The organism is Nostoc sp. DSM 114167, from assembly GCF_052692655.1.
This window is the reverse complement of the sequence record NZ_CP195116.1, coordinates 4,801,029-4,858,699: the sequence shown is the minus strand read 5'-3', so window position 1 is coordinate 4,858,699 and position 57,671 is coordinate 4,801,029. Positions and strand designations below refer to the sequence as shown.

Here is a 57,671-nt window from a genome sequence, read left to right as displayed (position 1 = left end):
TGGGCACAGAAAGTATAGTTATAACCCACAAAACCCATCTGGGGAACATGAGGGTGAATGAGATGGCGGTAAAGATGGAAAGTGCCTTCCTCATCAAATACGTGTCTGTGGTACTTCTCTTCTAAAAAGGGGATATCTTGAAGAAACCCTGTGCCAAAGACAACCACATCTGCCTGTATTTGCTCCCCGTTATCCAATTCGACACCACTAGCAAAAAACTTGTTGATTTTTGTCTTCACAGCACGAATTTTGCCTGCGCGTACATGTTCAAAAAAGTCTTTAGCGATCAAGCCGATACTACAACCAATCAATTTGTTCATCGGTTGTTTGGGCACCATCCCACAAGCATCAAGGGGAAACTGTAAGCGTATGATAGTCTCATTTAGCCGCCAGAATGCCCACACCAGTGGCTTGCCAAAACTATGCAGCCACTTTTCCCATCCTTGAAGTTTATGATAGGGCATCCAAGTTTCTGCAAACCGAGTCAGGAAAATATACTTGATGTTGAACAGACCGAGAAAGAAGTTGGGAATTTTCCACAGCGCTTGACGGAACACAAGGGTACATTCCTTGGCCTTACTAGCTGCGAGATTCGCTAAATCGGTGGCTGACTTGCCAAAACCAACAACAACCACGCGCTTGCCCTCAATTACAGAGCCGTCATTAAAGTTATTACTATGTATTACCTTACCTCCGGCGGCAATGAACTCTTCCATTCCCGGCAAGTTAGGAATATAGGGAATATCATAAAGACCATTGCACACAATCACAAAGTCGAACTCGTAATTTTGTTTTCCGATCTCCTTACCATTTTCTTGAAAGCTAACACTAACTATCCATCCAGGAGTATTTCCTGATTTGCGCTCCACTTTAGTTACGTTTGCACCGAATTGAATTTTTTCTGTGACACCAAAGTGTTGGGCATAGGATTCAAGGTAAGCGCATATTTGCTCTCCTGAGGGCCATTCTGGATAAGAGGCAGGCATAGGATAGTCTGAGAAAGCATAGGTGTCTCTGGGATTTTGCAGCGACAGTTCTGGGTAAATCCTCGATTTTTCCCACACACCACCAAGTTTTTGCCGCTTCTCGAACAATGTAACCTCGTAACCTTCTTCAAGAAACGTCTTGGCTGAGACTAATCCGCTCACGCCTGCCCCAATCACGCATATTTGTTTCGCTGTCATCTTGGGTTATCCTCAATTATTATCGGACTTACGCCAAAATACACGAGGTAAGGGCAATTCATAAATTGCCCTAAGAAGAAAATCACAGTTTTGACTATTGTTTGCGTAAGTCCTATATTAAATTGGCACAGGAATTTGATATCCGCTATCGTTAACTGATGAAGTCGGAAAATGATTGTCGCTGAGGTATTCTGAGTGTTCTTGAGACTTGATTACATAAGTTAAGTATTCATATTGAGAGGGTAGATTTTTGCTCAGGTAATTAGCTTTTTCCTTGATTGCCTGAAATTTAGCTAGCGCCTTCTCGTCGTTAAGATGCTCCAGCAGAGGTAAACTACCTTCAGGCTTATGATTGAGTCCAAGTAACATTACCGAATAAGAGTATGTCTCGAACCCATGAAAATATGGATTGATATTCTTTTTATTTGGTAATCTGCTTTTCCACAACTTTAACTTTTCTTGCAGTTCTGTAGGAACTTTAATTTCTTGCTTAGTTGCTTGCCAAAACTTTGTATCTGCTCGATCGCTGGCACGGTAATGGAGTACCAAAAAGTCCCGAACACCATCTAGACAGTTAGCGATCGCTCTATTATAGTTGCGGATCAACTCTTCATTGAACGACTTCCCTGGAAAGTGATTGACTAATTCTTCGATTCCATGCTGAATAAAAAATATCCCAGTAGATTCCAATGGTTCAACAAAGCCACTGGAAAGCCCTATTGCTACACAGTTTTTCACCCATGAGTTTCTGTTACGTCCAATCCTCATCTGGATATGAGAGGCTTTGCAATTATCAGCGACATTTCCTAGATGCTGGCGAAATTCTTGTTCTGCTTCCTGTGCAGAGATGAAGGCGCTGGAATAAACATACCCTGTACCATCTCTGCCATACAAAGGTATATTCCAGACCCAACCTGATGAGAGAGCGGTTGCAGTTGTGTAAGGGTTGATGCCATTTTTCTGAATATCGCTTGGTATCTGTATGGCGATCGCGCGATCGCACAGTAGCGACTCTGAATAAGAAATGAATGGCTCACCAAGAGCTTTGTTAATCAAAAGACCACGGAAACCACTACAGTCAATGAAAAGGTCTCCACTGATAATGCCATGCTCGTTAGTGTTGAGACTATCTATGCTTCCATCCTCAGTTAAATTTACATCTACCACATCATCAACAATTTGTTTCACGCCCCTCTGTATTGAATAATCTTTCAAAAATCTAGCAATTAGATTCGCATCAAAATGGTAGGCGTAAGGATATTGCCCTTCAGCATCAGCAAGTGTTATAAGATTTTTTTCAGAAAAATGTTTCTCTGAGAATAAATGTTCTACTCTGTCATCAAAGATTTTACCGTTAAGATATCTCGGAGACCTTTGACGATCGCACAGCGTTGGTGCCATGAAGCAGGAATAATCAAATGGCTCATTGGCACTCTTAAGTTTTAACCACCATTCAGAGATACTGAATCCATCAATAAAATCAAATCTTTCAAAAGGATGGTAAAAGTGTCTTCTATCTGAATTCCAATCAACAAATTTAATCCCCATCTTATAAGTAGCATTGCATTTTGGCATCCATTCATACTCTTGTAATCCCAGAAAATCAAAAAATGACTTGATGCTACTAAAAGTTGCTTCGCCAACTCCAACTTTTGTAATATTAGAAGACTCTACCAAGGTAATCTGAACATTTTTTTTCAAAGCTTTGCTCAAATAAGCTGCGGTCATCCAACCTGCTGAACCACCACCGACAATTACAACATTTTGTACATGGTGTGACATAGTAAAATTTCTCCTTACGGTTTTAATTAGGTATTAGTTGTCAATTTCAAGAAGCTGGTTCGTTAATTTATACAGCTTTTAATAGTTGCTCAACTTTATGGTTTTTGGCATATACCAAAAGACTATTTGTAAATTGGGTAAAAACTGTAAATAAGTTTTCAACCAGTTCCAAAGCTTCTTGTTGGGCTGCTTCTGATAGTTGAATATCTTCTAACAATTGCTCTATTCCAGATGAACCTATCATGTGACCAGTTTCAACATCCAAATGAAAATCTGCAAAATATCGGCATGGTTTTTGGGTAATTGCTTTAAGTTCTTTGCCAATCTCTGCGGCTACAGAAAACATTATATTGCCTGTTGCTTCGGTAACTTCAATGACTATTATTTTTTGAATAGGAGTAGCTTGCAAAGTATATCGATAGAGTTGATAGCTCAACCAGCGAGCATTCTGAGTTTCTTCACTCCAAAGAAATTTCAATGCATCACTAAATTGCAAGGTTTTGTCAAATTCTAAGTTTTTCAAATCTTCCAGAAACCACAGCCAATGATGGTCATCTTCATAAGTATGCTTATTAATTAATGTCTGAATTGGATCGTTTGTTGGTTCTACCCGCAAAAAATACTTATTTAGTTCTCCAAAATTCATAACAAAATGAGCAGCACATGGTGCCCAAGCTAACCTTTGTCTGGGATTTATACTTTTATCTTGCATAAAATTAAACAATGGCACTTGAGCAAATTCTTGTTTTTTTTGTTCAATCAATGCTAGTACTTGTTGCATTTTTAATTGTGCAGATTTTCAATGTTTAATATTCAAGCAGAAGTAACTTTCCGACTTTGTTGTGGGAAGGGAATCTGCCCAAGCTTTGGTTGTTCAATTACCAATTTTTTTTGATAGTCATTAGCTCAAAACTCACTATTTGAATAGCAAATAATGTCTAATTTGTGATATTGCTGGTTTAGTTAAGAGTGTGTAGATAATTGGTCTTTGAAGACACGATAAATCCCGCATCTACATCAGGGTTTTAGATGTATTGTGTTAGATCGTATTGAGGCTAACGCTAAATTGTAACCAGCTAATTTACTGTTGTTGTTTTAACTTTAACTTCAACATATCTATGTAATAAACGTAGTCTTTACTTAAGTACGCTTGTTAAGAAATCGTATTATATGAGTGTTTCCTGCGTTCATAAAAACCAAATCGGCTAGTTAAACGTTCTACCTAGCTAAAATTTGAGTATATACTTGGAAAAATTTTTAGACTTGTTGTAGCTAAAGATAGTATCAATAATTACTTTTTATTTTTCAGTATTAATATAGACTCAGCAGTGCGCCCAAATTCTTCTGGCGCATATTGCAGGTGAACTTGGGCACCAGGCCAAGAAAATTTACTAGGAGTCACAGAACGGACTAAATAATAGAGGGTATAAACTCCTGGTTTGAAGTGGTCGGCGTAGGCGATGGCATTATCGCCTCTCTTCTCTCAGTAGCGGTAGTGCGATCGCCATAAATCATTGAAAATAAAAAAGTAACTTTATTGTCAAGTTATGAAACTCAGAGTTGTATTAGAACCCAGTGACGAAGGCGGATACACCGTCCATGTTCCCTCACTTCCTGGCTGTATCAGTGAAGGAGAAACATTAGAAGAAGCATTAGAGAATATCCAAGAAGCAATAGAACTTTACCTTGAGCCATTGGAAGATGAATGGATTACTCAAGAAGGCGTAATAGTCAGGGAATTGGTACTGTGAGCAAAGTTCCCAATTTACCTTACACTCAGATTATCGCTGCTTTAGAACGGGATGGATGGATAGTTGTACGCCAGCGAGGTAGTCACATTAGATTGGAAAAAAGCATAGCGGATGAAGTCTTAAAATTAACTGTTCCAGCTCACCGCCCAGTTAAGCGTTCCACCCTAGCTAAGATTTTAAAGCAGGCCCGTATAGATTTGGAAAGATTTTTAGATTTATTGTAGCCAAAGATGGCATAAATAATTACTTCCCATCCTCCAATATTAATGTAGACTCAGCAGTGCGCCCAAATTCTTCTGGTGCATATTGCAAGTGAACTTCTGCACCAGGCCAAGAAAATGTCCCAGGTGTCACAGAACGGACTAAGTAATGCAAGCTATAAACTCCTGGTTCCAGGTGGTCGGCGTAGGCGATAATGCGATCGCCTTCTCTTGTCTCAGTAGCGGTAGTGCGATCGCTCTTGTTACAAAAGTTCATATAGTCATAGATATTCTCACGGCGCAAAGCTTCATCAGACAAGTCTAGACTGTTAGCTGAATGACTAAGTACCACTGTAGACTCAGCAGCTCAATACTACACAATAATTCTTTGGCTAAGTTTGACTGTTAATCTACCGTCAGATTCCTCAACTTTTCTTCATCAAAAGTAAGCCCGTGACGTTCTAAATATGGGCGCAAATTTATTTGAATGAATAAATCTTTTAGTTCTTGGGCAATTTCTTGGGGTGGATTTCCTGATAATGCGATCGCAATTAAACGTTCTGCTGCTTGAAATTCACCACAGTCTATTGCAAGAGTTGCAGCACTACGATGCAATACTGAACGAGTTGGTTCGGCATCAAGTTGATTGGCAATCAATGCAGCAGCTTGAGATTCTTTTTCAAAAGCTTGTCGAGAAACTTGACTAGCTTGCTTTAAGTCTCCTCTGAGTTTAGCAGTAAAAGCTGCTTCGGCTAAATCCATCGCTTGTTTATGCAACTCCTGAATCTGACTCATTTTTCCACAATAAAAGATAGGGGTCTGCTAAATTCAACAATAATAACGTAGGCAGGAAATTCGCCATCGGAAGGATTAGTTTGCTCGATTTTTTGTTTGACTCTAGCTCTAATTCTGCTATCATCTGCTTTACGTATACCTGAAACTTCCAGTCTGACTTGATTTTGAAATGGAAGTTCACCTGCTTCATCTTCGCTACCTAACCAATAATCAAATCCAGTGCCTTTGCGCGATCGCTCAATCACTGTAAACTGAGTCAATTGTCTAATGAGCATAAAGGCTATACCATAGGCTGCTTGTTCTGTGGTGAACTCTTCATCATTCCAGCAGCGCAGCATTTGCTGTGTAACGGTTTGCCAATATAGTCTGAAGGTGGTAGTAAAGTCTCCATTAACTGTGAGTTCTACACCCTGTAAATGACCTCGATCCTCTAAACACACCGCACAAGCTTCTGCTAAAGCTGCTCCAAAAGATGGAGTTATAGCGGGTAGTCCTTCTCCTAATTTAGTTAATACTAACTCTTGGGGTTTATCCAAGCTAAATAGACTGAATCTTATTGTGATTTGTTTGATTGTACTTTAATTGCAGTTGCAGAAATGCAATTAAGTACAATTATTATTTCCCATCTTCCAATATTAATGTAGACTCAGCAGTACGCCCAAATTCTTCTGGTGCATATTGCAAGTGAACTTCCGCACCAGGCCAAGAAAATGTCCCAGGTGTCACAGAACGGACTAAGTAATGCAAGCTATAAACTCCTGGTTCCAGGTGGTCGGCGTAGGCGATAATGCGATCGCGGTACACATTCTTAAAACCAAGTTCCCAGCTATCGGCTTTTGCTTGTAATGCAGCTGTAGCAGTTTGAAAACTCGCATCCACCGCCTCAAATCCTGCTGGTAATGGATCTTTAATCACCAAATGATCCACGGGGCGATCGGCGATGATTTCTAAACCAATATCAAACACTTGTCCAGAGGCTAAAGTCAAGGGTTTATCGAAAGCATAAAGACCTGTTTTTTGCAAAACTTTTTCTTTATTTACTTGACTAATTTCTCGTGTTATGCGTAAACCATTAAACCTGCCTGGTTGATTACCTTGCAAGCGATAATTATAAGCAACCAGATAGTGTAAAGTGCCATTACCTGATTTTTGCAGGGTTAAATCATTACGCCCACGAGGTAATTTATTCATCGGCACATTTAGCTGTAAGCTGGGATTTTGATAGCCATTAAACTGATTTTCTCCTAACTTATTACCAGCTAATTCCACTGTGGCAACAAAATTAGGTGGTGTGGGTTGCAGTTGACTATAATCTACCAAAGCTGTTAAAGCTTGGGCATTATTATAATTGGTTTGCCACGTACCATCCCGGCGCAATGCCAGAAGACTTTGGAATAATTTATCTATAACTTCGGGTTTACTTTGTTTGGCAATAAATAAGCGTAAAGCTTGCGCTTGCGTCGTAGTAGATGAACTCATCCATCCCCAACTAGTTGGTAAACTCACAACTGCTGTGCGACCAGTTTCATAGATATTCTGTTGCAGCTTGTTCACTAATTGTTGAGATTCATCTTGCCATTCTGGGAATTGAGATAAGTATCGCGCTAGTTTAATTTGAGTTGCTACATCAAAGCTATTGCGCTGTTCATAAATATCTGCGAGGAAAGTATTGCGTTTGTCTCCTAATTCTGCTAAAGAGATTAAAGCATTAAGTTGCAGTTGCCTTTTACAGAGTAGTTGTTTGCAAAAGTCGTATTCTCCAGGGTTTGCTAGAACTTTTTGTAAATAAGCTTTCAGGCGAGACACTATTGCAGAATCAACTAAATTAGGGAACACCTGACTAGCTTTAGCCAAAGATTCACCCGTATAAGAAGAAACCCAAGGGTCGGATTTTTCTTGTCCAGGGAAAGCAGCAAAACCACCATCTGCTATTTGGAGTTTTTGTAATTTTTCAATTGCTTGACTTGCCTGTTGGCTAGGATTAAATTCTGTAAATGTCTGACCATATTTCTGTGCAATAATTTGCAAATTAGCAGCAATTATTAATTGACTCGCCGCCGGTTCTGTAAATGGTAAATCATCATCTTCTACAGTCTGTTTTGCTGGTGCTTTAATTTCTGGAATCAAAGTACTCGCCAACTGAATATCTAAACCTCCCGCATCAGGGAAGGTATTTTTATCAACATTTAAGGGAATCTTCACCTGTTTTTCAGTGACACCAGATTCAACAACTTGTTCGGTAATTTCAATTGGCTTAATTTCCAAAGGTACTTCAAAAGCATCTGCGGCTGTACCATTTAACTGAGTCATAAAGCGAACTTTACCAGTTCCCACACTATCCGCCAGCATGGGAAAACGATAAGCGTGAGTTGCGGATTCAGCTTTGGTTTGCAAAGAAGTAGCTGTGGAGTTTTTGTCAGCAAACTTCACATTACCGCTAAGTTCGCCATTTATTGAGAGATTTCCTGTATTTTCAGTGTTGTTAGTTACAGATAAACCGGCGAGAATGCGATCGCCTGGACGGGCAAACTGTGGCAAGATGGCATTAGTTAGCAGTGGCTTAGTGCTGATAAAGGTAGCGTCCCCATTCCCAAAACGCAGATTTCCATCAGTGGCGACAGCCATCACCCGCCATGTAGTTAAGTCATCCGGTAATTTAAAGGTTATCTGTGCATTCCCATTTGCATCGGTAAGGACAGAACCGTTGTAGTAAGCTAAGGCTTGAAAATCGGTGCGAGTGCGAGTATTGGCTGCACCAGTTGAAAAACCACCGCCATAACCCCAACCTTTCGGTTTAGCTACATCTTGTGCTTGTAATATGACATCTGGGCGATTATCGCTAAAGCGCGTAGAAATTGGCTGTTCTGCATAAACTGTATCTACCAAATCTGGCGGACGATAACCAGAAAGTTGTAACACCGCCTCGTTTACCACCATCACTGTAAACTGTCCTTTGGCGGGGTTTCCTTGATTGTCCTTCAGTTCTAGTTGTACCGTTTCCTCTGCACCAGGTTCTAATGATGCTTGCACTGGCTTAACTTGCAGTTTTAAATACTTATCTTCTAAATTAACTTTAAAAGGTGTAAAACCAATCTTCACCAAGTTTTCTAAACTTCCCGCTTCTACTTGATTTATGGGTTTACCTTGTCTGACTAATACAGCTTCAATGGCTGCATTTGGCAGCATTTCTGGCGTAACTTGAAACTGTATTTGTGGTGCGCCTCCCTGAACTTTGATAATCTGCTGATAAAGGGGTTTATCTTTAATCACAGCAAAGTACAACTCTGCATCTGCATAGGGAGATTGAATTAGTGCAGTAGCAGTTTCACCAGGTTTAAACTCTTTTTTATCTAATTTAACTTCTAAAACATCTTCTTCTCTAGAACCCCAAAATACTGGATTTTCTCCAGTTGCCCAAATTTGTAAATCTGTGGCACTTAATTCACCTTTAGCATCGCTAAAATTAACTCTAATCCGATATGAAGCGGATTCTGGTGCTGTCAAATTTACCGATTGTGGATTACTTGCAGATGTAATTTCTGTTTGTCCTACTGTTTTATATTCAACTTGATTTTTTGGAGTTCGGCTACCTTCCACCAATTGGGTAACGCTGCTATATTTAATCTGTTGTAATTCCACCCTTACTCGTTGACCTGTTATCGGTTTTCCTGTAGGGTCAGTAACAATCACTTCAACAGGAAAAGCCTTACCAGCATCAGCAATGAAATTACTTTTTAATCCAATCAGGCGATTACTCGGTAAAGCTGTAAATGTTTTGGAATTCGCTACAGACAAATTAGAAACATCTGCAACTTGCACATCTACTTGGTAAGTCATCGGATATGGTAAATCATTAGCCACATTTACAGTTTGACTACTTTTACCATTAGCATCTAGTTGGGCATTAGTTTGCAATACATCAGTAGATATAGTAGGGGTTTCCTCCGGCCATAACCATTGTCTACCAAAACTAAATCCCTCCCAACCTTTAGGAACAAAATCAGCCTGCTGGCGAGTAATAAAATATTTTGCTTCTCCACCTTCTACAGGTGCGCCAAACAAATAATTGCTTGTAGCATTAATATTAACTTTTTCGTCAATGAGAGCAAATTCTTTATCTAAGTTAAGTTCGGCTTTAAAGTTGGGTGGCTTAAACTCAGCTACCCGAAACTCTCCAGAAATTTCTTGTCCATTTTTACCTTTCGCCTGGATTGTATAGTAGCCTAAGTGCTGAGTAGTTTTAATTGGCAGTTCCAGAGAAAAACTGCCAAATTCATTTGTGGTTTGCGTACCTAAGCTGGTTTTTTGTCCATCGGGATTTACCAAAGTTAATTGGTAAGCAGCATTTTTATCTTGCTGAATTGCACCATTTTGTAAATAGTCTGCAAAACCAGTCAACCAAGCCTTTTCGCCTGGTTGATATAATTGTCTATCCGAGAAAATTACCCCGCGTGATTCTGGCTTCTTATCTTGCCAACCTGCATCAATGCCGTAGCCATAAACGCCGCTATATTCTTCAGTTCTAGCAAATGCCCAATCTTGATTCTCACGGGCAATTACTAATAACTGTGGTGATTTACTAGAGCTTTCATTGCCAGAATAACATTTCTGTAATCCTTCACGAGCAATTCTAAAAATTCCATTGTCATCAGTTTTACCTGTTGCACAAGGTAAAGCTTCTGGGCGAGATTTTGCTTGTAATTTTGATTGATAAATTTCAACAGCAGCCGCTTGAACTGGCGAACCATCTGTAAGATGATTGACACGAATTAACCCTGACTCAGGAAACCACTGAGTAAATACGCCCAAATTTGTCAATTCAACCATGCCATAAGTCGTAGGTTCGCGCCACAGTTCCTTCCCATTCTCCTGATATTTATTCGTGCGGGCTTGGACTCCATAAGCTAACATCCCCGTAGTAGAATTTATTTTTTCCCGCAGAGGAACAGCAATATCAACTGATTGATTTTTCTTACCCGATACCTTAAAGCTTTGCCATTCAGAAGGTTGTGGTAATAAATCACTACTATTATTAAAATAAACTAAATCTGTCGGTTGAACTACTCGATAAGCTGCTTTGTATTTGGATTCTGGCAGATTTCCCGTACTAATATTTAACTGTAAATCTTTACTTGTAGGGAAAATATTCAAATCTGATGGTACCCAGATATCTCCAGCTAAATCTCCAGTATCATATTTAAGGGTGACGGGTTTACCCAAAGTTTGCCCAAACTTATCTTTGAGATTTTCGCCGATAGTAATTGTATAAGTCTTGGCAGGTTCTAGTGCATAAGGATTAATCCCGACAATTTTATCTTCATCATTAACTTGCAAAATTCTCGAAATTTCTTTTGGTGCTGGATTAATAGTAATGTTTTCTTTAGCTGAATCTGCTAATAAAATATTATTAAATTCTAGCTGCGGACTGCCTTTAACAAATCGTCCAAATGTTCCGCCTGAATCTGGCTGTCCGTAATAGTTAATTTTTTGAAATGCTAAAGGCGAATAAGTTGCTAATTTACTGGCAAATTCTTTTTCTGTCGCTAGATTGCCATAAGCAGGACGTATTCCTGGAGAAAATACCAGGCGATAACTGGTTGCTTTTTCTAAATTTTGCTGTGGGATGAGATTATAAATCCAATTGCGTGCTGAAGGGTCAAATTTTTCTAAAGGATCTTCTTCATTTTTTATTGGTTTTTCTTCTTTGTTTAATTCAACTTTAAAACCTATACCCTTTTTTTGACCTTCTGGAATTAGCTGTAAATGTTCTTTGACAGAAGCTAAATCCAACTCGACATTAGAAGTAAATTGTAGCTTCTGTTGTAAATCAATTGGTTCGATATCAGCCTTTTCTATGGGATTGACACCGGGTAAATTAGTTAATTTAATGGATTCAGTGTTGAAAGTCCAAGGTAAATCTTTGTCTAGGCGATGATTTTTTAAATCGGCTAAACCTGCTTTCAGAGTAACTTGAAACCTTGTCGCTATTGGTAATGCTTTTTCAGCTTGGAATCCCACCATACGCGGTGTTAAAAAGCGAAATTGTCCGGGTAAAGGCGGCCAAAGAGCAAATTTTTGTAATAATTTTTGTTGTTCTGGACTATCAAGACTTTCAACTGGGATTAAAGCTTCTTTAAAACGGATGCGGATTTGATTGAGGGGTTTTGCATCTCCAATGGGACTTATTTGTTCAATCCAGTCTGGTAATTTTGGTGGTGTGAGTGGGGATACTGCTGGGAGTTGTTCTTTACTTGAGTTGATACCAAAAAAATTACACCCTGCCATCCCTAATATAAATGTAAAGAGAAGGATAAACTGTATTGTTCTCTTCCGGCTTGAAGAACGCCTAATTTTTTTTACCGAATTCCTAATAATCCTAAGAACGCGATAGGTTATTTTATGCTGGAAACGCATTAAAACTCTGATAATCATTTTTCTAGTAATTAAAAATAAAAAATTTACACGCTATAGCAAATAAAGACTTGCATTACCTGATGGAGCCGGAAATGCCAACATTAATAAAGGACGCAAGATAACTAGTTATTTTTACACCAGCTGCGGAGGTAACGTCTGTTTATTTACATAGATAACTAATCTAGTGTTATTGTTCCAAAAATGACTACAATTCTTAACTATAAAGAAGTATTTAAATTTCGCAAACATTAATTTACATCTGCTGAGTTAGTAAAAATTAATTATTAAGGATTTGAAATATTTACTGATGTAGATGTAATCGCTGCGTCAAGATTAAGGTAGGTTTTCTTGGACAGGGGATTCCCTGATGAAACTAATTTTACGATCGCTACTCAAACTTAAGCACACTAGTAAAGTTATCTTAGCTGTGCTGCTAATCTGTCTGCTGGTACGCTTACTCCCTTATTTTGCGCCCATTCGGGCCGCAGATATTGCCCAAAATCAGTTGGCAATGCAATTTAGCGATCGCAATGGTTTACCATTAGGAACATTGCTCACCCGCGACCAAGAACATACATCAGTAGTACCCCTAAATCAGGTTTCGCCCCAGTTTATCCATGCTATTTTAGCCGCCGAAGATGGCAGCTTTTATCATCATGGGGCGTTGGATATGAAAGCTATTATCCGCGCCAGCAAAGAAGCCATCCACGCCAAAAGAATTGTTTCCGGCGCTTCCACTATTACTATGCAGTTAGCGCGAATGTTAGATCCAGTACCGCGCAGCTTCTCTGGTAAACTAAGTGAAATTTGGCTAGCTTGGCGGTTAGCAGCAGGGATGAACAAAGATGAAATTCTGGCTGCATATATCAATCGGCTACCAATGGGCGGGAATATATATGGTGTGGAAGCCGCCGCGCGGACTTATTTTTCCATTCCAGCTAGTGAGTTGAATCTTGCTCAAGCTAGTTTGTTAGCTGCTATTCCTAATAATCCCACATATTTTAATCCTTACGAACATTGGGAACGGCTGAAGCAGCGACAAAAATACGTCCTTAATCGGATGGTACAGGAAAAGTATATTAATGGAGCGAACGCAACCCGAACACACACCGAAAAGGTTGTGTTTCAGTCTCGCCAAGGGGGAATTATCGCCGCACCACACTTTTTGTTTTGGTTAGCCAATCAGTTTGATAAGACGCAAACAGAACAAAATTCCCCCATCCGCACGACTATCAATCGCCCTTTGCAGCAGTTTGTCGAAGCACAGGTACAACAGGTAATTTCTTCCCTAGCCGCTAACAATGTCCATGATGCTGCTGCGTTGGTGATTGATAACCACACTGGTGAAGTTTTGGCTTATGTCGGTTCACCTGATTACTTTAATGAAGCCAAACTGGGACGCAATGATGGAGTGCAAGCACTACGTCAACCAGGTTCTACCCTCAAGCCTTTTGTCTATGAATTAGCTTTAGAAAAAGGTTTAATTCGGCCAAACAGCATTTTGGCAGATGTACCCGCCCATTATGCAATTCCCGGCGCGAAACTTTACAGCCCCACAGATTACACCGAAAGATTTCTTGGCCCTGTGCGGGTACGAATCGCTTTAGCAAATTCTTTAAATGTACCTGCAATAAAGGTGTTAGAAAAAGTCGGTGTGGAAACTTTCTTAGAACGATTGCATCAACTGGGATTTGAACACCTCAATCAAACTCCAGAACATTATGGTTTGGGGTTGACTCTAGGTAGTGGCGAAGTCAGTCTTTGGGAATTAGCCCGTGCATACTTAACCATAGCACGACAAGGAGAGGCGATTCCTTTAGTAAGCACATTTTCCGATTCCCCAATCCAAAATTCCAAATCTCAAATCGTTCGACTGAGCGAAGTCGAAGTCCAAAATTCAACGACAATATGGCAATTAATCACCAATATACTCAGTGACAGCTATGCTCGTGCAACAGCATTTGGTGTAAACTCGGTGTTAAATTTACCCTTTCCTGTTGCTGTTAAAACTGGCACTTCTTCCAATTTTCGGGATACTTGGACTGTTGGTTTCACTACAGATTACACCGTCGCTACTTGGGTAGGCAACTTCAACGGCGAACCGATGCGACAAGTTTCAGGTGTGACGGGCGCAGCACCTTTATGGAATCGAATTATGTTACATCTGCACGAACATCAAGAACCAGCAGGTTTTCCATCTCCAAAAGGTTTAGTGCAATTACCTGTTTGTGCAATTTCTGGGTTACGACCCACCCCAGATTGTACCTCAGTGGTGCAGGAATATTTCTATCCTGAAGATAAAAGTAATTACGAACGCGAGCATCAATTTAATTTGCCACCAGAGTATGATGAATGGTTAGCAAAACAACAGCAATCAAATTTTACTTCTGCCAGTTTGAGAATTTTATCTCCCCATCATGGCGATTTATTTTTAGTTTATCCTGGCGAACAAACGCAGCAAAAACTCGAATTTAAGCTAGCGGGAAATAAATCTGCACCAGTGGAGTGGTGGTTAAACGGCGAAAAGTTAGATACAAACTCAGCTAATTCTTTATTTTGGAATTTGCGTCCTGGTAAGTGGGCTTTGGAAGCGAGAAGCGGGGAAATGATGGACAAAGTAAGTTTTCAGGTAGAGTTAGCTAATGTTAAACCTACGCGTCGAGGATTTTCTATTAGTAATAATTGAAATAGCAAAGATGGCTCTCTGTCAATGTGTAACTATTGAACGTGTCTGTTTGATAGGAATCTCAATGATAAACTCTGTACCCTTACCAGGTACAGAAATACACTTAATTTTTCCTTGATGTTTTTCCACTATAATTTCGTAACTAATAGATAATCCTAAGCCAGTACCTTTACCTATAGGTTTAGTAGTAAAGAAAGGGTCAAATAATCTAGTTTGATCTTCTTCAGTTATTCCTAAACCATTATCTTTTATACTAATAATTACGCATTCTTTATTTTTAACTTGAGTATGGATAATAATAGAATTAAGCTGTCTTTCAATATCTCCTTTTAAACACTCTAATTCCCGTTGATGTAAAGCATCAATAGCGTTACTGAGGATATTCATAAATACCTGATTTAACCCTCCTGCATAACATTCAACAAGAGGCAAATTTCCATAATCTTTAAGAATTGCAATTTCTTGCTGTTTATGATTTTCTTTGAAACGATACTGTAAAATTAATAGGGTACTATTAATTCCTTCATGAATATCAACAAATTTCATTTCTGCTTCATCAAGGCGCGAGAAGTTACGCAAAGTTAGTACAATTTCACGAATCCGTTCAGTACCAACTGCCATTGATGATAAGATTTTCGGCATATCATCAACAATAAACTCTAAATCTATCTCATTAATTAGAGTAGTTATTTCTGATTTCTTACTAGAACAGTGCTGCTGATACAGTTTAATTAAAGTTAGTAATTGCTGACTATATTCTCTAATATGTATCAGATTACCATAAATAAAATTAACTGGATTATTGATTTCATGAGCAACACCAGCAACTAGCTGACCTAATGAAGACATTTTTTCAGTTTGAATAAGTTGTACTTGAGTGTGTTGCAATTCTTGCAGTGTATTTTGTAGCTGAATATTTTTATGTTTTAATTTTGCTGTTCTCTCCGCAACTTGCATTTCCAACCGACAATTCGTTTCTTCTAAAGCGGCTTGAGCAATTTTTTTAGCTTTTAAGTATTGTTGTAATAAATGCAATACTAAAAGCCATGCCGGAATCAGCATTACTAAACTTATAATAGACTCTGAAATTGCCCATAGGATTCTTTGATAATATTCATCAACCTTATGCTGTAATTCCAATGAGATATTATACTTTCTTTTCATCACCCCATCAGCATAAATTTGCTTCTGAGTTTCATATTCATGGCTAAAAAGTATTTGTTGTGCTGTCTCTTTTTGATTTTTATTAACTAAGTCAAAAGATTGATATTCCATTGTGACTAGGCGCTGATTAGCAGCATCAATTTTCTTGGCATCTTCATTTTTATATGCTTGAGGAGCTAGTTTAATTGATTCTTTAATAGCAATGTCAAGCTTAGGTTCAAATTGGCGATATCGTTGTTCCCAAATAGTGTTTCCTGTAGCAGCATTCATACGAGCTGACATAGTTAGTACTTCATCAAAATAAGTAATTTCATCACTTAGTTTTTGAAGTTTAAATTCATTTTTAGTAATACTATTGAAGTTATAATATGCTTGTAAGTTGAGCCAAATTTGAGGAATGAATAAGAGCAGAGTAAGCAGTACTGTTACAGTTATTAGTTGAGAAGAAGCAAATCTCAGTTTATAAGGTAGATGCATTTTAATACTATTTTTTTAGATATATTTTAATTCGTTCTTGTCGCCATTAATCCTCTTGCATAACTTGAGAATCATCAGTATTGATACCGAAGAAATTTCTCAAAAATTCTATGGTTTCATTTTGGTAAATTTCAAAGTCAATTTCATTTATTTGTTTAGTTTTAATCTTTCTGCCATAGATAAATCCTAATTTAAAACTCATAAAGTCTAGCTTGGAAAAATTATAAGGAACTGGATATATAAATTTAGCAAAGAATTGATAGATGAATAAATGTAGTTGATTAGTCTTTAAGTCATTACCCATTGTAAATCCTATGACAAAAGCTTCATCTTGTGAAGAAATCCCTCTATCTAAAAGTATGTGAATATAATCATGATGGAGTAGACTAATTTTTCCAGGTAATGCCATTATGCTATTAGGATTCTCTAGCAGCCAAATGACAAAAGGCATTTTCGGCTCACCATGTAACCTAAATACTAATGAATGTGCTTTTTTCAAATTCATTTGAGCGATATCTATTTGAAAAGCTTTATCTAAATCAAAAGCCATATTTTGTATATTTATAATCAAACAATTAACTTATTAATATTTGTTTTTCTGCTAATTTGTCTATAATTATCGACAAAATTATTTTTATTTTTATAATTAAGTATATAAAAAATAATTTTACATAAAATTACAGTATTATCACTGAAGCTTGTGCTAAGAGCAAAAGCATCTAAATGAAGAATCATCGACTGAGATAAATTGCTGCAATGCTGTGAAAAAAGATGTTGCAGCAATAGCTCGATCGCCCTTTGTTGATGGACTATTTCTCACAGTCTTGAGTTCGATGAATGCGTTGCTCGATACCAGTAACGAATTAGATACCGGAAAGTGTCAAACTAAATATGAAGTTTATAGAAAAACTGCAAACTCAAACCATGACTCAGCAACCAACTGATTTAGATAATAAAGCTGTATTTGAGCAGTTGTGGGAGATTACAAAGGAACTCCGCCAAAAATTAGAGGCTCGTTTTCAGTTACATCCAGACCCTTCTGTAGAAAATTTACAGCAATATAGCAGTCTTGATGGCAACATGAAAGGTTCGCTGACTGCTTTTTCTGGGGAAGAAATTGACTGGCTAGTGCATTCGTGGTTGGGAAACCCGGAAAAATCAAACTTTGGGACTATGCGTCTCACTACTTGGTTGAAGTCCCATATTCAGGTTCCTCATTTGGCCTTTGAGTTTGGCACACTTCCAGATGGAAATATTTTATTTTATATAGATTACATTGCTCGAACTGAGCTTCTAACTGATTTGGCATATCTCGATCGCTACTATGAGCCAGTTAATGAAACATTCTTAAAGTTACAGTCAGATTCTAAACTCAAGGTATTTACCAGCAAAAGTGCCTATATTCGTCTATTTCAATCGCCTGTTAGCTTGTGTTACACAGGCGCGCCTACTTTTGAAACTCTCGAACTAACTCGTACAGTTGCACGCGAAACACTCGATCGCTGGTTAACTTGGGTAGATGTAGCTGAACCTGTGCCAGAAGATGCACGAGAAACTTTAGCGGCTCGTGATTTAGCGCTCCGCCGTATCAGTGCTGAACGCGATCCAGGTAATAAATTTGCCGCACAGATGTTTGGCTCGGAATTGACAGATAGACTTGTGCGATCGCTCTGGGGTGGCGATCGGATTCTCTAAATTGGTCATTTGTCATTGGTCACTTGTACTGAGTTTCGACTGCGCGGTAATCGAGCGAAGTCGAGATTCAACTACCGCGTAGTCGAAGTATTGGTCATTTGTTATGACCCTCAATTTTCCATGTCCACTAATTTAGAATCGTGCTGCGCTTTAGCATCGCAAGTTATCGGTTGTGCAATCAACCTTCACTCGCGATCGCCAATCACACTTTTACCCTGCTAATACTATGCTGGAAAGAAGTAGACCGCAAACACTTCCTGCAAACACAGCAAACCACCATTGAGTGCTTCACCAATTTGGGGATGATTTGAATTTGAGAATGGAAATTGGGGATTAGGAAGTAATAACAAATGACAAATGACAAATACTTCGGCTTCTCTTCGAGACGCTACGCGAACGCTCAGTACAAGTGACAAATGACAAAACCAATAGAAGTCCGCAATCCCCGAACTGGCAAATTTGATTACGTAATTATCCCGCCGCCTCCAAGGTTGGTGGTACAGCAATGTAAGCGGACGCGCCGGGCACAAGTTCGCTGGCAGCAGTTGGGCTTAGAAGGGAGAATTGAAGCTTTACAGCAGTGGAAGGATGCGATAATATCTGGACGCGATCGCCTCACGGAAGCTTTGGTAAATGATACAGGAAGATTGTCAGCCTCGGTATTAGAAATAGACTCCTTCCTCTCCAGCATCGATCGCTGGTGTCGGTTAGCACCGGAATTGCTGCAAGAATCGGCAAAAAATACAGCCATTCCCTTTATTGCCTTGCAACAAACATCTGTTCCTTATCCCTTAGTTGGGGTAATTAGCCCGTGGAATTTTCCCCTGTCACTGTCTACTATTGATACCATTCCGGCGTTGTTGGCAGGTTGTGCTGTCATTGTTAAACCCAGTGAAATCACTCCCCGCTTTGTAGCACCACTAATTACAGCACTCAACACTGTTCCCAAACTGCACGAGGTATTAACTTTTGTCGAAGGAGCAGGTGCAACCGGATCTCTTTTAATTGAAAATGTAGATTTGGTATGCTTTACAGGCAGTGTAGCCACAGGGAGAAAAGTTGCACAAGCAGCTGCAAAACAGTTTATTCCAGCTTTTTTGGAATTAGGAGGAAAAGATCCGGCGATCGTTTTAGAATCAGCCAACTTAGAATTAGCAACTTCAGCAATCTTGTGGAGTTCTGTTGTCAACACCGGACAGTCATGCCTCTCAATTGAGCGAATTTACGTTGCAGACTCGATATTTGAAAAGTTTTACCATCAACTAGTAGCCAAAGCACATCGCCTGAAGCTAGCCTATCCCACAGTCGAAAGTGGAGAAATTGGGCCGATTATTGCCGAAAAACAAGCAGCCATCATTAGCGATCATCTTCTAGATGCAGTGGAAAAAGGAGCAGTAATTCACTGCGGTGGTGTCATCGAGGATTTAAGTGGGGGTTGGTGGTGTCGTCCAACAGTGCTTACCCAAGTTAATCATTCCATGAAAGTCATGACTGAAGAGACTTTTGGCCCGATTATGCCAGTCATGCCTTTTTCTGGAGTAGGTGAAGCAGTCTCTTTAGCCAATGACTCAATCTATGGATTAAGTGCTGCTGTATTTGCCTCAGAAACAGAAGCCTTAGAAGTTGCTTATCAAATAGATGCAGGTGCTATTAATATCAACGATGCTGGACTCACCGCCATCATGCATGAGGGAGAGAAAAACGCCTTCAAATTCTCCGGTTTGGGACAGTCACGCATAGGTGCAGCAGCGATGAAACGATTTATGCGAAAAAAAGCTATTTTGATTAAAACTAATGCTACTAATGACCCTTGGTGGTTTGAAAATGGGGAGTGACCAATGCCATTATCACTATGCAACTGATTACCGTAACCAATGGCGTAGCTTGCTGCCGTACTCCTTTAAAGAAGCAAGCTACGCAAAGCGTCTCCAAGAGTTGGCATTGCATTCGCATCTTCTTCAAAATATCTATTTTAACGTGAGTTCGACGGCTCTAAAAACCCTACTTCCATTCCTCTCCCCCACTCTTCGAGAGGCTTTGAAACCCTAATTTTTTCGTTGTCAACTAAGAATATTTCTGCCCCTCTCCGCCTCCAAGAGGGGTTGGGGAGAGGTTCATCGAACTCACGTTATTTTACTAGAGGCGATCGCCTCTGCCACAGTTTCGTCCGCGATAATCAAAGCATCTGGAAGAATTTTGATAGTTTTGGTTCAGAACTACAATGTTTCATGTCTGGAAGCAGATTATGCGCGATCAAGGACGGGAAGCCAGTCATCTGTTTACGGCTAAACCAAAGCCGCCAGAGTGCGATGAGTATGTCAAGGAAAAGGTATTTTCGATTGATTTTGATGCCAACCATCAAAAATATGTATATTCCACTTGTTACCAAAGATGTACAACTTTTAATAGCTGAGAAAATGCAAAATGGGAAAGATGCAAAATCTAAATCCAAGCAACTACTAGAAATTGCTAAAACCGGAGTAGAAAGAGCGATCGCAACCGATGAAGCGACAGCAACGGCTTGGATGAACCAGCAGCTTGAAGCGTTAGGAATCAATCTATCAAACTCAAACTAACCTAATGGAGGCATAATATATGAGATTACTATAAATCCAGAGCAACTTAAGGAAATCTTCAAAAGCGCGATCGTTGAATTAATTCGTGAAGTCTCGGAATTTATAGCATATTGATGACAATAAAGCAAGCGATCGCTGTTTCCCCACACTCCGCCCCAACAGTTCACAGACCCAGTTGTCTGATTCTTGCCTAGAGACAGTTATATGACGACTACGACTCAAAAACTCACCTTTGAAGAATACCTTGCCTACGATGATGGCACAGATACCCGCTATGAACTGGTCGATGGAGAACTGGTACCCATGAGTTTAGGAACTGGCAAACATGGGGCAATCATCCACTTTGTTGCACGGCAGTTTGAGGATGCACTGGTGCAATCTGGGGAACCTTGGGTAGCACTTCCTGCCCTCGTTGGTGTTCGCTCTCCGCGTGGGCGAAATTGGGATACTTCCCGTATTCCTGATGTCACTGTTCTAACGGTTGCCCAATGGGAAGCTATGAGCGATCGCGAAGCTGTAATTAATCTTAATGAGCCACCTCCGATTCTAGTCGTCGAAGTCGTTAGTCCCTCGACCAAAGCTGAAGACTACCGCTCAAAACGAGCTGAGTATGGGCTGCTAGAAATCCTTGAATATTGGATCGTTGACCCCTTGGAAGGGAAAATCACCCTCTGCATCCTGGAGCATCAGTTTTACGACTCCACTGAATTTCGAGGAAATGAAGCGATCCAATCCCCCACCTTTCCAAACCTCAATCTCACAGCAGCTCAAATTCTGGCAGGCAAACTCTAAATTGCGTATCCCAGTGGCTCAACTTTGGGAAGGGCTAGAAAATAACTGAATTCGTGAGAATATGATTTCTGTGTAATCACGCCTCTCTCGTCTTCATGCCAACAAATGATTCTGAACTTCAAAGTCAAGAAAAGGAAAATTCTGGATGCGATCGCCTTAATTCCCTTTGAACAATGCCAACCCTTGACTCGTTCGTGATTTTACGAGCATTCCGGCTAGTCCTAGCATCTATGCAATCAGGCACAGGACTGAAGGATTGCTGTACATCGGTAAAACCAAGATGCGGGGGCGTTTCAGTGGTGGACATCAAGCTTTTTTGTGAGCGTGGCTCGATAAGTATAACGATGAAGATGTGCGAATCGCAGTGCAATTCATTTCATATTGGGAAAACCCTACGTTACTATTGGAGCTAGAAGCCATTATTTTAAGAGCCACCGGAACCTCCTTACAACGTCCTAATTCCAACCGAAGTCAGGATTTTGCCACTAATTAGCGTGAGTTTGACGGATAAGACAAGAAGAACCGCTAAGATAGTAATTTCTCCTTTCAGAGATAACCACTGATTATTCTCCAGTCCGCGCAGGCGGACTTTGTTTGTGTAGCCACGACTTCCAGTCGTTAAGCTTTGATCTCAAATCTTAACTTAGTAAGGTACACGCATGGCCAAAGGTGACAAAATAAACTTTTCTACCCCTAGCGGGTTTCCAGAATTTCTTCCTAGCGAAAAGCGTCTAGAATTATATTTGTTAGATATCATCCGTAGAGTTTTTGAAAGCTATGGATTTACGCCCATCGAAACACCTGCTGTAGAACGTTTAGAAGTACTGCAAGCTAAAGGTAATCAAGGCGATAATATCATTTATGGAATTAATCCTATATTGCCACCAAATCGACAAGCCGAGAGAGATAAATCGGGCGAAACTGGTTCGGAAGCCAGAGCTTTAAAGTTCGATCAAACAGTTCCTTTAGCGGCGTATATAGCGCGTCACCTGAATGAATTAACTTTTCCCTTTGCTCGTTATCAAACCGATGTAGTTTTTCGGGGAGAACGGGCGAAAGATGGGCGTTTTCGTCAGTTCCGCCAGTGCGATATTGATGTAGTTGCGCGTCGCGAACTCAGTTTACTCTATGATGCTCAGATGCCTGCAATTATCACTGAGATATTTGAAGCAATTAATATTGGTGATTTTCTGATTCGCATCAATAACCGTAAAGTTCTTACTGGTTTCTTTAAATCATTGGGTATTGCCGAAAATCAAATAAAATCTTGTATTGGTATTGTTGATACTCTAGAAAAAATTGGTGAAAGTAAAGTCAAACAAGATTTAGAGAAAGAAGGGATTTCAGTAGAGCAGGCGCAAAAAATCATTGAATTTATCAAAATAGACGGTTCCGTTGATGAAGTCTTAGATAAGCTCAAGCACCTTGCCCAAAATCTACCAGAAACCGAGCAATTGACTTTAGGAGTTAGCGAATTAGAAACGGTAATTACTGGAGTGCGTAATCTTGGAGTTGCCGAAAATCGTTTTTGTATTGATTTATCTATTGCCCGTGGTCTTGATTACTATACTGGCACAGTTTACGAAACAACTCTATTAGGACATGAAGCTTTAGGTAGTATTTGTTCTGGTGGGAGATATGAAGAATTAGTTGGGGTATTTTTGGGTGAAAAAATGCCTGGTGTCGGTATTTCTATCGGCTTAACTCGTTTAATTAGTCGCTTGTTAAAAGCTGGTATTCTAAATACCTTAGCTGCTACACCAGCCCAAGTGATGGTAGTGAATATGCAAGAAGATTTAATGCCCACTTATTTAAAAGTTTCTCAACATCTGCGTCAAGCGGGAATTAATGTCATAACTAACTTTGATAAGCGTCCCTTGGGTAAACAATTTCAATTAGCAGACAAACAAGGAATTCAATTTTGCGTAATTATTGGTTCTGAAGAAGCAGCAGCGCAAAAGTCATCGCTCAAAGATTTGAAAACAGGCGAGCAAGTAGAAGTACTACTAGAAAATTTAGCTGAGGAAGTTAAAAAGAGGCTTACCTAAAAGTTAATTTATAAAGTAGCGACTGTCTCTTTGAATCTGTCTCATACACCCCAATATGGTTCAGTTAAGGCTAAAACCCTTTGTGAATCAATTTTTTTAACGAACCACAGAGGCGCAGAGAACACAGAGAGAAGGAAAAAATGCTTAACTGAACTGTATTGTCATACACCCTACTTATTTGAAAGTCCTTTATGAGTTTGTCCGATCTCCCTAATCTCTGGGTTCCTCTAGCACTTTTAGTTTTAATTGTTATAGCTGCTGTATTCTTTAGCCGCAGCAGTTAATATTTAAAACATTACAGAAATTAAGTAAGGTAAAGTAAAAGGGCCTTGTGCTGCCTGACAGCACTCTGGTAGTAATCAACAATCTCGTTGTAGTAATCTGTCATCCAATCCAACATTTCTTCTTCAGACCAGTCAATCCAGGGTATTGGTTCTGATTTCTGTGATTCTCGGATGAAACGATTCTGGAACCCCTCTTGTGAAAGTTCTAATAATCCATCAAGAATTTGTCCAATTTCATCACCTGGCGATAGATACCTGATAGGGCCATAACCCGTTTCATTTTCATCACCGATCTCAGTACCAGCACCAAAGGCATTAACCAAAGGCATATCATCCCATGCCGAATTTTCTATTACTAAAAATGGCAAGAAATCTTTCTCATATCCTTTATCTACAATTAATTCTGGAATTTTCCCTTGAGATTTAGCATAATAACCAGGAACATACCCAGCTAATAGAAACGTTAATTCCTGCCAATATTTATGTAAATCTAGTTCGGGGTTTTCCCATTCAGCAATAAACTGTTGTTCTAGTAATTGCCAGTCATAAGTTTTTTTCCACTGTTCACGATTTCCAGGAATGAACCTACTTAAACCCTGACTTTTAGGCAATTTACCAAACCGCGCTCTCACTTCTTGTTTGGTTTTTTCAGCAGACTCTCCTTTCCAATAAGGTGCTCGTTGCCAAAGAGCAGATTCTGGCAACCATTGAGCATCACGAAATGCCCCAACAAGAAGTGGATCTTCTCTAAGTAATTCAAGCGTTGATGCAGAAATCTGTTTAATCTTACCAGTGATTCCCATAAAACTTTGTTTCAGCGCTTAACAGTTATTATCCTCGAAGTATAGCTACAGTTTATCTAAAGCATTACAGTTGAGGTAGTAGGTATCAGTTCTATGTTTGCTGTTGTCACACCCGATACAATCCGTTTGCCCCCAGGTGCGGTAGTACGCTTACCTGGAAGCTGGCAAGATTATCAAGCACTCAATGAACAACTAGGCGATCGCTCCTCGTGTCAGAAGTAGTCACAGAGTCTCTAAAAATTTCCTACAAGCGCAATACTAGCGCTGTTATTCGGGAATTACGCCAGAAATTGGCGAGCGAGAATTAAAGATTTTGATTTTGCGATGCCCTCGGCAAGCTACGCCAACGCAGACAATCTTCATCAATGGCAACTACTTTGTACGATAAAGTACAGAGGATTGCAACTAAGTTTCAAGTAAATAGAAAAGGAATGCGTACATGGGAAAAGGGAGATTAGAAGCATTCAGCGATGGGGTGATTGCCATCATTATCACCATCATGGTGCTGGAAATTAAAGTGCCGCATGGGTTCGATTTAGCCGCGCTACGTCCACTAATCCCAGTATTTCTGAGCTATGTGTTGAGTTTTATTTATATCGGCATCTACTGGAACAATCACCATCACCTACTACAAGCAGTCCGATATGTTAATGGACGTATCCTTTGGGCCAATTTGCATCTGCTGTTTTGGTTGTCGCTAATCCCCTTCGTCACTGGTTGGATGGGCGAGAATCACTTTGCTCCCATACCAGTTGCCCTTTATGGTACGGTGTTGTTGTTGGCTGCGATCGCTTACTTTATTCTTACCCGCATCCTGATTTCTTACCACGGCAAGGATTCGACTCTGGCGATCGCAGTTGGTGAAGACTTCAAAGGAAAAATATCAGTAGTTGTCTATGCTGTGGCAATTCCACTTGCCTTTGTAAACTCATGGTTTGCTTGTGCATTGTACGTTTTAGTCGCAATCATGTGGCTGATTCCTGACCGTCGCATTGAGAAGACTCTCACTTCCTAAACGAATTACGAATTACCTCAGCTGTTACGCATTTAATTTGTACGTATAAAAAATCAAGAACGCGAAGTATCTTTTAAGACGCTTCGCGTTCATATGCTAAAAAAGTGCTTAATTGATTGTCGTCTTAAGCTGCAACTTTTTCCTCAAATGGTTTAAAGGTTTTTTTGCTAGCACCGCAAATCGGACATTCCCAGTCTTCAGGAATTTCTTCAAAAGGTGTACCTGGCGCAATTCCCGAATCAGGATCGCCAGCAACGGGATCGTAAATCATGCTGCATTGTTTACAAATCCATTTCCGAGTTTTAGGTTCTTCACCAGCAACTCTTGTTGCTGCTTCTCCTCCATTTAATACTTCTAAGGCTTCAGCGTAGCGATCGGCGTGATAATTTTCGATGAATTTTAACAAGCCAAAACGGTGTGCAGCTTCCCGAAATGTATTGGCATGATCGGTAGATTCTTGAGCTTGTTTGAGAAATTCTTCAGCTGCCGGATTGTCGCGGTCGCGTTGGGCATCTGCGGCAAACTCTGGATACATTGTGGTATATTCGTAAGTCTCGCCTTCAATTGCCAAAGATAAACAGCGAGATACAATTTCCCGCTTTTGTTCATCAGTTAAAGCAGCTGCATCTTCTACCACAAGTTCTGGATGTAGTAACTTAAAATGTGCGAAAGCGTGTTCAGTTTCTTGATCTGCTGTTTCTTTAAAAAGTTTCGCCAAGTCTGTAAACCCAAGTTGACGCGCCACCTCAGCAAAAAACAGATACTTACGATTTGCCATCGATTCGCCACCGAAGGCAGCTTCTAAGTTTTGAAGTGTAGTAAAGTTGGACAAATCCATAATTTTTTAATGCCTGATAAGTGATATTTAGTGCAAAAGCACAGACTCTACAACCGGATAATCAGCCGTTATTTGTATAAGTTATAAATGCTTTATACAAACTTTGTCATTCCATATTTAGCAATCCGTTTTAATCGGAAGCTAGCACGGCTGTGTTCTCCTACTTGGACAATTATAAAACCGAAAAATTGTGCATCTGACAAATTATATTTTTGATTTAGAGATGACTGTGATTGCTTTAATTTGTCTGAAGTTCTAAAAATGGATAGTCGGTGTATCCTGTAGCGTCAGGGGCATAAAATGTTTTTGGATCTGGAGCGTTCAAATGGGCGTTAAGTTCTAAGCGTTTTGGTAAGTCAGGATTAGCAAGATATAACTTGCCAAAAGAAACTAAATCTGCATTGCTACTAGCAAGAATGCTATCTCCTGTTTGGCGATCGTAGCCACCATTAGTAATCAAAGTACCTGGGAATATTTGCCGAAAGTAGGGTGTAACTGGGTTCATGACTTCGCGGGTTGCTAAATCGACTTCGTTCGGTTCCATCAGGTGAAGATAGGCAAGTCCAAAGGAGTTAAGAGCATTGATAGCATAACCAAAAGTTTCTTCAGGATTGGAGTCATGCATTCCATAAAAAGTGTTACTTGGCGAAAGTTTGATCCCAACCCGATTTGCACCCCAAACGCTAGCGACTGCTTCCACAACTTCTAAGAGGAATCGGCTACGCTTTTCTATTGAACCGCCATACTCATCTGTGCGCTGGTTCGAGCCATCTTGGAGAAATTGGTCGATTAAATAGCCAAATGCACCGTGAAGTTCAATCCCATCAAAACCAGCCGCCAAGGCATTTTCGGCACCTTTGCGAAATTGCTCGACAATTTCAGTAATTTCTGGAATTTCTAAAGCGCGGGGAGTTTCCAACGATACTTTACCTATGGGTGTGTGGAGTGAGCCAATCCCTGCGATGTCTAACGACAAGCCGCTTTGCGTCTACGCACTGGGAGCAACTGGCAATTCTCCATTAAGTAAAGCTGAGTGAGAAACTCTCCCAGAATGCCAAAGTTGCAAAAAAATTCTCCCCCCTTGTTCGTGTACTGCATTAGTTATCAACCGCCATCCTGCCACTTGTTCTTCTAAATAAATTCCTGGACAGTTAATGTATCCTAAACTCAGAGGTGAAACCATTGTACATTCAGTAACGATCAGCCCAGCACTGGCGCGTTGGGTGTAGTAAGTTGCCATTAGCGAGTTGGGGATGCTTGCAATTGCCCGTAAACGTGTCATCGGTGCCATTACAATTCGGTTTGGTAGGGTGTAAGGGCCAAGCTGAACTGGTGTGAAAAGATTGATATTGGAATTCATGAATTAAATTTCTATTACGGCGTTGCACATTACTGGCTGAGGTTTGAAAACGGGGATCGTTAGCAGAGCTTTTCCTCACGCAATTCCACCGTTGACACGAATGTTTTGCCCAGTAATCCACCTAGCTTCATCGCTAGCGAGAAACGCTACTACATCGGCGATTTCTTGCACATCTCCCAGTTTATTAAAAGCAGCCATTTGGGCTAAACGATCTATCTGTTCTTGTGTTTTACCTTCTCGGAATAGTTCTGTATCGGTGGGGCCAGGAGAAATAACATTAACTGCGATCGCTTTTGCACCTAATTCTTTAGCTAGTACCCGTGTGATTTGTTCAACAGCACCCTTGGTTCCGACATAAGCACTATAAGTTGGCAGCATCATCACCGTGGTTGATGAAGAAAAGTTGATAATCCGTCCGCCTTCTGTCATGTGCTGCGCGGCTTGTTGACAAGCAAAAAAAGTGCCTTTGACATTAATGGCAAAAATCGCGTCGAAATCTTCTTCACTCACCTCAGTAATTGGTTTATAGAAAGCAATTCCAGCATTGTTGACCAAAATATCGACTTTACCAAAACGTTCAAGTGTTTGTTCAAATAACTTTTTGATGTCGGGTACTTTGCTAATATCAGCTTGGATAGCGATCGCTTCTACTCCCAACTTTTCAATTTCTGCAACAACTTCTTGTGCTTTGCCTGCATTACCTGCATAGTTAACGACAATAGATGCGCCATTACCAGCTAACTTGAGTGCGATCGCTCGTCCAATTCCCCGCGATGCACCAGTGATAATTGCAACTTTTCCGGTTATTGATGCCATAGATTAATCGAGTTTTATTTTGGTTCACCAAAGTGATTATCTGCTTTTACAGTACTGTTCCAAGGTTAAATTTAGCGATCGCTGCTAAAACTCCCGACTTGATTCCAGCTAAAATCCCGCCAGTGAATTCAAGTAACTCTCAGGCGGGAGAAATGAAAATACTTTGCAAAAGGTAAAGATACGTGCCCTCTTGGCGGCATCTTCACAGCAGATTAAGATTTGCTACGGCTTGGCGAATATTAGACCTCTTGGCATTTGTGCTTTTTGCACTCTTGGGGAAAAGGGTAAAGGTTAAAGGGGAAGGGGACAATACATAACCTTTTCCCCAAAACCCGACAAGTATTGAAGCTCATCTGGTCGATCGTATCTGCGTAGATTAAATTATTTGAAGAAGGGATTTTCTGAACCGATCACGGATTCATTCTCAATTGGACACGTTGGCTCAGATAAGAGTGTTCCATTAAATGTATAAGTAGTGTTCTTGGAATTGATAGCATTACCACTTATCCTCCGATCTGGAATAAAGTCTCCTCTTACTTGACCGCTAAGTGCGATACTTACTTCTGAACCTGGATTTGTTACTGCTTGCCAATTTCTCTGATCCCGACCTAGATTTGTACGGCTATAAGTAGCATCTAGCCCAACAAAGCGAAGGCTGTTACCATTGGCGTTAAATTCAAAACAAGCAGTAAAATTATCTCCCTGACTTGACTGAACATTGACATCGTAGCTTTTGCCCTCCACTCCAGCTTGTACTGGCGCAGCCAACAACATTATTTGTCCAAGTAAACAAGTTAAAACTAAACCAAACTTAGATTGGATGATTTTCACTGACATAATTGTTTGCCTCTGTTACGTAATCAAGTAATTGCTTACTTTTACTCATTGGTGACAGGTTAAGATCGTTAACCATTTGCCAATAAGTAGTGGTGATTAAATTTAGTCAAAATCGAGGTTACAAACGTAAATTTCCAGCCTGTGATGCCTTCGCATAGCGTTTCATAGACAAGACTAGCTACGCCTACGCATATTTAAAAACATCGGTCATCCTTGCCATAAAATTTAGTATAAAGCTTAATTAGATACTCGATAGCATAGATAATTTACAGCGTAATCACTATTGACAAAACGAGTTATATCTTAAAATGTTATGAATGCTTTTTTGTACGAGAAAAGAATGGAAGTGAGTTCAGAGTGTATTGCATAGATAGACACTTAGAGACTATTTTGCCAGTTCTCTAACAAAGAGCGATCGCTATAGTAACGCTCTTGGGTGAAAATTGGTAGGAGACAAGATTGAGACTTCTTTCTTGCTCCTCGGTCACTGAGCGTTGGTCATTGAGCGTAGCCGAAATGAGTCGTTCGCGCAGCGTCTCCAAGAGTTGTGCTACTCTCCTTAATTAAAATTCTGGAACGATTGCAACACCATCTCTGAGATTGAGCAACCCTGAAATAATAACTTTATCTTCTGGCTGTAATCCTTCAAGAACTTGGTAATTATTACCTTTGATCTCGCCTAGCTTTACTCGCCTTTGCCGAGCCACTTGTTGGGATACACCTTGGGGAGATGTTTCTGTTTCAACTACATAAACAAAAGTGTCCCCACCTACACGAGTCATTGCTGTTGTGGGAATTAAAACTCCGGGGCGCTGATTCCAGAACACTCTAGTCCTGACCAATTGATCTGCACGTAGCTGGCCGTTTTTGTTGTCAAAAAGTGCTTTAATTAATATCGTTTGTGTTTCATTGCTGGCATTAGGTGCAATAAAAAATATCCTACTTCTACCAAGCTTTTGACCTTGTGTGTTCATCACCTCTACTGGCATACCTTTACGCAGTTGGGGCCCTTGTTGTACTGGTACAGAGATATTCACTTCTAAAGGTCGATTTTGCGTGATATTAACTAATGGTGTAGAAGTATTAACTAAATCACCGACTTTCACAGGGATGTTACCAACTGTGCCACTAAAAGGAGCGGTAATTTTGTCAGACTGGAGCTGTTGTGTTTGAGGATTTACATTAGATTGCTGCAAAGATTTTTCAGCCTGCAAGATGGTGGCTCGTTGTGCTTGAATTCTGGAATCTATTGCATCCAGACTAGTCTTAGCATTGGCCAGACGATTAGCAAACAGATTGCTAGTCTGTCGAGACACGGCTCCTTGTTCAGCTAGGCTGACAAACTTTTCGTAGTTCTGCTGGTACAATTGCACATTCGCAACGTAGGATGGTCGTTCTGCTTCTAAAGATTTGAGCGTGGCGCGAGCATTCGCCAGTTGCATTAAAAATGCTTGAGGCACAGGATTATTCCTAGCGATCGCTGCCTGTGGTGTAGAATCTACTTGGAGAATTGGCGCTCCTTGGACAACTGGATCTCCAGATTTGACAAGTATCTGGGTAACTTGACCCTGAATTCTCGGCTGAAGCGTGACTGAGCGCAGGGATTTTAGACTAGCAATAAAATCTGAACTTTCCTCAATTATGCCGCTTTGTACTGTTGATATTTTGACTCTTACCCCTTGAGGTTGAGCGTTAGCATTTGAAGGTGCTGAATTTTGTGGAGTAAGTAAACGCCATAGAGTTGCTCCGCTTCCTAACAATAAGAGTGCGGCTAAACTCAACCAAAGCCACCGCCGTTTTCCAGAAGGTGGCTCAAATGACGTTTCTGGAGCTTTTTCTCCCAAATCAGTTTGAGGCTCAGGGGATGTCATGGCTTTTGAGGAACTTAAGGAACAAATTAACTAGAATTCAATCAAAATTTCATCTGTCGTTCTTGAAATTACTGATTTGGCATGAGGTTTTGCGGCAAATTATATGTTATCCCATCCAAATATACAGTTTTGATGATTCTGTCTAAATCTACCGAAAGGTGAATCCGCTCCTGAAATTTCTGACTTCAACTGTATCCTTCAAAAAGTTAGGGATAATTTTATCGGAATCACTTTTATTACAGCAGATTTCAAGTTCGGGAGGTACGCAAATTAAGTCTGTTACCCAGATATAAAGCGTATTTTAGTCCTGAATTTTACTGTAAGTATAAATCAATACTAACAGTTCGTTTGTATCAGACATTGAAATTCAAACTAGCTACCACAATCAGCTCGCCGCATTGAACTCATATTGTATTAAGTAGTAAGAATAACTGTTAAATATTGATGCAAAATCGGGCAATTTCTTGAATTTGCTTCGGAAAGTTTCAGATTATGTTTTCAACCATTAATAAATCTCAGGAGCAAATCTAGGTGTTGACCTCAACCTTACTCGCTGCTGCAACTACACCTCTGCAATGGAGTCCTACAGTTGGACTGATTATGATTATTGCTAATATCATTGCCATTGCCTTTGGCAAATCTAGCATCAAGTATCCCAATGCCGAACCAAAACTACCCTCAGCCAATTTCTTTGGTAATTTTGGTTTACCAGCCCTTTTAGCAACTACCGCCTTTGGTCATATCTTAGGAGTGGGTGCTATTTTAGGGCTGCATAACCTGGGAAGAATTTAGGTTCTTACCCAAGTTAGCCTTTATTTGATGATTCTTTTGTCTCCAGCTTTGAGCCAGAGAGTTAGAACTCTCTGGCTCTTTTTTATGAGACACTAAGTAATATCAGTATCTCAACGGTATGACAGATATAACAGATTTATCAAAAAGAATTGCCAGCAAAGGCGATAATCCGCTAAGTTTGTCACCTGTCAACTTGCAGCCACAAGAAGATGTAGAACTTGAGCGAAAACTGCGAGAACTCAAGTTTAAACAAGAACTAAGAAAAGATTGGATTTTATTTATTGTTAGAGATGTAGTAATTTTTCCTGCCGCCATCCTTTTTATTTTTGCTGTCAGTGGTTATTCCCTATTTATGCAGATTCATAGGTAATATATCTGGCTATAATTTTTAATCGACTACAGAGGCGCAGAGTACACAGAGAAAAGAGAGATGATAATTAGGTAAATAGGTAGACATAATTAAATACAATAAAATAAACTCTTAATTTGTAGTGAGTGATTTATCGCTCAGAACAAGGATTATCAGGACTCAAGTCCTTACTACAAACTTTAATTTATTTATGCCTAAATACTTAGACACAAATAGTTTGGAATTGTTGTAAATTATTTCACTCTGCATTCTCTGCGCCTCTGCGGTTATTTAAAAATCCTACATCAGTAAACTTGCGTAACTAATTCTACAGACGACGAAGCCAACTTGCTACAAGTAGACTCATCTTTATATCCACACTAATTTTGCTGGATATCAGGATTACCGTGTTTGGTAAATCTGCAAAAAAGTAAGTACCTGATGGAAATAATCTAAAAATATGGGGCTTTTAATATTTTCTGTTGCTTTAGTTGCCATTGTTGCTGTAATTATCATTAATGCCTACAACGATTTAGTTAAGTATCGCAACCGTTACAAAAATGCTTATTCTCAAATCGATGTTCAATTACAGCGCCGCTATGATTTAATTCCCAACTTGGTGGAAACTGCCAAAGGGTACATGAAACATGAGCGAGAAACCTTAGAAGCAGTTATTGCCGCCCGGAATTCTGCAATTAATGCTAGCAGTCGGGCGGTACAAAATCCTGGCGATCCCCAAGCGATGCAACAGTTGGGCAATGCTGAAGGGGCGTTGACGGGTGCGTTAAGTCGATTGATGGTACTTTCAGAATCTTATCCAGAATTGAAAGCCGATCGCGCCATGACTCAGGTAATGGAAGAATTATCTTCCACTGAAAACCGGATTGCTTTTGCCCGTCAGGCTTTTAATGACGCGGTGACACTTTACAACACCAAGAGCGAATCTTTCCCCAGCAACCTTGTGGCAAATACTTTTAACTTTACTGTTGCAGAATTGCTCCCCGAAGCTACTCCAGAAATTAGAAATGCTCCACGCGTATCTTTTTAGGTGTCTATGAACTTCTTTGAACATCAGGATCGGGCACGCCAAAATACGCAACAATTAATCGGGTTATTTTCCCTGTCGATCGCAGTCATGATTATGGCAATTTATATTGCCAGTTTATTTCTGTTTCGCATCGCTCCTCGTGTTTGGTGGCATCCAGGGTTATTTCTCTACGTAGCTGGGATTACAATAGTTGCGATCGCAATCGGAAGTTTGTATAAAATTACTTGTCTCCGTCAAGGCGGAAGCGTCATTGCCCAAGAGTTAGGAGGAAGACTCTTGCTACCAGAAATAGCCGACGAACAAGGGCGACAACTATTAAATATTGTCGAGGAAATGGCGATCGCATCTGGTATTTCCGTCCCACAAGTTTATCTCCTCGACAGAGAAACCAGCATTAATGCCTTTGCTGCCGGATTTACGCCCAATGATGCTGTAATTGGAGTTACCCGTGGCACTTTGGAAAACTTGAGCCGGGATGAACTACAAGGAGTCATCGGCCACGAATTCAGTCATATTCTCAATGGAGATATGCGGCTAAATTTGCGTTTAGTGGGACTACTGCATGGGATTTTATTCATTTATTTAACCGGGGAATTGCTCTGGCGCCTTCGCGGTAGCTTCCGTTTAGGAAAGGAAGACAAGGGTTTACCTATCTGGGCTTTTGGCTTGGCACTAATGGCAATTGGCGGTATCGGATTACTTTGCGGACGCTTGATTAAAGCCGCCGTCTCTCGCCAACGCGAATTTCTCGCTGATGCTTCAGCCGTACAGTTCACTCGCAACCCCAACGGACTTACCGGAGTCTTTCAAAAACTTCAACAGATGGATTCACGCCTGATATCGCCGAGTGCAGAAGCCTCTAGCCACATGTTTTTTGGCAATGCCCTCAACCCCTCTTTTTGGGAAAATATGTTTTCTACCCACCCACCCTTAGCAGAACGTATCCGCCGCGTTGGGGGTTTGAACGTCAACAATTTAGCAGCAATGCCATCTCGCAATCAAATGCGTTCCCTTTCCCAAGAATCCCTAACAATGGGCTTTGCTGGTGGTGGCAACGCCACACCATCACAGATTGTAAACCAAGTTGGAAGCGTTACACCAGAGCATTTTGCCCATGCTCAAGTGTTGTTATCGCAGTTACCAGAATCCTTGCGTTTGGGTGCGCGGGAGCAACAAAGTGCAATGGCCCTAGCTTTGGCGCTAGCTTTAGATACGGAAAATCTCCAAATTCAAGAACGTCAAATTGCTTGGTTACGAGAGGTACAGCCTGCTGATTTAGTAGAGAAAACCTTGGAACTAAGTAGCGAAATTAGTCAGTTAGATCCCAGAATTCGCTTGCCACTTGTGGATTTGGCAGTGCCTATATTGCGCCAAAACTCTGCCAAAGAATGCCAAAGGCTATGCAAATGCGTCCACGGTTTAGTTGTAGCTACGGGAAGTTTATCGCTGTGGCATTTTGTGTTGCAGTTAATACTGTGGTATCGTCTTCAACCTAGTATAAATCCTGCATATACTACAACCGTAGAATTCACCTCCATCGAACAAATTTGGCCAGATAGTTTATTAATATTGTCCGTAATTGCTCGTGTCGGACACTCCCAACCTGATGCGTCCACTGAAGACATCGCCTATGCTTTTCGTTCTGGAGTTTTTCGACTTCCCAAAGCCGGAGAGCAAGAAAAACCAGAAATACCATTAAGTTGTAATTTTACCGAACTAAAGAAAAGTATTGAGCGCCTGCGTCTTGCCACTCCCAAACTCAAACAAGCTATTGTTGATGCTTGCGCCCACACCGTATTATTAGATAACAAAGTTACTTCTTCAGAAGCAGATTTACTCAGAGCGATCGCCATGACGCTAGAGTGTCCCATCCCCCCATTTTTAAATCCTCAGCCAAAACGAACTTAATGTAACGAATAAGACACAATGATTTAGGGGTTGCTGAAAAATAAAAAGAAGCTCACACTATTTAGATTATCTAACTAAGGGACTTCCAGAGAATAAAATAAATAATGCTAGAGACGGCATATTTCTGACCAAGATTTAACTTAGACAGATAAAAGTACTTGGTATCGGTACTTTTGTCTAGATTAGTTACTACCACAAAAAAAACTGTCATAATTACAATCAGGTAAATAATTACTTGAGAAATATATTAAGAATAGTGATTCAATAATTTTTTCACGCTAATACTAATTCTGCATGAAGAAGCACATAATAAGACCCCCCTGTAGTCCCCCGATGCCTTGGAGGGACAGCGTAGCTGGGGGGTAAATATATGCAGCTTTACAAAGAAACGGTATAAAGTCTTAAATGTTATTAGAAATTGAACTATTTTCTGCAAACAACAATTTCAAAAAACGTAAGATATATTTTTGATGTATTTTTTGGTAGTTATAGTTGAAATTGTTAGGTTTTATGTTGAAAATAACAGGGTTTATTTTTGTAGTGTTGTCTATGTTTTATCTTCTATTTTTAAAAGAGGCTGACACGTCTATGGTTTATATGCTTGGTGCAATAGTTTGTACACTACTATTAATAAATACTAAGCTCTAAGAGGATGTTTGAAAAGTTTTGAAAGGTCACGTCGATTTTGGATGCAAGGATTAACCTCTTCTTTAAAGAAGAGGCTTCAATAATGATTTTTTTAAATATTCTCCATAAAGGAGAGGCTTGAAACGAGGTGTCCAAAAGCACAAACTTTCAAGAAGGCTAAAAAATTGGTGTTGCTAGATTCGCATGATGGATGATGATACCATGCTAGAAGGAGCGGTGGAAGCCGCAGTCTTTCTTCAAGAGAGCAGCTAAATTTCTTTGCCCTAACTTAGAGCGATTGTCCAAGGTTTTTCAGATCGTGAAAAACCATAAGTAAAAATCCCAATGAACTACGACATCAAAGACAAAACCATTTTGGTTACGGGCGCAAATCGCGGCATCGGCAAGGCGATAGTTGAGTCGTTTATTGAACACGGAGCCACTAAAGTCTATGCGGCTGTTCGTCAGCTCAACAGTGTCTCCTCATTGGTTGAACAATACGGCTTACGGGTAGTACCAATTCAGGTTGATTTAGGCGATCGCCAATCTATTGTTGCTGCTGCTCAAACTGCCCCAGATGTGCAAGTTGTTATCAATAATGCAGGAGTCTTTCAAGCTGGAACTCCCTTAGCTGAGAATGCGATCGCCGCTCTCGAATTTCAGATGAACATCAATGTATATGGATTGATCTACATGGCTCAGGCGTTTGCCCCGGTACTCAAAGCCAATGGAGGTGGTGTCTTTGCCCAAATCAATTCTGTTGCTTCGCTCAAGGCTTTCTCCGACTCTGCTACTTACTGTGCCTCAAAAGCTGCGGCCTATTCAATCACCCAGGCATTACGAGAACTATTGAGTGAGCAGGGCACGATTGTGCTAAGTGTTCACCCTGGCCCGATTGCCACGGATATGAGCGATGCAGCAGGAATGAGTGAGGTTGCACAGTCACCTGCACTTGTGGCAGACGGGATAATAAAAGCTCTCAAAGCTGGGGATTTTCACGTCTTTCCTGACTCGATAGCTAAACAAATGGGCGATGCTTATAAAAGCTTTGCCCAAAATGTCATTGAGGTGTCATCAAGTTAACTACATTGCCGGGTAACGCTCTAGACAAGGGTATCTGGATATTAAACAGCAAGCCAAAACTCTTCTCGATTGTATTGATTCACTACTCCTCCTAATTCACCAGCATCCCATTTACGCAAGCGATACTCCACTGCGGAAACTTCGCCACCAGTTTCTTAACGACAATTTGCAAAACCGGATAAGTATTTTCATTGTTCCTTGTGAGTTTCACTTATGGAGTCTCTTGCAAAAATATATTTTTGCACTCTTAGGGAAAAGGGACTCATGTTAATGTGAGTTCGACGAGTGCTATTTTGACCTCTCCCCCAGCCCCTCTCCTACCAGGAGAGGGGAGCAAAAACTTTTCTTTTCTCGTTACTCATACAGCCCAGTAATTCTCGCCTTCAGGTAAGGTAAGGATTTCAACCCCATCTTCAGTTACAGCTAAGGTATGCTCGCATTGAGCAGAAAGCTTGCGATCGCGCGTTACCGCCGTCCACTTATCGCCCAGAACTTCGACTTCGTAAGTACCTTCATTAATCATTGGCTCAATGGTAAAAACCATCCCTGGTCTGAGACGCTTGCCCTTACCGCGTGTGCCATAGTGGGGAACATCCGGCGCAGTATGGAAAATATTACTGATGCCGTGGCCAACGAAATCTCGCACTACAGAAAAGCCTTGTCCTTCAGCATACTCTTGAATGGCTGCACCAATATCGCCAATGCGTGCCCCAGGTTTAACTTCAGCAATACCTAGACGCAAACACTCTTCTGTCACCTCTACCAGCTTTCTCGTTTTTGGGGAAGGAGAACCAACAAAAAATGTCTTGGATGTATCGCCGTGATAACCTTCAACAATTGGCGTCACATCAATATTGATGATGTCACCTTCCTTAAGAATTTGCTTGGCGTTGGGAATGCCGTGACAAATTACCTCATTTACACTGGTACAAATCGATTTAGGATAACCCTTATAGCCAAGGGGTGCGCTTTTTGCTCCATGCGCTTGCGTCCAACGTTCGGCTTCATCATTTAGTTCGAGAGTGCTAACCCCTGGTTTCACAAAGGGTTCTAGATGCTGGAGAAGTTTAGCAGCTAAACGCCCAGCTTGACGCATTTTCTCTATTTCTCGTTGGGATAAAATAACAATTAGTTCAGTTTTCATTAACTTTTATCTAAAGTATCTTTCATAAACATAGTTAACCCTGTCTGTGCAGCTCTTTGTGCAGTATCAGCAACATGCAGGGTATACAAGCTTTCCTCTGGGGTAACGTACAAAGGAGTCCCGTCAAAAAGATGGTCTAACACCATCCTCGTATCTTTAGCGAACAAACCCCGGCGAGGCCCAACCTCTATAGGTGTTGTTTCCCCTGGCTGCACGAATATTCCGGTGTCGCCATCAAAAATTAAACCACCTTTTTCACCGTGAACTTCAAACTTCCGCTCTGATTGCCAAATACTTTCGCCTTTGCCATACACTACTTGGGCTAAAAGTCCACTGTTAAAGCACAGTTCACTATTGCAGAAACAGGTTTGGTAGTATTCCGGTTCTATTTCCCAATATCGCTGGTGACAGTTAACAGTAAATACTGTACCAAATAAATCGATCAGGCGATGTAGGCGAGACAAGGCACCAATTAAGGGAAAGCCAAACAACTCGTGGTTATAAGTCCATTTGCGGGGTGCAGGATTTTGAGGATTGATGGTGCTGTAGCGAACATAAAATACCTCACCAATTTTGTCTAAGTTTTGCTTCAAAGCTTGATGCAAACCACCCAAAAGTTCCAGATGTTCAACGTGCAGGAGTTTTTGTTGTGTTTTGGCTAAGGCAATCAGTTCCTCGGCTTCAAATACATCCAACGAAAGAGGATACTCTACAATTACATGTTTGCCGTTGGTAAGTGCTGCACGAGCGATCGCCCCATGATCTCGATTAATAGTGGAGATCGCTACTAGGTCTATATCTTCACGCTCTACTAGCTCTTGCCAAGTACTCAAGACTTCAATCTGGTACTCTTTGGCAAAGCTTTCGGTTTTTTCTCTTGTATGACCAACAACTGCGACTATGTGCGATCGCTCATCATGGAGCAATGCCTCAGCCCGAAACTTTGCCGCATACCCAGTACCTACCAAACCTACACGCACTCTTGCTTTTTCCAAAGCTGCTTCTGAATTATACACGATCCTCATTAGTTCTGTTCTCGATCTTCCCACGCTTCTAGGAGTCAGATTCTCTCTTTATGGGGTTCACCAGTCTAGACTTTACAACATTCGTCCTACCTCCTCAAGGATCGATAAGACTTTAATAGAACTTACGCACTCAGATCCCCCAACCCTCTTAAAAAGGGGGCTTTAGAGGTTCCCCCCTTTTTTAAGGCTACGGTGTACACACAAGTAGTCCTAGAGCGAGTTTCCAGCCAAAAAAGGTAGATTCAAACTGATATAATCCGCGAATCAAAGTAGTAATTCCGGGAGGTTTCTGAGACTTATAACCAGACCAACCACCAAGTCGAGCAATAATCCAAGTAGCCCAAGCAAGGGTTTGAGGAGGATAAGGATTTTGTTGCAATTGAGTTTTCCCATCGAGAGTTGGTGCGTAGGCGTAGCCCGCCGCAGGCATCGTAGACAAGCATTGCAGTTGCTCGTCCGAAAAGGCAACAGTTGCAGGCAAATCAGGATTTTCTCGTCCCTGAATCAATTGTAAAATTCTCACAGCAGTAGACAAAGCCAACACAGTTAGTCGTTGGATGGCAGCAATCGACTCTAACTGGGTAGCTTCGAGATTTAATCCGGCTTTTTTGAGGGTGGCAAACAACTGTTCAATTCGCCATCGCCATGTATACCATCTAATCACTTGTAATGCTTGTTCTAAACAAACGACTTGGTGAGTCGTCAGCAATCGCCAATGAATCGGTTCTTGACCAACAGGTGGGTTGACTTCCACAGCTTCAACTGCATAAAGCGTTACACTAGCGGGATAATCTAAAGCACTCAATTGATCTGGACGTTGAATTTTCACCACCGCACGGCGAAGGATTAATAATGCCTCTCTTGCGGTTCTACCGATACGTGAATCTGCCGGGACATCTACGGTATAAGTTCCCTCACTAGATTGTTGGTTTAAATACGTATAAAGCGATTGAGTTTGTCCTGCAAGGCGACGGTCTTGGCAAGCTCTTACCAATACATGATTGTCTCGATTTGGTACAGTGGCAAATTCCTCATACAAATCGCTTTCTCGGTCGGCGATATGAGTCACTACTTTGGCTAACCCAATACTTAAACATCTTTGAGTATCCGTTGCCGAACGCAACCACTTATATGACTCCTTCTGTTCTATCGGCAATTTGTGGTACTTTCGCTCATGCTTATCCGCATGGTTGATGTCTCTAGTTCATAGATGTACTGTGCTTATCCCCAAAGGAAATCCATTTTCTGCATCCAATATTAGAGTGGGATGAATATAAAATCCCACATCTGTGTTGTTTCCTACTACACCTTTCCCCTTTGCTTTTAACCTGCCTACATGAGCCTGCAAGTTAATTTCGCTGGTATCACTTATTGCTAATATATGCTTTCCTTCTACCTGTAATACGCACTGGTCTGACAGGCTTCGGACTAATTCTCCTACTGTCACATTCTCATTTTCCAAAAAGCGGTAGTATCCCACTTGTTCTGCTCTATTTCTACTGATTTGACGAATGCTGACTGATTGATGTTTTCCCATTGCTTCGTACAATGCTGCCCCCTTTTTATCAGTCGAGGGTCTCCAAATGCTTTTCCCTCAACCAGTTGAGCGTGAATTCTTATTGGATTTTCCACCACTTCTTACTCCCCACAACTCCTTCTGTTATTAGTTTACTTGGACTTGTGTGTACACCGTAGCTTGCAAAGGGGGGTTAGGGGGGATCTTTCTGGGGCAGGTTTTTTTGATTAGACAAATTTTTGGGATTTTAAAACCAAAACCATTGTCTGAGAACTTAAAACTACGTTCAATAATTGAGAACATTCTCAACTATTTATCGAAAGCCTAAAAGCCTGCCCTTGAAAGTTAGAGGGGATCGGGGTTTCAGGCTTCAGTGCGTAAGTCCTATTTAATAGAATTACGTGTACTCAAAAATGAAGACTTCAAAACAAAAGCCTTTTTTTATCCATAATCTCAGAAATTTGTCAATATTATGAGCAAAAAAATGGCAAAAGAAAAATTACATCTCTACTGTTATAACGGGCGCATTTAAATCAGATTAGAAAATGAAACAGCCCTATTTTTTCAAGGAGCCGGGGAATCTTTTCTACGTAAGTTCTACAACATTTCGGTAACATTAACCTTACTCATGTTTATGTTTTAGGTATATAATTTTTTCTAATTACAACCTGAATAGGGTCGAAAATAATATAAACAAAACTTATCGGGATTAAGTAACTAAATTTCATTACTAATCGCGTTCAATTTCCAGTCACATCGTTTAATTTTTCTCGTAGTATCAGAATTGAAGCAAATTTGAACTAACGGCTAATTCCACAGAACAGCCGTGACCTTTGCCTTAAGATAACTTATACTGCCGTTCGCAAAAGAGAGGATTACTCAATGCCAAGTTATAAAGTCACACTAATCAACGACGCTGAAGGACTGAACGAAACAATTGAAGTTGAAGACGATACCTATATTCTAGATGCTGCTGAAGAAGCTGGTCTTGACTTGCCTTATTCTTGCCGCGCTGGTGCTTGCTCGACCTGTGCAGGTAAACTTACCAAGGGTACTGTCGATCAGAGTGACCAGTCATTCTTAGATGATGAACAAATAGAAAAAGGATATGTACTGACTTGTGTCGCCTATCCAACCTCTGACGTAACAATCGAAACTCACAAAGAAGAAGACCTTTACTAAGAGTTAAGCGACTCAACCATAAACTTGCAAGAGTTACTAATGTTGACAAAATACAAACAAGATATCTAGAGTTAACATCCTGGCAATGCAATGCCGTGTGTACCTCTGAAGGGACTTTGACAAAAAGTCTAATTTTGTGTTGAGCAGGAACACAGTAAATGTTGTGTTCCTGCTTAATTTTTTAAGTATGAGTTTGCTCTCTATTTTTTACCTCTTCTTAACTCCCGACTCCTAGCGAAAGATGCAACTTAAATGTTAATAAGCTTAAAGCTTAGTTTTTTTGTTGAGAATTTGAATCTGAGTACCAGGATAGTAAAATTGGAGAATTTTTGGACTTGACCAACCTAGTTTAGCTAAATTTTGAGCGCCAGTTTGACTCAAGCCAACTCCATGTCCTAATCCACCACCAATAAAAGCGTATCCCCAGAGTTCTGGTTTGCCTTTGTTCAGGGGTTCGATGTAAAAAAGCGTACTTGTAGGAGCGGCAAAAGCACTGCGAACTTCGTCTTTGTGCAAAATAAAAGTACTGCGATCGGTTTTAACCGCAAGTTCTAGGATACGTCCACTCTGGCTGCGCTCCACTACTGCCATAGCCTGAATTGTCTTAAATTTGGTATGGGGACTGTTTTTCACCTGTAAAAACTTTTGCAAGTCCTTGATAATATCTTTTAAAGGCGTTTCCTTATGCCAACGAAACATATCCCACTTGCTTTCATTAAATCCTTGTTGCGTATTAATAAATTTCTGAAAGTTCTTTTCATCTGCTAAATTCTGCTTAGACAAGTCCCAAAAATTAGTCGGAGCATCCAGTACAGGGCGCAGATAGGGCCGATCTTCGCCATTCCAGACATCGCTAAAGGAAGCGGTGACGCCACCAGTGGTAGAAGAATACAGGGCGTCTATGAGTTCATTTTGATAAGTTAGTACTTTACCCTTAGTTGAGGCGATCGCTTGGTCTGTTTTGGCCGCTGCTCCCTTCAGCCCATAATAAACTTGGCAGTGAGTATCAGCACACAACTGATAGTTATCGGCGGCAAACCTACGTAAATTTCTCAAAGCATAAGTCCGGGCGAGAATTGCCTGGGCTTCCAGCGCCGCTTTTGGTGCATCTGTTCCTATTTCGTAAGGTACAACCCCACGCAAATAAGTTTCTAAAGGTACTTGATTAACGAGAGTGTATGTGCCATAAGCATTTGGCTGCAAATTCATTCGACCGGCATAAAGACGAGCAAACTCTGGTTTTTCGCTTTTATTTACCCGAATCAAGTTTTTATCAGTGCTAATTTCCAAGTTATTTGGGCTATAGCGATTACCATCCACTACCCAGCTCACTCGCGGCACTTGCTTCAAAATTGTAGTATCAAGATATACTTTATCTTGAGTAGAAGCTTGGATGTTTTGTAATAACAAGCGTCGCAGTAAAGGGGTGCTGTAAACATCTCGTTTAGCCCAAACCTGCCAGCGTTCTGGCTGGGCTATTTCCACTTCCATTCCCTGAGAACGCCATTTATTAGCACTGTCTTCCGCAGTTTCAAAAGTACGGTATGTGCCCAAAACTACTACTTCTTGGACTGCTGACTGGGGTAAAGCTTGCATGACTGTTTCCAGCTTTACAGGATTTTTCGTAAACAAGACTTGCTGCTTATTGCCTACTTGAAATTTTAGCTTTAAGCGATCGCCTTTGATCGGTTCGAGTTGCAGCTTGGCTGTGGCTTCGGCGCCAAATCGCTGCACAATCCCAATTTTCAGTTCTATATCCTGGATGTTGCTCTCAGGCCCTGATGCAGCAGTCAGTCCCAATAGACAAAATGTTGTAAGCACAGCGTGGGGAAAACGCCAAAACGAAAATTTCATGGCTATCTGATAGGGAAGCGATAGCGAGTACTCAAGCGTCTTCTGCCCCTTAATGCGTCGTTGGAGCTGATTTTCCAATTGCTTTGTAGTGCGGTTTTTTTGTCGCATGAATGCTCCAATGATACCATTACCAATTTTGCCCTAAATACTAGTTGCAAAACGAAGTCATAATGACTATGATTTATATAGAGACAAAAAACAGAACTAGTTGGATAAACTCTTTATGGTTAAAGTCCAAGAAATTCCATTAAATCAGATAAAACGGCCATTGCCGCGTACAAACGATCCAAATAAAGTACAAGCCTTAATGGAATCGATTGCGGAGATTGGGCAGCAAGAACCTATTGATGTCCTAGAAGTAGATGGACAATATTATGGCTTTTCTGGTTGCCATCGGTATGAAGCTTGCCAGCGTTTAGGCAAAGAAACCGTTTTAGCCAGAGTTCGTAAAGCACCCCGTAGCGTTTTGAAGATGCACTTGGCATAGAGAATGGGAGTGGGGAGATGAGGGAGCAGGGGAGAAATCAATTCAAAATTCAAAACTTGTACTGAGCGTAGCCGAAGTATTCAAAATTCAAACATTTTAGAACTTCTGCCTCTTCTGCCCAATGCCCAATTTCCAATCCCCCATTACATATAACCTAATTAGGAGAAAATTATGTCATCGAAAGTAACAGTCAAAAATGTAAATATCGGCATTGACGAGGCGAGTAGGGCTAAAATTGCCGATGGCTTATCTCACCTGTTAGCTGACACTTATACACTGTATCTGAAAACTCATAACTTCCATTGGAATGTAACGGGGCCGATGTTTCAAACATTGCATTTGATGTTTGAGACCCAGTATACAGAATTAGCCTTAGCAGTTGATTTAATAGCCGAAAGAATTAGAGCGCTTGGCTATCCTGCACCAGGAACCTACAGCGAATATGCCAAACTAAGTTCGATTCCAGAAACTCCCGGAGTTCCAAAAGCTGTGGAGATGATTCGCGAACTTGTGGAAGGACAAGAAGCTGTAGTCAGAACTGCACGGTCTATTTTTCCGGTGATAGAGGAAGTTAACGACGAACCTACCGCCGATTTATTGACTCAGCGGATGCAAGTACACGAAAAGACAGCTTGGATGTTGAGAAGTTTACTGGAAGAATAAAGAATAGGGAATAGGGCATAGGCAATAGGGAACAGAGAAAAAACTTAATCGCCAATGCCCCATTCTCAATGCCCCATTCCCAATGCCCCATTTCCAATGCTCCATTCCCAAAAGTTGCAAGATTTAATGCAACAGGTAGGTATTTCTAGTTTTAAAGGGCTGAGTCGCGCTGCTGGTGTCTCAGAGCGTCAACTTTTACGCTTACGCCAAGGAAAGTTAGAGCAGATGCGGGTAGATGTGCTGCTTAAGCTTTCGCCAGTGCTACAGATGCCATTGAATGAATTAATCGCAACTTTTTCAACCGTAGAGTTATTACAAGAGAAAACAGCGCCTACTCAGGAATTGTTACAAGAAATTACAGATTTAAGAAGAGAGTACGATCGCTCGCAGCTTCAATTAGAACAACAGCGAGAATTATTACTACAAGAACTCCAGCAGTCGAGTTTACAACTGCTGGAGTCTTTATTATTGCAATGGCCAACAGCAGCACAGAAAGCGCAGGAGAATCCCCAGCTAGCAGCAGTCAAAATAGTACCTTTGGTGCAGAAACCCCTAGAAAAGCTATTACAGGCGTGGGGAGTGGAAGCGATCGCCCCTGTGGGAGCAGAATTACCTTACGATCCCCAACTGCACCAATTGCTGGAGGGAACTGCACAACCTGGAGAAACAGTCAAAGTACGCTACACTGGCTACCTTCAAGGTGAGAAGTTGCTTTACAGAGCTAAAGTGAGTCCTGTTTGAGAGCGTGAGGAATAGAGACGCGATTAACCCAAGTCTTTCCAGGAGTTAGGAGTAACAAATTCATAACTCTTTACTTTTTGTATTGTTTGTCGATAAATGACAGATATTGGGAATACTAAAATAGCAAAGGCGATCGCCTTGAGAAAACTTCTTTTAAAGCCTTGGTGTCGGTTCTAGCTTGCTTGGCGCTGTTGAAACCTAAATTTTTGGCTCTAGAGCGGTAGTCCAGAGGTAAATTCTTTCAATTATGTAAGTAATTGGACATAAATAAATGTAGATCCTAGTTACTATCATAAATACTCACGGAGGAAAAGCTGCTGCTAGACCAGGTTTAGCTATACGTAAGTGTAGCTCAGACTGTTTGAATTTTGAATTGCTTAATGACAGCTACGATCGTGAGATTTATTGGAGAATCTCAGTTTTGCAAAAATTTTTGGGAAATAATCTGAAAAGCACTAACTTCAGCTTGTATATAAGTAAGTATATATCTAAATCGATAAGATGCAAATAAGTCGTCGTCAAAAAATCAACATATATGATAGAACATCAAATCAACGAACGGCTTATAAATTGGTCATTTTAACATCTTTATAAAACTAAATCTACTAGTTGTTTATTATGCGAGCTTACTTAACTGGTTGATTTATAGCTGATCTATTTATAGTTAAAAAACTATATTTAATTGAACTAATAGTTTTTTAAAATTACAAGAAAATAGATTCAAATTTTGATAATTAATCCTTCTCTATCCTGATTAATGATTAATAATTATTCCATCTCTAATCTTAAATTTTATTTTACAAGCATTTTTAAATGTTCTATAATAGCGAAATCAGAGTATTATTTACATAAGTCAGAGTGACATAATTATGAGAGAACAAGTAAAAGTTATTAAGCTCAGTGGTAATTTGAATGCCACAACTTCACAAGACTTTCGGCAAAATATCACAAATATTCTAGAAAGTGGTGCGAAAATTGTGTTAGTTGATTTTAAAGATGTAACGTTTATGGATAGTTCGGGTTTGGGAGCTTTAGTATTAGCTTTTAAAACCTTGCGAGCCGCAGATATTAAGCTTGTTCTCTGCTCAATTAATGAGCAGGTCAGGATATTATTTGAACTGACTAATATGGATAAAGTATTTGAAATCTTTCCCAGCCAAGACGCATTTAATCAGGTTTTAGTCTCTAACACGTAATTAATCAAACTTAATTTGCAAAATAGATAAATCATCATCAAAAGCATCTTTGGAGTTCAGAGCTATTAAATAACTGAGTACGCGATCGAGTTGGCTATCAACAGGATCTTGTAAGCTAACTAGTAGCTGAATAAAAGCATCCAAACTCCAAAGTGTGCCGTCTGATTTAGTTATTTCATAAGCGCCATCACTAAAAATATAAAGGGTACTGAATTTTTCAATATTGCAAAACCCATCAATATATTTTGCCTCTGGAAACATGCCAACTGGCATACCAGGGGTTTTTAGGAGTTGAACTTCAGACTTTCTTGGAGATGTGCCGGTTACTAAAACTGCTGGTGGATGACCTGCACTAGCATAAATTAACTGGCGGTTGATTCGGTTGTAAACTCCGTACCAAATCGTAAAGTATTTATCATTTTGATAATTCATCTGAAAAGTGTCATTTAAACCTTTCAATACATCACTAGGTTGATAGTAATCGAAACCTTTGAGCGCACGGGAACGCAGCAGATTTAGCACTGAAACAGAAGGAAGAGTAGCTTTGAGTCCATGTCCGGCGGTATCGAGTAAGTAAATTGCTAGATAGTCATCATCGAGCCAATAGTAATCGAAACAGTCACCGCCTAGTTGTCGTGAAGGAATGAATCGAAAATTTATATTGAAGGGTTCAGTCATTGAAAGAGGTAGCAGCGATCGCACATATTCTGCTGCTTCTGACATTTCTGATTCTAGAAGCAACTTTTGAGCCTGCAAATCTCTACTCAACTGATGCAAGCGTAATCCTGCTCTTACCCGTGCTTGTAATTCATTATGCTCAATAGGTTTAGAGATAAAATCATCAGCACCAGCGTCTAGACCTTTGACGCAATCGGCAACGGAATCTAAGGATGTTAATAAAATAAAAAATGTGGTGAAAAATTTTGGGTCTGTCTTAATGTGGTGGCAAACTTCCAGACCATTCAATCCCGGCATGATCCAATCACAAATAATTAGTGCTGGACGATAAACCTGTGCTTTTTCTATTCCTTCCTCGCCGCTACTGGCAGTAACGACCTCATAACCCTGTTTTTCCAACATCCTTTTCAGGAGTATTTTTATTGAATGATCGTCATCAATTATTAGTATTTGAAACATATAAATTTTTTGAAAACACTCATTAATAATTTTTTGTCAAACTAGAAAATAAAAATATGATATGAGCTAATAAGCTAGTAGTATCAATACAGAGATGCTATAGCGCCGATCGTACCCTGCGGGTACTCCTTCTCCCTTGGCGTTAGCCTCTCCCTTTGGGAGAAGGGGAGACGCTAGGACGAACAGATAACTCGTACAGTAGCGGCTACGTGTCTATGTATGCAATAGACTTTGACTACTCTCTCTTTTTAAGAGAAAGTACCTGACGTTGGGGCAACAAGCGTAAGGAGTTGAGAGTTTGGTCTTTATTAGACTCAAATGAGAAAGAAGCACTATAACTCATTTCTATTTACCGAGCAAATTTACGACTATTTAAGAGTCATAAAATATTATGGCGTTCCCAAAGGATTTAGCCATAAAAGAATGTTGCTTTTTAACTGGTTTAAGTCGCGGTATGCTTCTTGTTTGAACCATTGCCCTAAAGCATCAAAGGGGGTAAAAGATGTTCCCGTTTGCCATTTAATATCTTGACCTAAAGGTGTTGTATGATTTCCTGGTAACGTTTTCGCTGTCACCATCTCATCAAAACGTTCTTGTAAGATTTTGGTTAAAGCTGCCGATTGATCGATGGTGTCATTACTAAATTTTATTAATAAATTGCGCCGGATATTGTAATGTTCTTGGACAAGTTTGTTAGTTTCCAACGGTGAGGGGGTAAATTCAATCGCAAAAGTAGAATTGAACTGCTCTACTAGAGGGATAGCTTCTTTAGCGGCGTAGTTGTTGAAGGATATTAAAATATTCCCTGCACGTTCTACTTTAAACAGGCTACCAATCAGCAAGTGGAGTTTACAGCCCATACTGTGTCCAACGCCGTAGATAGGGAAGTAAAGCTTGCGTAATGCCCCAGAATCGTGCAATCGTTCGAGGGTGCGGTCAAAGTTTAACAGCACGGATTTTGCGATCGCAGTATGATCCAATGTATTGACGAAAGGCGTAGCAATTACAACGTAGCCTTTACTTGCCAGTTGTTCGAGCAACCAGCGATAAGTGATGTGTGGTGCAGTGGCGACAAATGCACCTCCTAAAAAATGAACGATACCTATGGGATTTTGGGGAATGATTACCCAGTTCCCTCTAATTTCTTTCCAGTCCATACGGATAAGCGATCGCTTTACGATTATTCTTTATGGTAGACCGGGGATTGCAACCGTGGGAAAGATTATGGAAAAAAGCCATTAAGAATATTTTACTAGCAGATTGGAAGCTAACTCACCCAGTAACCTCTATGGATTTATCAGTAGCATCTACGCTTTCTCTCACTCTGACTGAGTACCGAGTGAATTTACGAGTGCTTTCTAAATTCCTATTACAAAACTTAATTACGAATTATCTTAACGTTGAGTCTGTAATCTTTTCATTTCGTATTGCACATCTAATGCAATTTGTAATGCTTCATTGAGTAACCTTCCATGTTCAGTAGCCTCCTCTGTTACTTGCATCGCTGTTAACGTTGCTAAATTGTTGATAAATAGTTCTGTATTACTGAGGATAAAATTCTTATTTTCTCTTAAAATCCTTTCTGTCTTCAAAGCGCGAACTAAATCAGCTTTGGTGAGTTTAAGCGCTTCGATTACATCCTCCCTTTCCTTTATAATCACTTCTGGATTACCAGCTTCTTCTATTTGGTCATTGATATCTATAACTCTAATAACAGTATTATATCTATTAACCTCATTTAACAGGATTTGCAGAGATTTTGTCATGTTAGCTTTAACAAGCTTACTTTTACTTTTCCAGACAAAATATAAAATGCTTTGCGTCAGACCACCAGCCCAAAGTCCTAAAAAAAATAATAATATCCATGATGGAATTGTTATCCACGTCACAAACATTTTAATAATTAAATCGAATAAAATATAGATAAAAATAAATGTAGAAAATCCAATAAAAACCACAGTTGCTCCTTCAGAGCTTTGAAGTTTTTGTATATATACATTTACTAATCTCTTGAGAGGATTTGTAATGATTAAAAGTTCCTCATTGACAGGTAAATTAGTCAGCTTTTGCAGATCGTTCTGACTAATTTCCAATCCCTGTAAATCATCCCGCACAGCTTTTCAACCCTTGCCAGAATAGTTATTTAATCTAATATAGCAATCAAATTTCTAGAATGCTGGCATTTTGTCTAAACTTTTGCAAGCAAATTAATACTTGTAGGCAATGTCAAGAATTTTTGTACAATATGATACTCTTTTATCACTTTGTCAATGCGTAAGTCCTAATCAACATTTATTGGATGATAAAGTAAAACATATATGGAGGTAAGATTATGATCCAAGCGTTGCCCAAATTACTCACCTTTAATGAATTTATCGAATGGTATCCCAATGATGCAAAACGCTATGAGTTGCACAAAGGAGTAATTATTGAAATGCCGCCTCCAACCGGAACACATGAAAAAGTTATTGCATTTTTGTCGCGGAAATTAACTGTGGAGTTTGATCGTCTCAATTTACCCTACGGAATTCCCAAAACTGTATTGCTCCAAACTGCTTCTGCCGAATCCGCTTATTCGCCTGATGTGTTGCTGCTAAATCTTGATAATCTCGACAATGAACCGCTTTTTCAAAAACAGTCAACAGTAAGCCAAGCTGCATCGGTTCCAATAGTCATCGAAGTTGTTTCAACCAACTGGCGAGATGATTACTACAATAAATTTGGAGATTATGAAGAAATGGGCATTCCCGAATATTGGATTGCTGATTATGCTGCATTGGGTGCAAGAAAGTTCATCGGTAATCCCAAACAACCCACTATTTTTGTATGCGAATTAGTTGATGGTGAATATCAAATGACAGCGTTTCAAGGTAACACCGCGATTTCATCACCTACCTTTCCCCAATTAAATTTAACTGCACAGCAGATTTTTAATGCGGCTAACTAATTTTTTATCTAGTCTTATAATTATCTTCCCAACTTATTAGGAATACCTTCACAACCACCAGGAATAGTACCTCTAGTTTTCTCGCCACCCCAAGTGCAACAGTAGTTACGTGTAGACTCAGACATTCGTTGTACGTTGCTGAAATCGGCATTTTCTACCACAGCGCCGGTTTGTTCGCCGGTTTCATAATCTGGTGCTTGGGTGCGACTGCGGGGTGAGGCTTTATCTACTACACCATAGAATAGGCGAATCCCGTTGATGTCAGCATCATTGAGATTCGCACCATATAAAATTGTGCGGGAGAGGTTGGCTTTTACTAAATCACAACCGCTCAGATTGGCGCGGACAAGATTAGCTTCGCTCAGATCAGTCCAACGTAAATCAGTACCAGAAAGGTCGGCTGCGGCTAGCATTACGCCTAAATCGATGACGCGCACACCTTCGAGGCGGTCTTCTGCATATCCGCCAGTTCCATCAAGAATAGCTCGACCTAATAAGCGATCGCGTTTTAGGGGTGACAGTAACTTGGAACGTGACAAAAAACGGAGAATTTTCGCTTTCCCACTACCATCGACACTACTTAAAATTGCCGCAGTGCGTCCTTCAGCGATCGCTCTTTCTTGGGGCCAATCTTCTAATAATCCTTCTTCATCTAATACCAAGTCGGAAACGCCTTGGAAGTAGGAATCAATTGTCTGTTGCTGGGTGATGATATTTTGCTGAACTGTCAGCAGGTTTTGCTGAATTGTCAAGTCTTTAGAAATAACATATTGTCGCCATGCTACGTAAACGGCGATGATAGCGATGAGAATTTGCCCCAAAGCGCCAAACCAATCAGCGAGGGTTCCAGCAATGTCCCAGTTAATTTGGCGTCCTAAAAGCAGCAAGCGATCGCCTACACCTGTGAACCTGATCGTGCCGATAATGGCTACTAGTAATCCCAAAAAAGCCACAAACAGAGTGCGTTCTTGAGGTGAAAACCATTCGTCTAAAACTTCTTGCAACCAAGGCAATAATATCGCCAGGGATAGCAGCAAAGCCATCAGCGTTCCGATAATGCCAACGATCCAGTTATTAAGGATAATTCCAATGAAGGTGGTGGCGATCGCGATTAGAGTAATCAGCAATGCCCTGGGCTTAACTGTGAATTGTTTGGTAGTAGGGTGCTTGACTTCCGAACGAGTTTGTTGTAATGCAGTTGTATATTGCGGAGATTTTAAAGACGCGATCGCCGCTAGAGCTTGTGGTGTTGCTAGTACTTCTGAGTTTAGATTCTTCTCAGCTGCGCCACCGTCAAAGTCATCTGGTTGCGAATCGTTTTCTGGGGTTGGTAGATTAGAGGAATTGGATTCAATCGTCATGTTTTCTATTTTGCCCCAGTAGATTCAGAACAACATCTGTTTTATCAGAAATTGCACTCAAATCAAGACTTGTATTCCATACAATACTTCTGGAATTTTAAATTGTTAATTTCGATCTACAGTTTGGATTGTCAACATTTGAGGAGGCGTAGCATCAGGTGGATAGAGAAAATCCACTTCTACCAGTCGGTGCTGTCCAGGAGATATTTTTAATTGAGCCAGCGGTTCTCCCATCTGTCCCCGTTGTTGAACTAAATGCCAATATTGGGTTCTGGGTAAGCCATTATCGTCATTGTAGCGAATACGAACTGTACCTCGGAAAAACACAGATGGTTCAGGTGGTGAAAAAAAGCGAAGCCCTGGTTTACTTAACTCATCTTCTTTGATAGGCGTTTGGAAAAGTACATTTATAGTTTGCGGCTTATCTGTATTGTTGAATAATGGTAGAGAGATGTTGTATTCAATGCCATAGTTGCCGTGAGCTTCGTAAGCAGTACCAGGATAACGCGCTACGAGTTTAGCAGTTTGGTTTTGTCCTGTACCCATTTTGCCAGCCAAAAGGGTACTTAAACCGTAAGAAAAAGCTTGTCCCGATCCGGGAATTGTCAGGTATGAACTATTAGAGTCGGTAACTTGTGCTTGCCAACGAGAGCCAATAGCTACCCCTGCTACCCGTCCGTAAATTTCTGTTGCCCCTGCAAGTTTATCTGGAGGACTGGGTGCAGGTTCGCGGGGCCCTGCAAAATCACCATTTTCTAATAAATTCTCCCATTCTTCTAAAGTAGGCGCTCGTTCGCTACCATCGGCATTGGGTTTGGCAAACATGGCCAGGTTCGCCAGATAAACAGGACGATCGCTATACAAACGTAACAAAGTAGAACGTCCATTCAATGGCGGCGTTAAAGTCCGCACAGGAATGGGATGATTCATTAACATCCGGCTTTGTTTTGGTGGAATTACCAACTGGGCTGGCCATCCTTGTTGTCTGGTTCGCAGCACATCATTCATCACGCGATCGCCAGGCCCTGCATAAATGTTTCCCGAATTATTTGACAGCATGGGGGGAAGCTTGACAAAAGGTGCATCGGGTTGACTCACATAACTAGCTGCTTGCAAGATGTTGACAGTTGCAGAGCGATCGCTAGGATTGTAAACAATCACTCCCAAATAAAGAGTCCGCAAATCATTTGGCGTCTCAATCGCTCTAGCAATATGGTGAGAAAATAAATCAAACCTTCCCTGAAATGGAAAGTTCAAGTGGGCGCTGGGCACTTTTTTTCCTTGAGGAGGAAATGTAGACAGCAGAATTCCTTCACTCTTAACTACTTCTGGATTATTACTGTTAAATACTGGTACTTCGTCAAGATGTCCTGTTAAAGGTCTTGTTTGTTGGGGAACGAAGATTTCTTGCGGTGCAGGAGAAGGCGATGCTTGAGCTAAAAACAAATAGGAAATAAAATTAAGCATTTATTCAAAAAGCAATTTATCGCTGAAGTTCAGAATACAGCATACTTAACCTCCCCCCAAGCGTGACAAATTTAGAAGAGGCTGTTTGTAAAATAAAGTTGCAAGTAACATCCAGCAAAGTGACTAACAGATGTAAGATAAGCGTCCTTGCTAATTTTGACAACAAACATGAAAAAGTTTAGGGAACTGGCATTAGCTTGTAGTGCGATCGCTGCTTTAATCGGTACGAGTCTCAAGGTTCAAGCAACGTCCAAACGGCTGATTACCCTAGACGATATGTCTGCTCTCCACCAAGTTAGCGAACCGCAAATTTCTAGCGATGGAGCCTGGATAGCCTATACAGTCAAGAGTACCGATATCAAGAATGATTCTGTCAACAACCATATTTATCTGACTTCGTGGGATGGCTCCCGCACCCTAAAATTAACTAACAGTAAAGATAGCGAAAGTTCTCCTCGTTTCAGTCCTGATGGAAAGTACCTAACTTTTCTCTCCAGTCGTCAGTCCGACAGTGAAGACAATCAAATTTGGCTGCTGAATCTTGCCGATGGAGAAGCAAAAAAGATTTCAGATTTTCCAGGAGGCGTTTCTGATTTCGTTTGGTCGCCCGATGGCAAACAACTGGCTGTAATCGCCGACGATCCACCCCCAGAAACTCACAACGAACAAAAGACGGCACAGCCAATTGTCATCGATCGCTTTCAATTTCAGGAAGACGGCGTTGGATATCTTGGAAAAAGTCGCGAACACCTCTACCTGTTTGACTTAGCAACTCACAAAGCAGATATTCTAACGCCAGGTGAATTTAATGAGTATTTGCCCAGCTGGTCTCCAGATGGCAAGAAGATTGCTTTTGTCAGCAAGCGTGGTGCTGATTTTGATCGGCATAACAATTGGGATGTCTACACAATCCAAGCCCAACCAGGAGCAAAAGTACATCAAATAACTACCAATGAAGTCCCCGATTGCGATCCCTCCTGGGGTAGCCGACCTGTTTGGAGTCCAAATGGGAAGTTAATAGCCTATCTGCAAGGAGGCCCTGAAAAGCTAATTGAGTACGCTGTTTACCATCTTGCCGTTATTCCATCGGAAGGAGGTACTCCACGCCTGTTAACAGCAAAACTCGATCGCAATGTTGTTAAGCCACGCTTTACATCTGATGGCAAATCAATTCTGTTTTTGCTGGAAGACGATGGCAATGTTCACTTAGCAAAAGTACCAGTAGCAGGCGGTAAAATAGAGCGATTACTAGGTGGACGTAGAAATATCAGCGCCTTTGACTTAGCGGGTGACGACAGGATTGCCTTGTTATCCTCAATGCCGCAGCAACCAAGTGAGGTTTTTACCCTTAAAGGAAGTGAACTGCGTTCAATATCGCACCAAAATCAGGAATTGCTTGCCCAACTTCTATTAGGAACCACGGAAGAAATTAGTTTCAAGAGTAAAGACGGCACCGAAATCCACGGTTTCTTAGTCAAACCACCAAATTTTCAACCAGGAAAGAAATACCCAACACTCCTTCAACTTCATGGTGGCCCAGTTGGGCAGTACACAAACCAGTTTATGTATGACTGGCAGCTGTTTGCAGCAAAAGGTTATGTTGTCGTTGCAGTTAATCCACGGGGTAGTTCGGGACGGGGTGAAGCGTTCTCGAAGGCTATTTACGCTGACTGGGGAAATAAAGATGTTCAAGATGTCCTTGCTGCTGTTGACTACGTTGAAGCACAAGGAATAGCCGATCCATCTCGGTTGGGAATAGGTGGATGGAGTTACGGTGGTATGTTAACAAACTATACGATTGCCCAAGATACCCGTTTCAAAGCTGCGGTAAGTGGAGCTAGTATTTCCAATATTTTGGCAGGATACGGTACTGACGAGTATATTTATGACTACGAACAGGAATTGGGCGTGCCGTGGAAAAACCTCAACACTTGGCTAAGAGTTTCTTTTCCGTTCCTGCACGCCGACCGAATTGTAACACCAACACTATTTCTGGGTGGCGATCGCGATGTTTCTGTTCCGTTGCACAACTCCGAGCAGATGTATGAAGCACTCAAAAGTTTAGGGGTTGATACTCAATTGATTATTTATCCTGAGCAATCCCACGATATTAGCAAGCCGAGTTACCTGCGCGATCGCCTACAACGCTATCTTAATTGGTATAGCAAGCATGGCTTGTAAGTATAAATAAATACTTTTGACGTTCACAAATTATACCATTTTGAAAAATGATTGCGACAGATGGATTCACACCAAGTCAGACGCACCAAGGCAATTCCCAATCCAAAATCTAAAATCCAAAATCTAAAATGGTATTACCAAGTGGTATGTCTCATTAAATATGATGAGTTTGTAGTAAGCACTTCAGTGCTTAAAAATCTAGGACTAAAGTCCTTACTACGAACTTGTTTACCGATCAATTTCAATTTGACATTCTTTCCAATCGGCAAAATCGGGTAATTTATTTGTTGGAAGTGCCACTCAATTAAGGTGCAAGGGCATTACCGCGAATTAGACTACCAATGGTTTTGGCAGTAATCTTCAGTTGAGTGATCGGATTAGCTGGGACAACCGTCTTATACAGATAGCTATCGAATGTTAGCCGTTGTACATCGAGGTCATCACACATTTCTACAAACGCTTCGCGGGTGGCGTCAGAACGATAGAATACGGTTTGCAGAATGTCCAGCACCTTATAAGTGAGTCCGTATCTTTTATCCCAACGCTTCAGGTAAACCTTCAGGTCGCCTTCTGTAGGAATACGGCTACCATTATTAGATGCTTCGACAATGGTTTCGGCACACATCCGCCCAGATTTAGCGGCAAAATAAATACCTTCACCAGAGGACTTAGTAACGTAACCAGCAGCATCTCCCACCAAAGCGATGCGACCGACAACACGACGGGGACGGGGATGTTCGGGAATGGGGTGGGCTTCAACTTTGATGATTTTACCGCCTGCCAACTTCTCGGATGCACGGGCGCGAATACCAGCTTGTAACTGTTTGATGCTGGCTTTATTGATTTGCATCGTACCAGTACCGACAGCTACGTGGTCATATTTGGGGAAAACCCAAGCGTAGAAATCGGTAGAAACGTCATCACCGACATACATTTCGGCGAGATCGTTATAGTAGGCCATTTTGTCTTCGGGCAAGCGAATTCGCTCTTGGAAAGCGATCGCATAATTGTAATCCCCAGCGTCCATTTCTTTGGCAACGCGGGAATTAGCCCCATCCGCCCCAATAATTAGATCCACTTTCAGAGTTTTGGCAATACCCTGTGATATCCCATCTGTGTGGTCAACGTAATGAATCGTATAGGGATCGGTATTGTTTCCTGGTATATCGAGTTTATGAACAGTGGCATTAATTAAATTTGCGCCTAGTTTGGCTGCGCGATCGCGCAAAAAGCCATCCAGCACTTCCCGGCGGCACATTCCTATATATTCTTCTTCATTTACCAGATTGATATCAACCTCGCGATTGGAAGGTGAAATCATTTTCATCTTCCGTACCCGGCGATCGATAATCTCTGGTGGTAAGTCAAATTCACTCACCATACATAGGGGAATTGCACCCCCGCAAGGCTTCGCATTATCTAGCTTGCGCTCAAACAGGTAGGTTTCAATCCCAGAGGCTGCCAGTGTTTCTGCGGCAGATGAACCAGCAGGGCCTGACCCAATAACAGCAACCCGTAGTGTCAAAGGTCTTTCTCCCAATCTTCACATTTACCGAGAGCATACTACCACGGTCT

48 protein-coding genes and 3 pseudogenes (1 of these 51 only partly in view) are annotated in these 57,671 nt (G+C 40.7%); 24 read left to right on the top strand and 27 right to left on the bottom strand.

Features of this window, described 5'->3' with window-relative positions:
- From NSTC731_RS20665 to NSTC731_RS20650, 4 genes and pseudogenes are all read right to left on the bottom strand, one after another.
- Positions 1-1,184 carry the 5' portion of a flavin-containing monooxygenase gene (locus tag NSTC731_RS20665; RefSeq protein WP_445626573.1) on the bottom strand. It extends 364 nt beyond the left edge of the window, so the window shows 1,184 of its 1,548 coding nt (coding positions 1-1,184); its start codon is at positions 1,182-1,184; its stop codon lies off the left edge, out of view.
- A 117-nt stretch (positions 1,185-1,301) separates the two neighbouring features.
- Positions 1,302-2,966 (bottom strand): tryptophan halogenase family protein, encoded by a 1,665-nt coding sequence (locus NSTC731_RS20660; RefSeq protein ID WP_445626572.1) that lies wholly within the window; start codon positions 2,964-2,966, stop codon positions 1,302-1,304.
- 67 nt (positions 2,967-3,033) lie between these two features.
- On the bottom strand, positions 3,034-3,747 hold the full coding sequence (locus NSTC731_RS20655) for a hypothetical protein (RefSeq protein WP_445626571.1): 714 nt from the start codon (positions 3,745-3,747) through the stop codon (positions 3,034-3,036).
- 510 nt (positions 3,748-4,257) lie between these two features.
- Positions 4,258-4,437 (bottom strand): annotated as a pseudogene (locus NSTC731_RS20650) (alpha-2-macroglobulin family protein); the annotation flags it as partial.
- 76 nt (positions 4,438-4,513) lie between these two features.
- Here NSTC731_RS20650 and NSTC731_RS20645 point away from each other — a divergent pair.
- Together NSTC731_RS20645 and NSTC731_RS20640 are read left to right on the top strand one after the other, a co-directional pair.
- Complete coding sequence (locus NSTC731_RS20645) at positions 4,514-4,717, top strand: type II toxin-antitoxin system HicB family antitoxin (protein ID WP_322672322.1); 204 nt, start codon at positions 4,514-4,516, stop codon at positions 4,715-4,717.
- Positions 4,714-4,941: a type II toxin-antitoxin system HicA family toxin gene (locus NSTC731_RS20640; protein WP_445626570.1), complete on the top strand. Its 228-nt coding sequence runs from the start codon at positions 4,714-4,716 to the stop codon at positions 4,939-4,941. The genes NSTC731_RS20645 and NSTC731_RS20640 overlap by 4 nt, the downstream gene beginning before the upstream one ends.
- A gap of 19 nt (positions 4,942-4,960) precedes the next feature.
- On the opposite strand, the gene NSTC731_RS20635 is transcribed toward NSTC731_RS20640, so the two are convergent.
- The 4 genes from NSTC731_RS20635 to NSTC731_RS20620 form a co-directional block, all read right to left on the bottom strand.
- Positions 4,961-5,269 (bottom strand): alpha-2-macroglobulin family protein, encoded by a 309-nt coding sequence (locus NSTC731_RS20635; protein WP_445626569.1) that lies wholly within the window; start codon positions 5,267-5,269, stop codon positions 4,961-4,963.
- 53 nt (positions 5,270-5,322) lie between these two features.
- Complete coding sequence (locus NSTC731_RS20630; protein WP_445626568.1) at positions 5,323-5,712, bottom strand: hypothetical protein; 390 nt, start codon at positions 5,710-5,712, stop codon at positions 5,323-5,325.
- Positions 5,709-6,248 (bottom strand): hypothetical protein, encoded by a 540-nt coding sequence (locus tag NSTC731_RS20625; protein WP_445626567.1) that lies wholly within the window; start codon positions 6,246-6,248, stop codon positions 5,709-5,711. The genes NSTC731_RS20630 and NSTC731_RS20625 overlap by 4 nt, the downstream gene beginning before the upstream one ends.
- 79 nt (positions 6,249-6,327) lie before the next feature.
- The gene (locus tag NSTC731_RS20620; protein WP_445626566.1) at positions 6,328-11,997 is read right to left on the bottom strand and encodes an alpha-2-macroglobulin family protein; all 5,670 of its coding nucleotides are present in this window, start codon (positions 11,995-11,997) and stop codon (positions 6,328-6,330) included.
- Positions 11,998-12,493: 496 nt separating this feature from the next.
- On the opposite strand from NSTC731_RS20620, the gene pbpC reads away from it, so the two are divergent.
- Complete coding sequence (pbpC, locus tag NSTC731_RS20615) at positions 12,494-14,812, top strand: penicillin-binding protein 1C (protein ID WP_445626565.1); 2,319 nt, start codon at positions 12,494-12,496, stop codon at positions 14,810-14,812.
- 21 nt (positions 14,813-14,833) lie between these two features.
- Here the strand turns inward: pbpC and NSTC731_RS20610 are convergent, their stop codons facing one another.
- The gene (locus NSTC731_RS20610; protein WP_445626564.1) at positions 14,834-16,453 is read right to left on the bottom strand and encodes a sensor histidine kinase; all 1,620 of its coding nucleotides are present in this window, start codon (positions 16,451-16,453) and stop codon (positions 14,834-14,836) included.
- A gap of 46 nt (positions 16,454-16,499) precedes the next feature.
- Positions 16,500-17,003: a hypothetical protein gene (locus NSTC731_RS20605; protein WP_445626563.1), complete on the bottom strand. Its 504-nt coding sequence runs from the start codon at positions 17,001-17,003 to the stop codon at positions 16,500-16,502.
- Positions 17,004-17,214: 211 nt separating this feature from the next.
- Here NSTC731_RS20605 and NSTC731_RS20600 point away from each other — a divergent pair, with 211 nt between their 5' ends.
- From NSTC731_RS20600 to NSTC731_RS20575, 6 genes are all read left to right on the top strand, one after another.
- Positions 17,215-17,397, top strand: a complete 183-nt coding sequence (locus NSTC731_RS20600; protein WP_445626562.1) for a hypothetical protein — start codon at positions 17,215-17,217, stop codon at positions 17,395-17,397.
- Positions 17,378-18,148 carry a red chlorophyll catabolite reductase gene (locus tag NSTC731_RS20595; protein WP_445626561.1) on the top strand — a complete coding sequence of 257 codons (771 nt, stop codon included), beginning with the start codon at positions 17,378-17,380 and terminating at the stop codon, positions 18,146-18,148. Before NSTC731_RS20600 ends, NSTC731_RS20595 begins: the two co-directional genes overlap by 20 nt.
- Before the next feature lie 416 nt (positions 18,149-18,564).
- Positions 18,565-19,983, top strand: a complete 1,419-nt coding sequence (locus NSTC731_RS20590) for an aldehyde dehydrogenase family protein (protein WP_445626560.1) — start codon at positions 18,565-18,567, stop codon at positions 19,981-19,983.
- 222 nt (positions 19,984-20,205) lie between these two features.
- Positions 20,206-20,724, top strand: coding sequence for a hypothetical protein (locus NSTC731_RS20585; protein ID WP_445626559.1), 519 nt, complete (start codon positions 20,206-20,208; stop codon positions 20,722-20,724).
- 12 nt (positions 20,725-20,736) lie between these two features.
- A complete protein-coding gene (locus tag NSTC731_RS20580) occupies positions 20,737-20,838 on the top strand; it encodes a hypothetical protein (RefSeq protein ID WP_445632135.1) in 102 nt (33 codons plus the stop codon).
- Positions 20,839-20,928: 90 nt separating this feature from the next.
- A complete protein-coding gene (locus NSTC731_RS20575; RefSeq protein WP_445626558.1) occupies positions 20,929-21,516 on the top strand; it encodes a Uma2 family endonuclease in 588 nt (195 codons plus the stop codon).
- A gap of 124 nt (positions 21,517-21,640) precedes the next feature.
- Here NSTC731_RS20575 and NSTC731_RS20570 read toward each other — a convergent pair whose 3' ends face one another.
- Positions 21,641-21,823 (bottom strand): hypothetical protein, encoded by a 183-nt coding sequence (locus NSTC731_RS20570; RefSeq protein WP_445626557.1) that lies wholly within the window; start codon positions 21,821-21,823, stop codon positions 21,641-21,643.
- A gap of 352 nt (positions 21,824-22,175) precedes the next feature.
- On the opposite strand from NSTC731_RS20570, the gene hisS reads away from it, so the two are divergent.
- Positions 22,176-23,564 (top strand): histidine--tRNA ligase, encoded by a 1,389-nt coding sequence (gene hisS / locus NSTC731_RS20565; protein WP_445626556.1) that lies wholly within the window; start codon positions 22,176-22,178, stop codon positions 23,562-23,564.
- A 304-nt stretch (positions 23,565-23,868) separates the two neighbouring features.
- On the opposite strand, the gene NSTC731_RS20560 is transcribed toward hisS, so the two are convergent.
- Positions 23,869-24,651, bottom strand: a complete 783-nt coding sequence (locus NSTC731_RS20560; RefSeq protein WP_445626555.1) for a DUF1877 family protein — start codon at positions 24,649-24,651, stop codon at positions 23,869-23,871.
- 93 nt (positions 24,652-24,744) lie between these two features.
- On the opposite strand from NSTC731_RS20560, the gene NSTC731_RS20555 reads away from it, so the two are divergent.
- Positions 24,745-24,873: a hypothetical protein gene (locus NSTC731_RS20555; protein ID WP_445626554.1), complete on the top strand. Its 129-nt coding sequence runs from the start codon at positions 24,745-24,747 to the stop codon at positions 24,871-24,873.
- A gap of 217 nt (positions 24,874-25,090) precedes the next feature.
- Entirely contained in the window at positions 25,091-25,666 is a 576-nt protein-coding gene (locus NSTC731_RS20550) for a TMEM175 family protein (RefSeq protein ID WP_445626553.1), read from the top strand.
- Positions 25,667-25,790: 124 nt separating this feature from the next.
- On the opposite strand, the gene NSTC731_RS20545 is transcribed toward NSTC731_RS20550, so the two are convergent.
- The 5 genes and pseudogenes from NSTC731_RS20545 to NSTC731_RS20525 form a co-directional block, all read right to left on the bottom strand.
- Positions 25,791-26,504: a rubrerythrin family protein gene (locus NSTC731_RS20545; RefSeq protein ID WP_445626552.1), complete on the bottom strand. Its 714-nt coding sequence runs from the start codon at positions 26,502-26,504 to the stop codon at positions 25,791-25,793.
- 238 nt (positions 26,505-26,742) lie between these two features.
- A pseudogene (locus NSTC731_RS20540) lies at positions 26,743-27,864 on the bottom strand (alkene reductase).
- A gap of 75 nt (positions 27,865-27,939) precedes the next feature.
- The gene (locus tag NSTC731_RS20535; protein ID WP_445626551.1) at positions 27,940-28,680 is read right to left on the bottom strand and encodes an SDR family oxidoreductase; all 741 of its coding nucleotides are present in this window, start codon (positions 28,678-28,680) and stop codon (positions 27,940-27,942) included.
- Positions 28,681-29,061: 381 nt separating this feature from the next.
- A complete protein-coding gene (locus NSTC731_RS20530; protein ID WP_445626550.1) occupies positions 29,062-29,517 on the bottom strand; it encodes a hypothetical protein in 456 nt (151 codons plus the stop codon).
- Positions 29,518-30,080: 563 nt separating this feature from the next.
- Positions 30,081-31,388, bottom strand: a complete 1,308-nt coding sequence (locus NSTC731_RS20525; protein ID WP_445626549.1) for an efflux RND transporter periplasmic adaptor subunit — start codon at positions 31,386-31,388, stop codon at positions 30,081-30,083.
- 531 nt (positions 31,389-31,919) lie between these two features.
- On the opposite strand from NSTC731_RS20525, the gene psaK reads away from it, so the two are divergent.
- The 5 genes from psaK to NSTC731_RS20500 all read left to right on the top strand — a co-directional run bounded on the left by psaK (position 31,920) and on the right by NSTC731_RS20500 (position 37,195).
- Entirely contained in the window at positions 31,920-32,180 is a 261-nt protein-coding gene (gene psaK, locus NSTC731_RS20520; protein WP_445626548.1) for a photosystem I reaction center subunit PsaK, read from the top strand.
- Positions 32,181-32,298: 118 nt separating this feature from the next.
- The gene (locus NSTC731_RS20515) at positions 32,299-32,550 is read left to right on the top strand and encodes a hypothetical protein (RefSeq protein ID WP_445626547.1); all 252 of its coding nucleotides are present in this window, start codon (positions 32,299-32,301) and stop codon (positions 32,548-32,550) included.
- 439 nt (positions 32,551-32,989) lie between these two features.
- The gene (locus NSTC731_RS20510; protein WP_322675516.1) at positions 32,990-33,577 is read left to right on the top strand and encodes a LemA family protein; all 588 of its coding nucleotides are present in this window, start codon (positions 32,990-32,992) and stop codon (positions 33,575-33,577) included.
- Positions 33,578-33,583: 6 nt separating this feature from the next.
- Positions 33,584-35,485, top strand: a complete 1,902-nt coding sequence (locus tag NSTC731_RS20505) for a M48 family metallopeptidase (protein WP_445626546.1) — start codon at positions 33,584-33,586, stop codon at positions 35,483-35,485.
- 972 nt (positions 35,486-36,457) lie between these two features.
- Positions 36,458-37,195, top strand: coding sequence for an SDR family oxidoreductase (locus NSTC731_RS20500; protein WP_445626545.1), 738 nt, complete (start codon positions 36,458-36,460; stop codon positions 37,193-37,195).
- Positions 37,196-37,553: 358 nt separating this feature from the next.
- On the opposite strand, the gene map is transcribed toward NSTC731_RS20500, so the two are convergent.
- The 3 genes and pseudogenes from map to NSTC731_RS20485 all read right to left on the bottom strand — a co-directional run bounded on the left by map (position 37,554) and on the right by NSTC731_RS20485 (position 40,901).
- Positions 37,554-38,339, bottom strand: coding sequence for a type I methionyl aminopeptidase (gene map, locus NSTC731_RS20495; protein ID WP_322675519.1), 786 nt, complete (start codon positions 38,337-38,339; stop codon positions 37,554-37,556).
- The gene (locus NSTC731_RS20490) at positions 38,339-39,364 is read right to left on the bottom strand and encodes a Gfo/Idh/MocA family protein (protein WP_445626544.1); all 1,026 of its coding nucleotides are present in this window, start codon (positions 39,362-39,364) and stop codon (positions 38,339-38,341) included. Before NSTC731_RS20490 ends, map begins: the two co-directional genes overlap by 1 nt.
- A gap of 187 nt (positions 39,365-39,551) precedes the next feature.
- Positions 39,552-40,901, bottom strand: a pseudogene (locus NSTC731_RS20485) (IS4 family transposase).
- Between the two features lie 861 nt (positions 40,902-41,762).
- Between NSTC731_RS20485 and NSTC731_RS20480 the strand changes: the two are divergent.
- Complete coding sequence (locus NSTC731_RS20480; protein WP_445626543.1) at positions 41,763-42,062, top strand: ferredoxin; 300 nt, start codon at positions 41,763-41,765, stop codon at positions 42,060-42,062.
- Between the two features lie 264 nt (positions 42,063-42,326).
- Here the strand turns inward: NSTC731_RS20480 and NSTC731_RS20475 are convergent, their stop codons facing one another.
- Complete coding sequence (locus tag NSTC731_RS20475) at positions 42,327-44,024, bottom strand: SpoIID/LytB domain-containing protein (RefSeq protein WP_445626542.1); 1,698 nt, start codon at positions 44,022-44,024, stop codon at positions 42,327-42,329.
- Between the two features lie 115 nt (positions 44,025-44,139).
- Between NSTC731_RS20475 and NSTC731_RS20470 the strand changes: the two genes are divergently transcribed.
- From NSTC731_RS20470 to NSTC731_RS20455, 4 genes are all read left to right on the top strand, one after another.
- Entirely contained in the window at positions 44,140-44,403 is a 264-nt protein-coding gene (locus NSTC731_RS20470; protein WP_104907642.1) for a ParB N-terminal domain-containing protein, read from the top strand.
- Positions 44,404-44,574: 171 nt separating this feature from the next.
- On the top strand, positions 44,575-45,066 hold the full coding sequence (locus tag NSTC731_RS20465) for a Dps family protein (RefSeq protein WP_289799395.1): 492 nt from the start codon (positions 44,575-44,577) through the stop codon (positions 45,064-45,066).
- Between the two features lie 54 nt (positions 45,067-45,120).
- Positions 45,121-45,807, top strand: coding sequence for a nucleotide exchange factor GrpE (gene grpE / locus NSTC731_RS20460; RefSeq protein ID WP_445626541.1), 687 nt, complete (start codon positions 45,121-45,123; stop codon positions 45,805-45,807).
- A gap of 869 nt (positions 45,808-46,676) precedes the next feature.
- Positions 46,677-47,003, top strand: a complete 327-nt coding sequence (locus NSTC731_RS20455) for an STAS domain-containing protein (RefSeq protein ID WP_322675524.1) — start codon at positions 46,677-46,679, stop codon at positions 47,001-47,003.
- Here NSTC731_RS20455 and NSTC731_RS20450 read toward each other — a convergent pair whose 3' ends face one another.
- The 3 genes from NSTC731_RS20450 to NSTC731_RS20440 all read right to left on the bottom strand — a co-directional run bounded on the left by NSTC731_RS20450 (position 47,004) and on the right by NSTC731_RS20440 (position 50,254).
- Positions 47,004-48,140: a PP2C family protein-serine/threonine phosphatase gene (locus tag NSTC731_RS20450; RefSeq protein WP_445626540.1), complete on the bottom strand. Its 1,137-nt coding sequence runs from the start codon at positions 48,138-48,140 to the stop codon at positions 47,004-47,006. It abuts the gene before it with no gap.
- A 389-nt stretch (positions 48,141-48,529) separates the two neighbouring features.
- Complete coding sequence (locus tag NSTC731_RS20445) at positions 48,530-49,297, bottom strand: DUF1350 family protein (protein ID WP_445626539.1); 768 nt, start codon at positions 49,295-49,297, stop codon at positions 48,530-48,532.
- Between the two features lie 237 nt (positions 49,298-49,534).
- Complete coding sequence (locus tag NSTC731_RS20440) at positions 49,535-50,254, bottom strand: hypothetical protein (protein WP_445626538.1); 720 nt, start codon at positions 50,252-50,254, stop codon at positions 49,535-49,537.
- A 218-nt stretch (positions 50,255-50,472) separates the two neighbouring features.
- On the opposite strand from NSTC731_RS20440, the gene NSTC731_RS20435 reads away from it, so the two are divergent.
- Entirely contained in the window at positions 50,473-51,087 is a 615-nt protein-coding gene (locus NSTC731_RS20435; protein WP_445626537.1) for a Uma2 family endonuclease, read from the top strand.
- Positions 51,088-51,107: 20 nt separating this feature from the next.
- Here NSTC731_RS20435 and NSTC731_RS20430 read toward each other — a convergent pair whose 3' ends face one another.
- A complete protein-coding gene (locus NSTC731_RS20430) occupies positions 51,108-52,448 on the bottom strand; it encodes a pentapeptide repeat-containing protein (protein WP_445626536.1) in 1,341 nt (446 codons plus the stop codon).
- A gap of 105 nt (positions 52,449-52,553) precedes the next feature.
- A complete protein-coding gene (locus NSTC731_RS20425; protein WP_445626535.1) occupies positions 52,554-53,915 on the bottom strand; it encodes a DUF3370 domain-containing protein in 1,362 nt (453 codons plus the stop codon).
- A 168-nt stretch (positions 53,916-54,083) separates the two neighbouring features.
- Here NSTC731_RS20425 and NSTC731_RS20420 point away from each other — a divergent pair, with 168 nt between their 5' ends.
- A complete protein-coding gene (locus NSTC731_RS20420) occupies positions 54,084-56,096 on the top strand; it encodes a prolyl oligopeptidase family serine peptidase (protein ID WP_445626534.1) in 2,013 nt (670 codons plus the stop codon).
- Positions 56,097-56,400: 304 nt separating this feature from the next.
- Here the strand turns inward: NSTC731_RS20420 and chlP are convergent, their stop codons facing one another.
- Positions 56,401-57,621, bottom strand: a complete 1,221-nt coding sequence (gene chlP / locus NSTC731_RS20415) for a geranylgeranyl reductase (protein WP_445626533.1) — start codon at positions 57,619-57,621, stop codon at positions 56,401-56,403.
- Between the last annotated feature and the right edge of the window lie 50 nt (positions 57,622-57,671).

Excerpts from the sequence above, each read along its gene's own strand:
- NSTC731_RS20425 (WP_445626535.1), bottom strand. The coding sequence starts at position 53,915 with ATGCTTAATTTTATTTCCTATTTGTTTTTAGCTCAAGCATCGCCTTCT.
- NSTC731_RS20545 (WP_445626552.1), bottom strand. The coding sequence starts at position 26,504 with ATGGATTTGTCCAACTTTACTACACTTCAAAACTTAGAAGCTGCCTTC.
- NSTC731_RS20510 (WP_322675516.1), top strand. The coding sequence starts at position 32,990 with ATGGGGCTTTTAATATTTTCTGTTGCTTTAGTTGCCATTGTTGCTGTA.
- NSTC731_RS20430 (WP_445626536.1), bottom strand. The coding sequence starts at position 52,448 with ATGACGATTGAATCCAATTCCTCTAATCTACCAACCCCAGAAAACGAT.
- NSTC731_RS20610 (WP_445626564.1), bottom strand. The coding sequence starts at position 16,453 with ATGCATCTACCTTATAAACTGAGATTTGCTTCTTCTCAACTAATAACT.
- NSTC731_RS20595 (WP_445626561.1), top strand. The coding sequence starts at position 17,378 with ATGACTCAGCAACCAACTGATTTAGATAATAAAGCTGTATTTGAGCAG.
- grpE (WP_445626541.1), top strand. The coding sequence starts at position 45,121 with ATGCCCCATTCTCAATGCCCCATTCCCAATGCCCCATTTCCAATGCTC.
- NSTC731_RS20645 (WP_322672322.1), top strand. The coding sequence starts at position 4,514 with ATGAAACTCAGAGTTGTATTAGAACCCAGTGACGAAGGCGGATACACC.
- NSTC731_RS20475 (WP_445626542.1), bottom strand. The coding sequence starts at position 44,024 with ATGCGACAAAAAAACCGCACTACAAAGCAATTGGAAAATCAGCTCCAA.
- NSTC731_RS20480 (WP_445626543.1), top strand. The coding sequence starts at position 41,763 with ATGCCAAGTTATAAAGTCACACTAATCAACGACGCTGAAGGACTGAAC.
- NSTC731_RS20605 (WP_445626563.1), bottom strand. The coding sequence starts at position 17,003 with ATGGCTTTTGATTTAGATAAAGCTTTTCAAATAGATATCGCTCAAATG.
- NSTC731_RS20555 (WP_445626554.1), top strand. The coding sequence starts at position 24,745 with ATGTTTGCTGTTGTCACACCCGATACAATCCGTTTGCCCCCAGGTGCG.
- NSTC731_RS20590 (WP_445626560.1), top strand. The coding sequence starts at position 18,565 with ATGACAAAACCAATAGAAGTCCGCAATCCCCGAACTGGCAAATTTGAT.
- NSTC731_RS20450 (WP_445626540.1), bottom strand. The coding sequence starts at position 48,140 with ATGTTTCAAATACTAATAATTGATGACGATCATTCAATAAAAATACTC.
- hisS (WP_445626556.1), top strand. The coding sequence starts at position 22,176 with ATGGCCAAAGGTGACAAAATAAACTTTTCTACCCCTAGCGGGTTTCCA.
- NSTC731_RS20455 (WP_322675524.1), top strand. The coding sequence starts at position 46,677 with ATGAGAGAACAAGTAAAAGTTATTAAGCTCAGTGGTAATTTGAATGCC.
- pbpC (WP_445626565.1), top strand. The coding sequence starts at position 12,494 with ATGAAACTAATTTTACGATCGCTACTCAAACTTAAGCACACTAGTAAA.
- NSTC731_RS20490 (WP_445626544.1), bottom strand. The coding sequence starts at position 39,364 with ATGAGGATCGTGTATAATTCAGAAGCAGCTTTGGAAAAAGCAAGAGTG.
- NSTC731_RS20525 (WP_445626549.1), bottom strand. The coding sequence starts at position 31,388 with ATGACATCCCCTGAGCCTCAAACTGATTTGGGAGAAAAAGCTCCAGAA.
- NSTC731_RS20550 (WP_445626553.1), top strand. The coding sequence starts at position 25,091 with ATGGGAAAAGGGAGATTAGAAGCATTCAGCGATGGGGTGATTGCCATC.
- NSTC731_RS20535 (WP_445626551.1), bottom strand. The coding sequence starts at position 28,680 with ATGGCATCAATAACCGGAAAAGTTGCAATTATCACTGGTGCATCGCGG.
- NSTC731_RS20445 (WP_445626539.1), bottom strand. The coding sequence starts at position 49,297 with ATGGACTGGAAAGAAATTAGAGGGAACTGGGTAATCATTCCCCAAAAT.
- NSTC731_RS20630 (WP_445626568.1), bottom strand. The coding sequence starts at position 5,712 with ATGAGTCAGATTCAGGAGTTGCATAAACAAGCGATGGATTTAGCCGAA.
- NSTC731_RS20500 (WP_445626545.1), top strand. The coding sequence starts at position 36,458 with ATGAACTACGACATCAAAGACAAAACCATTTTGGTTACGGGCGCAAAT.
- NSTC731_RS20570 (WP_445626557.1), bottom strand. The coding sequence starts at position 21,823 with ATGTCCACCACTGAAACGCCCCCGCATCTTGGTTTTACCGATGTACAG.
- NSTC731_RS20435 (WP_445626537.1), top strand. The coding sequence starts at position 50,473 with ATGATCCAAGCGTTGCCCAAATTACTCACCTTTAATGAATTTATCGAA.
- NSTC731_RS20620 (WP_445626566.1), bottom strand. The coding sequence starts at position 11,997 with ATGGCAGGGTGTAATTTTTTTGGTATCAACTCAAGTAAAGAACAACTC.
- NSTC731_RS20575 (WP_445626558.1), top strand. The coding sequence starts at position 20,929 with ATGACGACTACGACTCAAAAACTCACCTTTGAAGAATACCTTGCCTAC.
- NSTC731_RS20530 (WP_445626550.1), bottom strand. The coding sequence starts at position 29,517 with ATGTCAGTGAAAATCATCCAATCTAAGTTTGGTTTAGTTTTAACTTGT.
- NSTC731_RS20470 (WP_104907642.1), top strand. The coding sequence starts at position 44,140 with ATGGTTAAAGTCCAAGAAATTCCATTAAATCAGATAAAACGGCCATTG.
- NSTC731_RS20505 (WP_445626546.1), top strand. The coding sequence starts at position 33,584 with ATGAACTTCTTTGAACATCAGGATCGGGCACGCCAAAATACGCAACAA.
- NSTC731_RS20515 (WP_445626547.1), top strand. The coding sequence starts at position 32,299 with ATGACAGATATAACAGATTTATCAAAAAGAATTGCCAGCAAAGGCGAT.
- NSTC731_RS20560 (WP_445626555.1), bottom strand. The coding sequence starts at position 24,651 with ATGGGAATCACTGGTAAGATTAAACAGATTTCTGCATCAACGCTTGAA.
- NSTC731_RS20420 (WP_445626534.1), top strand. The coding sequence starts at position 54,084 with ATGAAAAAGTTTAGGGAACTGGCATTAGCTTGTAGTGCGATCGCTGCT.
- NSTC731_RS20655 (WP_445626571.1), bottom strand. The coding sequence starts at position 3,747 with ATGCAACAAGTACTAGCATTGATTGAACAAAAAAAACAAGAATTTGCT.
- map (WP_322675519.1), bottom strand. The coding sequence starts at position 38,339 with ATGAAAACTGAACTAATTGTTATTTTATCCCAACGAGAAATAGAGAAA.
- NSTC731_RS20465 (WP_289799395.1), top strand. The coding sequence starts at position 44,575 with ATGTCATCGAAAGTAACAGTCAAAAATGTAAATATCGGCATTGACGAG.
- NSTC731_RS20660 (WP_445626572.1), bottom strand. The coding sequence starts at position 2,966 with ATGTCACACCATGTACAAAATGTTGTAATTGTCGGTGGTGGTTCAGCA.